The 57,473-nt window shown below is 70.7% G+C and carries 49 protein-coding genes, 1 tRNA gene and 1 pseudogene (1 of these 51 cut by a window edge); 29 read left to right on the forward strand and 22 right to left on the reverse strand.

Annotated elements, in window-relative coordinates; all coding sequences use genetic code 11:
• Nucleotides 1–65 carry the 5' end (the start) of a hypothetical protein gene (locus ACZ43N_RS08795; RefSeq protein WP_468096037.1) on the reverse strand. Its footprint begins 847 nt before the window's first position, so the window shows 65 of its 912 coding nt (coding positions 1–65); its start codon is at nt 63–65; the stop codon falls past the left edge of the window.
• 117 nt (nt 66–182) lie between these two features.
• Between ACZ43N_RS08795 and ACZ43N_RS08800 the strand changes: the two genes are divergently transcribed.
• From ACZ43N_RS08800 to ACZ43N_RS08820, 5 genes are all read left to right on the forward strand, one after another.
• Nucleotides 183–578, forward strand: a complete 396-nt coding sequence (locus ACZ43N_RS08800; RefSeq protein WP_468096038.1) for a chorismate mutase — start codon at nt 183–185, stop codon at nt 576–578.
• Between the two features lie 140 nt (nt 579–718).
• Entirely contained in the window at nt 719–1,258 is a 540-nt protein-coding gene (locus tag ACZ43N_RS08805) for a response regulator (protein WP_468096040.1), read from the forward strand.
• A 90-nt stretch (nt 1,259–1,348) separates the two neighbouring features.
• Entirely contained in the window at nt 1,349–3,853 is a 2,505-nt protein-coding gene (gene pepN / locus ACZ43N_RS08810) for an aminopeptidase N (RefSeq protein ID WP_468096041.1), read from the forward strand.
• Between the two features lie 187 nt (nt 3,854–4,040).
• Complete coding sequence (locus tag ACZ43N_RS08815; RefSeq protein ID WP_468096043.1) at nt 4,041–5,456, forward strand: pyridoxal phosphate-dependent decarboxylase family protein; 1,416 nt, start codon at nt 4,041–4,043, stop codon at nt 5,454–5,456.
• Nucleotides 5,453–6,907 carry a lysine N(6)-hydroxylase/L-ornithine N(5)-oxygenase family protein gene (locus tag ACZ43N_RS08820; protein ID WP_468096044.1) on the forward strand — a complete coding sequence of 485 codons (1,455 nt, stop codon included), beginning with the start codon at nt 5,453–5,455 and terminating at the stop codon, nt 6,905–6,907. Before ACZ43N_RS08815 ends, ACZ43N_RS08820 begins: the two co-directional genes overlap by 4 nt.
• A gap of 104 nt (nt 6,908–7,011) precedes the next feature.
• Here the strand turns inward: ACZ43N_RS08820 and ACZ43N_RS08825 are convergent, their stop codons facing one another.
• The gene (locus tag ACZ43N_RS08825) at nt 7,012–8,820 is read right to left on the reverse strand and encodes a bifunctional metallophosphatase/5'-nucleotidase (RefSeq protein WP_468096046.1); all 1,809 of its coding nucleotides are present in this window, start codon (nt 8,818–8,820) and stop codon (nt 7,012–7,014) included.
• 184 nt (nt 8,821–9,004) lie between these two features.
• Between ACZ43N_RS08825 and ACZ43N_RS08830 the strand changes: the two genes are divergently transcribed.
• Nucleotides 9,005–9,712 carry an SIMPL domain-containing protein gene (locus ACZ43N_RS08830; protein ID WP_468096047.1) on the forward strand — a complete coding sequence of 236 codons (708 nt, stop codon included), beginning with the start codon at nt 9,005–9,007 and terminating at the stop codon, nt 9,710–9,712.
• 133 nt (nt 9,713–9,845) lie between these two features.
• Nucleotides 9,846–11,285, forward strand: coding sequence for a pyruvate kinase (gene pyk, locus ACZ43N_RS08835; protein ID WP_468096048.1), 1,440 nt, complete (start codon nt 9,846–9,848; stop codon nt 11,283–11,285).
• Nucleotides 11,286–11,288: 3 nt separating this feature from the next.
• Here pyk and ACZ43N_RS08840 read toward each other — a convergent pair.
• A pseudogene (locus ACZ43N_RS08840) lies at nt 11,289–12,076 on the reverse strand (helix-turn-helix domain-containing protein).
• An 83-nt stretch (nt 12,077–12,159) separates the two neighbouring features.
• Nucleotides 12,160–12,242: transfer RNA gene (locus tag ACZ43N_RS08845), tRNA-Leu, on the reverse strand.
• Nucleotides 12,243–12,334: 92 nt separating this feature from the next.
• Here ACZ43N_RS08845 and ACZ43N_RS08850 point away from each other — a divergent pair.
• The gene (locus tag ACZ43N_RS08850; protein WP_468072663.1) at nt 12,335–12,991 is read left to right on the forward strand and encodes an ANTAR domain-containing response regulator; all 657 of its coding nucleotides are present in this window, start codon (nt 12,335–12,337) and stop codon (nt 12,989–12,991) included.
• 78 nt (nt 12,992–13,069) lie between these two features.
• On the opposite strand, the gene ACZ43N_RS08855 is transcribed toward ACZ43N_RS08850, so the two are convergent.
• The 5 genes from ACZ43N_RS08855 to ACZ43N_RS08875 form a co-directional block, all read right to left on the reverse strand.
• Nucleotides 13,070–13,786 (reverse strand): ABC transporter ATP-binding protein, encoded by a 717-nt coding sequence (locus ACZ43N_RS08855; protein WP_468096049.1) that lies wholly within the window; start codon nt 13,784–13,786, stop codon nt 13,070–13,072.
• On the reverse strand, nt 13,783–14,673 hold the full coding sequence (locus tag ACZ43N_RS08860) for an ABC transporter ATP-binding protein (RefSeq protein ID WP_468096051.1): 891 nt from the start codon (nt 14,671–14,673) through the stop codon (nt 13,783–13,785). Before ACZ43N_RS08860 ends, ACZ43N_RS08855 begins: the two co-directional genes overlap by 4 nt.
• Nucleotides 14,674–14,680: 7 nt before the next feature.
• The gene (locus tag ACZ43N_RS08865) at nt 14,681–16,504 is read right to left on the reverse strand and encodes a branched-chain amino acid ABC transporter permease (protein WP_468096052.1); all 1,824 of its coding nucleotides are present in this window, start codon (nt 16,502–16,504) and stop codon (nt 14,681–14,683) included.
• Between the two features lie 5 nt (nt 16,505–16,509).
• On the reverse strand, nt 16,510–17,442 hold the full coding sequence (locus ACZ43N_RS08870) for a branched-chain amino acid ABC transporter permease (RefSeq protein WP_468096054.1): 933 nt from the start codon (nt 17,440–17,442) through the stop codon (nt 16,510–16,512).
• Between the two features lie 115 nt (nt 17,443–17,557).
• Nucleotides 17,558–18,790: a branched-chain amino acid ABC transporter substrate-binding protein gene (locus tag ACZ43N_RS08875; protein WP_468096055.1), complete on the reverse strand. Its 1,233-nt coding sequence runs from the start codon at nt 18,788–18,790 to the stop codon at nt 17,558–17,560.
• A 462-nt stretch (nt 18,791–19,252) separates the two neighbouring features.
• Between ACZ43N_RS08875 and ACZ43N_RS08880 the strand changes: the two genes are divergently transcribed.
• Nucleotides 19,253–19,519, forward strand: a complete 267-nt coding sequence (locus tag ACZ43N_RS08880) for a hypothetical protein (protein WP_468096056.1) — start codon at nt 19,253–19,255, stop codon at nt 19,517–19,519.
• Between the two features lie 163 nt (nt 19,520–19,682).
• Here ACZ43N_RS08880 and ACZ43N_RS08885 read toward each other — a convergent pair whose 3' ends face one another.
• From ACZ43N_RS08885 to ACZ43N_RS08895, 3 genes are all read right to left on the reverse strand, one after another.
• Nucleotides 19,683–20,087, reverse strand: a complete 405-nt coding sequence (locus ACZ43N_RS08885; RefSeq protein WP_468096058.1) for a hypothetical protein — start codon at nt 20,085–20,087, stop codon at nt 19,683–19,685.
• A 56-nt stretch (nt 20,088–20,143) separates the two neighbouring features.
• Nucleotides 20,144–20,629, reverse strand: coding sequence for a hotdog fold thioesterase (locus ACZ43N_RS08890; RefSeq protein ID WP_468096060.1), 486 nt, complete (start codon nt 20,627–20,629; stop codon nt 20,144–20,146).
• A gap of 72 nt (nt 20,630–20,701) precedes the next feature.
• Nucleotides 20,702–22,981: an FdhF/YdeP family oxidoreductase gene (locus tag ACZ43N_RS08895; protein ID WP_468096061.1), complete on the reverse strand. Its 2,280-nt coding sequence runs from the start codon at nt 22,979–22,981 to the stop codon at nt 20,702–20,704.
• A gap of 197 nt (nt 22,982–23,178) precedes the next feature.
• Between ACZ43N_RS08895 and polA the strand changes: the two genes are divergently transcribed.
• Nucleotides 23,179–25,905, forward strand: a complete 2,727-nt coding sequence (gene polA / locus ACZ43N_RS08900) for a DNA polymerase I (RefSeq protein ID WP_468096063.1) — start codon at nt 23,179–23,181, stop codon at nt 25,903–25,905.
• Nucleotides 25,906–26,576: 671 nt separating this feature from the next.
• Here the strand turns inward: polA and ACZ43N_RS08905 are convergent.
• Nucleotides 26,577–27,425 carry a DUF4184 family protein gene (locus ACZ43N_RS08905; protein ID WP_468096064.1) on the reverse strand — a complete coding sequence of 283 codons (849 nt, stop codon included), beginning with the start codon at nt 27,423–27,425 and terminating at the stop codon, nt 26,577–26,579.
• A 411-nt stretch (nt 27,426–27,836) separates the two neighbouring features.
• Between ACZ43N_RS08905 and ACZ43N_RS08910 the strand changes: the two genes are divergently transcribed.
• From ACZ43N_RS08910 to pgfA, 3 genes are all read left to right on the forward strand, one after another.
• The gene (locus ACZ43N_RS08910; protein WP_468096065.1) at nt 27,837–29,570 is read left to right on the forward strand and encodes a lytic transglycosylase domain-containing protein; all 1,734 of its coding nucleotides are present in this window, start codon (nt 27,837–27,839) and stop codon (nt 29,568–29,570) included.
• Nucleotides 29,571–29,727: 157 nt separating this feature from the next.
• The gene (locus tag ACZ43N_RS08915; protein ID WP_468096067.1) at nt 29,728–29,862 is read left to right on the forward strand and encodes an SPW_0924 family protein; all 135 of its coding nucleotides are present in this window, start codon (nt 29,728–29,730) and stop codon (nt 29,860–29,862) included.
• A 54-nt stretch (nt 29,863–29,916) separates the two neighbouring features.
• Nucleotides 29,917–30,909: a cell envelope lipid trafficking protein PgfA gene (gene pgfA / locus ACZ43N_RS08920; RefSeq protein ID WP_468096068.1), complete on the forward strand. Its 993-nt coding sequence runs from the start codon at nt 29,917–29,919 to the stop codon at nt 30,907–30,909.
• Here pgfA and hrpB read toward each other — a convergent pair.
• Nucleotides 30,899–33,445: an ATP-dependent helicase HrpB gene (hrpB, locus tag ACZ43N_RS08925; protein WP_468096070.1), complete on the reverse strand. Its 2,547-nt coding sequence runs from the start codon at nt 33,443–33,445 to the stop codon at nt 30,899–30,901. The two genes, pgfA and hrpB, sit on opposite strands and share 11 nt — an antisense overlap.
• Nucleotides 33,446–33,509: 64 nt before the next feature.
• Entirely contained in the window at nt 33,510–34,358 is an 849-nt protein-coding gene (locus ACZ43N_RS08930; RefSeq protein ID WP_468096466.1) for a class I SAM-dependent methyltransferase, read from the reverse strand.
• A gap of 379 nt (nt 34,359–34,737) precedes the next feature.
• On the opposite strand from ACZ43N_RS08930, the gene rpsA reads away from it, so the two are divergent.
• From rpsA to ACZ43N_RS08950, 4 genes are all read left to right on the forward strand, one after another.
• Nucleotides 34,738–36,234: a 30S ribosomal protein S1 gene (gene rpsA, locus ACZ43N_RS08935; protein WP_031166273.1), complete on the forward strand. Its 1,497-nt coding sequence runs from the start codon at nt 34,738–34,740 to the stop codon at nt 36,232–36,234.
• A 161-nt stretch (nt 36,235–36,395) separates the two neighbouring features.
• Nucleotides 36,396–37,334 (forward strand): PAC2 family protein, encoded by a 939-nt coding sequence (locus ACZ43N_RS08940; protein WP_468096072.1) that lies wholly within the window; start codon nt 36,396–36,398, stop codon nt 37,332–37,334.
• A 118-nt stretch (nt 37,335–37,452) separates the two neighbouring features.
• Nucleotides 37,453–38,082: a dephospho-CoA kinase gene (gene coaE / locus ACZ43N_RS08945; protein WP_468096074.1), complete on the forward strand. Its 630-nt coding sequence runs from the start codon at nt 37,453–37,455 to the stop codon at nt 38,080–38,082.
• Nucleotides 38,083–38,131: 49 nt separating this feature from the next.
• Nucleotides 38,132–38,512: a tetratricopeptide repeat protein gene (locus ACZ43N_RS08950; protein WP_055539514.1), complete on the forward strand. Its 381-nt coding sequence runs from the start codon at nt 38,132–38,134 to the stop codon at nt 38,510–38,512.
• A gap of 40 nt (nt 38,513–38,552) precedes the next feature.
• Here ACZ43N_RS08950 and ACZ43N_RS08955 read toward each other — a convergent pair whose 3' ends face one another.
• Nucleotides 38,553–38,819: a DUF6343 family protein gene (locus ACZ43N_RS08955; protein WP_468096076.1), complete on the reverse strand. Its 267-nt coding sequence runs from the start codon at nt 38,817–38,819 to the stop codon at nt 38,553–38,555.
• 181 nt (nt 38,820–39,000) lie between these two features.
• Between ACZ43N_RS08955 and ACZ43N_RS08960 the strand changes: the two genes are divergently transcribed.
• From ACZ43N_RS08960 to ACZ43N_RS08970, 3 genes are all read left to right on the forward strand, one after another.
• Nucleotides 39,001–40,011, forward strand: a complete 1,011-nt coding sequence (locus tag ACZ43N_RS08960) for an acyltransferase domain-containing protein (RefSeq protein WP_468096077.1) — start codon at nt 39,001–39,003, stop codon at nt 40,009–40,011.
• Between the two features lie 37 nt (nt 40,012–40,048).
• Entirely contained in the window at nt 40,049–40,741 is a 693-nt protein-coding gene (locus ACZ43N_RS08965; protein WP_468096079.1) for a class I SAM-dependent methyltransferase, read from the forward strand.
• A gap of 185 nt (nt 40,742–40,926) precedes the next feature.
• Nucleotides 40,927–41,406 (forward strand): DoxX family protein, encoded by a 480-nt coding sequence (locus ACZ43N_RS08970; RefSeq protein ID WP_468096080.1) that lies wholly within the window; start codon nt 40,927–40,929, stop codon nt 41,404–41,406.
• 153 nt (nt 41,407–41,559) lie between these two features.
• Here ACZ43N_RS08970 and ACZ43N_RS08975 read toward each other — a convergent pair whose 3' ends face one another.
• Nucleotides 41,560–42,066: an RNA-binding S4 domain-containing protein gene (locus ACZ43N_RS08975; RefSeq protein ID WP_468096081.1), complete on the reverse strand. Its 507-nt coding sequence runs from the start codon at nt 42,064–42,066 to the stop codon at nt 41,560–41,562.
• Nucleotides 42,067–42,127: 61 nt separating this feature from the next.
• On the opposite strand from ACZ43N_RS08975, the gene ACZ43N_RS08980 reads away from it, so the two are divergent.
• Both ACZ43N_RS08980 and pip read left to right on the forward strand, forming a co-directional pair.
• On the forward strand, nt 42,128–42,877 hold the full coding sequence (locus tag ACZ43N_RS08980) for a uracil-DNA glycosylase (RefSeq protein WP_468096082.1): 750 nt from the start codon (nt 42,128–42,130) through the stop codon (nt 42,875–42,877).
• Nucleotides 42,878–42,953: 76 nt separating this feature from the next.
• Entirely contained in the window at nt 42,954–43,916 is a 963-nt protein-coding gene (gene pip, locus ACZ43N_RS08985; RefSeq protein WP_468096083.1) for a prolyl aminopeptidase, read from the forward strand.
• Between the two features lie 88 nt (nt 43,917–44,004).
• Here the strand turns inward: pip and ACZ43N_RS08990 are convergent, their stop codons facing one another.
• Complete coding sequence (locus ACZ43N_RS08990) at nt 44,005–44,694, reverse strand: GntR family transcriptional regulator (protein ID WP_468096085.1); 690 nt, start codon at nt 44,692–44,694, stop codon at nt 44,005–44,007.
• 170 nt (nt 44,695–44,864) lie between these two features.
• Between ACZ43N_RS08990 and ACZ43N_RS08995 the strand changes: the two genes are divergently transcribed.
• Nucleotides 44,865–46,349 carry an NCS1 family nucleobase:cation symporter-1 gene (locus ACZ43N_RS08995; RefSeq protein ID WP_468096087.1) on the forward strand — a complete coding sequence of 495 codons (1,485 nt, stop codon included), beginning with the start codon at nt 44,865–44,867 and terminating at the stop codon, nt 46,347–46,349.
• Nucleotides 46,350–46,354: 5 nt separating this feature from the next.
• Nucleotides 46,355–47,080 carry an aspartate/glutamate racemase family protein gene (locus ACZ43N_RS09000; RefSeq protein ID WP_468096088.1) on the forward strand — a complete coding sequence of 242 codons (726 nt, stop codon included), beginning with the start codon at nt 46,355–46,357 and terminating at the stop codon, nt 47,078–47,080.
• 39 nt (nt 47,081–47,119) lie between these two features.
• On the opposite strand, the gene ACZ43N_RS09005 is transcribed toward ACZ43N_RS09000, so the two are convergent.
• The gene (locus tag ACZ43N_RS09005) at nt 47,120–47,524 is read right to left on the reverse strand and encodes a RidA family protein (protein WP_468096090.1); all 405 of its coding nucleotides are present in this window, start codon (nt 47,522–47,524) and stop codon (nt 47,120–47,122) included.
• A 462-nt stretch (nt 47,525–47,986) separates the two neighbouring features.
• On the opposite strand from ACZ43N_RS09005, the gene ACZ43N_RS09010 reads away from it, so the two are divergent.
• From ACZ43N_RS09010 to ACZ43N_RS09030, 5 genes are all read left to right on the forward strand, one after another.
• A complete protein-coding gene (locus tag ACZ43N_RS09010) occupies nt 47,987–48,370 on the forward strand; it encodes a hypothetical protein (protein ID WP_468096092.1) in 384 nt (127 codons plus the stop codon).
• Nucleotides 48,371–48,481: 111 nt separating this feature from the next.
• Nucleotides 48,482–49,213 (forward strand): DUF7873 family protein, encoded by a 732-nt coding sequence (locus tag ACZ43N_RS09015; RefSeq protein WP_468096093.1) that lies wholly within the window; start codon nt 48,482–48,484, stop codon nt 49,211–49,213.
• 598 nt (nt 49,214–49,811) lie between these two features.
• The gene (locus tag ACZ43N_RS09020; protein WP_468096095.1) at nt 49,812–51,776 is read left to right on the forward strand and encodes an FUSC family protein; all 1,965 of its coding nucleotides are present in this window, start codon (nt 49,812–49,814) and stop codon (nt 51,774–51,776) included.
• 122 nt (nt 51,777–51,898) lie between these two features.
• Entirely contained in the window at nt 51,899–53,305 is a 1,407-nt protein-coding gene (locus ACZ43N_RS09025; RefSeq protein WP_468096097.1) for an amidohydrolase, read from the forward strand.
• A 318-nt stretch (nt 53,306–53,623) separates the two neighbouring features.
• Nucleotides 53,624–53,806 (forward strand): hypothetical protein, encoded by a 183-nt coding sequence (locus tag ACZ43N_RS09030; protein ID WP_468096099.1) that lies wholly within the window; start codon nt 53,624–53,626, stop codon nt 53,804–53,806.
• Nucleotide 53,807: 1 nt separating this feature from the next.
• Here the strand turns inward: ACZ43N_RS09030 and ACZ43N_RS09035 are convergent, their stop codons facing one another.
• The 3 genes from ACZ43N_RS09035 to ACZ43N_RS09045 form a co-directional block, all read right to left on the reverse strand.
• Nucleotides 53,808–55,766 (reverse strand): ABC transporter ATP-binding protein, encoded by a 1,959-nt coding sequence (locus ACZ43N_RS09035; protein WP_468096101.1) that lies wholly within the window; start codon nt 55,764–55,766, stop codon nt 53,808–53,810.
• A 366-nt stretch (nt 55,767–56,132) separates the two neighbouring features.
• On the reverse strand, nt 56,133–56,597 hold the full coding sequence (locus ACZ43N_RS09040) for a hypothetical protein (protein ID WP_468096102.1): 465 nt from the start codon (nt 56,595–56,597) through the stop codon (nt 56,133–56,135).
• Nucleotides 56,588–57,265 carry an ATP-binding protein gene (locus ACZ43N_RS09045; RefSeq protein WP_468096103.1) on the reverse strand — a complete coding sequence of 226 codons (678 nt, stop codon included), beginning with the start codon at nt 57,263–57,265 and terminating at the stop codon, nt 56,588–56,590. The genes ACZ43N_RS09040 and ACZ43N_RS09045 overlap by 10 nt, the downstream gene beginning before the upstream one ends.
• Nucleotides 57,266–57,473: the final 208 nt, after the last annotated feature.

Genomic DNA, 57,473 nt, shown 5'->3' on the forward strand with positions numbered 1-57,473 from the left:
GTGATCGACGCCCGCACGATCTCCAGATGCGGGTAGCCGTGCTCGACCGGTCCGCCGTTCGCCACGTCCGCACCCCCAAAGACGCCTCGACACGTTCCACTCTAAGACGACGCGCGCGGGTGCCCGCGGGGCCGCCGGGAGCGGCGTGAGACCGCCGGCCGGCCCGACGTAGGGTGACGACCATGACCACCAGCGACACCAACGAGGCGAACAGCGGAGCGCCGGCCGGAGAGGTCGACGCCGAGGTGCGGGCGGAACTCACCCGGCTGCGGGACAGCATCGACAACATCGACGCCGCCGTCGTCCACATGCTCGCCGAACGCTTCAAGTGCACCCAGCGGGTCGGCCACCTCAAGGCCGCGCACCAGCTGCCCGCAGCCGACCCGGCCCGCGAAGCCCAGCAGATCAACCGGCTGCGCGGCCTCGCCGAAAGCGCCAAACTCGACCCGGCGTTCGCCGAGAAGCTCCTGAACTTCATCATCGCCGAGGTCATCCGGCACCACGAACGCATCGCCGACGACGCCCTGAACGGCGCGACCGGCGCACCCGGCGCCGGCACCGGCGCGGGACAGCGGTGACCGCGGGGGAGTGACATCGCCGCCCCCAGCGGGCATCCTGCGTGAGCACTCTTCGTCAGACACTGGCGACACGCAGTGAGAAACTCGGATCAAGGCGCCGCCGACCGCGCGCCGCAGACCCGAGCGAGGGGACACGGGCCATGCCGTCGGAAGCCAAGATCCTCATCGTGGACGACCACGAGGACACGCTCTACGCCCTGGAGAGCGCCCTGGCCCCGCTGGGCTACCACCTGACCCGCGCCACCAGCGGCGACGCGGCGCTCAAGGAGGTCCTGCGCGGCCAGGTCGGCCTGCTCCTCCTCGACGTACGCATGCCCGGCGTCAGCGGCCTCGACGTCGTCCGCTACATGCGCGGAGTCGAACAGACCCAGCACATCCCCGTCATCCTCCTCACCGGCTTCGGCCCCGACGCCGAACTCACCACCGCCGCCTTCCGCCTCGGCGTCGCCGACCTCGTCATGAAGCCCATCGACCCCTGGGCCCTGCGCACCAAGGTCCGCTACCTGTTCGACGCCCACGAACGCTCCCACGCCCTGGCCCGCGAGGTCCGCGAACTGCGCGCCCGCCTGAAGGACCACCAGGACCACGAGGACCGCAAACACCACGACACCGGCCGTCTCCCCGCCCAACGGGAGCGCACGGACCACGACACGCGGAACAGCGCCGGCGACCGGGCATAGCCCGCACACGACCGGGCACGCGGCGCATACGACCGGACATAGGTGGCGTACCCGGCCCGCCCCTGTCCCGTGCCCGGGGCATCAGGCAGCATGTCCCTCATGTCCGTACTGACGCGCGACGAAGCGCAAGCCCGTGCCCGGCTCCTCGACGTCCACCGCTACGAGATCACCCTCGACCTCACGCGCGGCGACGAGACCTTCGACTCCCGTACCGTCATCCGCTTCACCGTACGGGGAAAGAAAAAGGCCGCGGACACCTTCGTCGAGCTCAAGCCCGCCGACCTGCGCTCCGTCACCCTCGACGGCGAACCCCTCGACCCCGGGACCCTCGACGGCAACCGCCTGCCGCTCACCGGCCTCACCCCGGGCGAACACGAACTGCGCGTCGACACCGCCATGCGCTACTCCCGCACCGGCGAGGGCATGCACCGCTTCACCGACCCCACCGACGGTGAGACCTACGTCTACACCCAACTCTTCATGGACGACGTCCAACGCGTCTTCGCCGCCTTCGACCAACCCGACCTCAAGGCCGTCTTCGACCTGACCGTCACCGCCCCCGAAGGCTGGACCGTCCTCGCCAACGGCATCACCGCACAGCACGACGACGGCACCTGGCGCGCCGCCACCACCCCCCTCATCTCCACCTACCTCGTCGCCGTCGCCGCCGGCCCCTGGCACTCCGTGCGCACCGAACACCGCGGCCTGCCCTTCGGCATCCACTGCCGCCGCTCCCTGGCCCCCTACCTCGACACCGACGCCGACGAAATCCTCGACGTCACCCGCGCCTGCTTCGACCGCTACCACGAGAAGTTCGAAGAGCCCTACCCCTTCGACTCCTACGACCAGGCCTTCGTCCCCGAGTTCAACGCGGGCGCCATGGAGAACCCCGGACTCGTCACCTTCCGCGACGAGTTCGTCTACCGCTCCGCCGTCACCGACACCGAACGCCAGACCCGCGCCATGGTCATCGCCCACGAGATGGCCCACATGTGGTTCGGCGACCTCGTCACCCTCAAGTGGTGGGACGACATCTGGCTCAACGAGTCCTTCGCCGAATACATGGGCTACCAGACCCTCACCGAAGCCACCCGCTTCACCGACACCTGGGTCGACTTCGGCGTCGCCCGCAAAGCCTGGGGCTACGACGCCGACCAGCGTCCCTCCACCCACCCTGTCGCCCCCGAGAACGTCGACGACACCGCCGCCGCCCTCCTCAACTTCGATGGGATCTCCTACGCCAAGGGCGCCTCCGCCCTGCGCCAACTCGTCGCCTGGCTCGGCGAGAAGGACTTCCTCGCCGGCATCAACGCCCACTTCACCCGCCACCGCTTCGGCAACGCCACCCTCGCCGACTTCATCGACAACCTCGCCGGCGCCACCGAACGCGACGTCCACGCCTGGGCCGACGCCTGGCTGCGCACCACCGGCGTCGACACCCTCACCCCCAAGGTCACCCGCGGCTCAGACAGCACCTACACCCTCACCGTCGACCACACCGGCAACCGCCCCCACCACATCACCGTCGGCATCTACGACCAGGACCACGGCGACGACCAGGGCCACCTCACCCTCCGCGAAAGCCTCGCACTCGACATCCCGCAGACGGGCGAACAGCCCATCGGCAAACGCCCCGCCCTGCTCCTCCTCAACGACGCCGACCTCACCTACGCCAAGGTCCGCTTCGACCCCGACTCCTTCACCACCGTCACCGGCCACCTCAGCGGACTCCCCGGCCCGCTCACCCGCGCCGTCGTCTGGAACGCCCTGCGCGACGCCGTACGCGACGCCGAACTCCCGCCCACCGCCTACCTCGACGCCGCCCGCACCAACCTGCCCCGCGAGACCGACCTCGCCATCGTCCAGGGCGTCCTCACCTTCGCCACCACCCAGGTCGCCGACCGCTTCCTCACCCCCGAGCAGCGCCCCGCCGGCCTGACCACCCTCTCCGCCCTGTGCCGCGACCTCATCCGCCGCACCGAGGACGGCGACAACCCCGGCCTGCGCCTGACCGCCGTACGCCACTTCATCGACGTCGCCGCCCACCCCGACACCATCGCCGCCTGGCTCGCCGACGGCACCGTCCCCGGAGGCCCCGAACTCGACCCCGAACTGCGCTGGCGTGTCCTCGGCCGGCTCGCCGTCCTCGGCGCCGTCGACGCCCACGCGATCGCCGAGGAACTGGAACGCGACCCCAGCGCCACCGGCCAGGAAGGCGCCGCCCGCTGCCGGGCCGCCCTCCCCGACCCGGACGCCAAGCACGCCGCCTGGGAGGCGATGTTCACCACCGACGACCTGTCCAACTACCTCTTCACCGCCACCGCCCAGGGCTTCTGGCAGCCGGAACAGGAAGAACTCCTCCAGCCGTACGTCGACCGCTACTGGGCCGACGCGGTGGCCGTGGCCGCCAGGCGCGGACCGGCCATCGCGGAGGCCGCCGGACGCTGGGCGTTCCCCGTCCACGCCGTGGACGCCCAGACACTCGGCCTCGGGGAGCGGTGCCTGGAGGACGACGAACCGATCCCGGCGCTCCGACGGAAACTGGTCGACCAACTCGACGACCTGAAGCGCGCGCTGAAGGTGAGGGGCGTGTAGCGCCGCCCCCGAGAGGTGCGGGGACGGCGCGACCCGCCGCACACGCCCGGCGGCCGGGGCGACCACTGTGCCGAACAGCGCTCCCCGCACCCCCACTTACCACTTTCGGGTTCGATGCGTCAGCTTTTCCGGACACGCACTCCATCCGCGTACAAGATGGAAATCTCACGCGTCCCGGAGGACCCCCATGCCCACCCCGCCCCTCGCCTCAGGCCCCCAAGGCCCCGACGCACTACGGCCGTTGGTCGACACCGTGCTCGGCGCCCTACGGGACGGCAGCGAAGCGAGGGGCGGCCCACTGCCCGCCGGCGGACCCGAAGCAGTCGCCGCAGCGGTACGGGACGCGCTCGGCGACCCGCTGCCCACCGCAGGGGACCCACAGGCCCTCCGGCGACTGGTCCACGCCCTCGCGGCCGGCACCGCCGACCCCGCCGACCCCCTGTGCGCGGCTCACCTGCACACCCCGCCCCTGGCCGTCGCCACCGCCGCCGACCTCGCCGCCTCCGTACTGAACCCGTCACTGGACTCCTGGGACCAGGCCCCGGCCGCCTCAGCCCTCGAAGCCCTCGTCACCCGCGCCCTCGCCGCCGAGACCGGCGCGGCCGACGCCCTCGTCACCACCGGCGGCACCGAGTCCAACCAACTCGCCGTCCTCCTCGCCCGTGAGGCCCACACCGGAGTACGGCTCATCTGCGGAGCCAACGCCCACCACTCCCTGCCCCGCGCCACCTGGCTCCTCGGCCTGCCCGAACCCGTCGTCGTCCCCACCCCGGCCGGCACCCTGGACCCCGCCGCCCTCGACCACGCGCTCACCCAGCTCCAAGGGCCCCTCCTCGTCGCCGCCACCGCCGGCACCACCGACGCCGGACTCATCGACCCACTGCCCGACATCGCCGACCTGTGCACCACCCACGGCGCCCGCCTCCACATCGACGCCGCCTACGGCGGAGGCCTCCTCTTCAGCGCCCGCCACCGCCCCCGGCTCACCGCCCTGGACCGCGCCCACACCATCACCCTCGACCTGCACAAACTCGGCTGGCAACCCGTCGCCGCCGGACTCCTCACCGTCCGCGACGCATCCGACCTCGCCGTACTCGGGCACCGCGCCGACTACCTCAACGCCGACGACGACACCGAAGCCGGCCTCCCCGACCTCCTCGGCCGCTCCCTGCGCACCACCCGCCGCCCCGACATCCTCAAGATCGCGGCCACCCTCAAAACCCTCGGCCGCGGCGGACTCGGCACCCTGGTCGACCAGGTCTGCGACCTCGCCCACGAGTTCGCCGCACTCATCGACGCCCACCCCGGCTTCGAACTGTACGACCGGCCCACCATCAGCACGGTCCTGTTCCGGCCCGCCCGCGCCGGCGACGACACCGTGGCCGCCGTCCGCCGAAAACTCCTGCACGACGGCCGGGCCGTCCTCGGCCGCGCCACCCTCGACGGCCGGCTCTGGCTCAAGACAACCCTGCTCAACCCCCACACCCGGCCCGGCGACCTCACCACCCTCCTCGACCTCGTGGAACGCACCCTCCTCGACCTCGTGGAACGCGCCGACCCCGCCGCAGCCGCGGACCTCCCCGAAGGACACACCCCGACATGAGCACGACCCCAACCTCCCCGAACCCAGCCCCCGGCACCCCGAGCCGCGAACCCGACGCCCCCCGCGACATCGTCGGAGTGGGCATCGGCCCCGCCAACCTCTCCCTCGCCGCCCTCGCCCACCCCCTCGCCGCACTCGACGCCGTGTTCTACGAACAACGCCCCGGCTTCGACTGGCACCCCGGCCTGCTCATCGAGGGCGCCACCCTCCAAGTCCCCTTCCTCGCCGACCTGGTGACCCTCGCCGACCCCGTCAGCCCCTGGTCGTTCCTCAACTACCTCAGAAGCCGCGACCGGCTCTTCCCCTTCTACTTCGCCGAGCGGTTCCACATCCAGCGCGCCGAATACGACGCCTACTGCCGCTGGGTCAGCGAAAGCCTCCCCGGCCTCCACTTCGGCCACCGCGTCGACTCCGTACGGTGGAACCCCGAACGAAACCTGTTCGAGATCGACGTCACCCGGCTCGACGCCCACGGCGACGCGGCACTCGACCGCACCTACACACGCAACGTCGTCCTCGGCGTCGGCACCGAACCCCACGTGCCCGAACCCCTCAAGCCTCTCGTCGAAGCCCCCGGCGTCCCCGTCATCCACGCCGCCGACTACCTGGACGCACGCGACCGCCTCCTCGCCGCCGAACACGTCACCGTCATCGGCGCCGGCCAGTCCGGAGCCGAGGTCTTCCTCGACCTCCTCCGCCACCGGCCCGCCGGCCGCGAAAGACTGCACTGGCTCGGCCGCACCGAGGCGTTCTCCCCCATGGAGTACTCCAAGCTGGGACTGGAGCACTTCACCCCCGACTACACCCACTACTTCCACGCCCTCGCCGAATCCACCCGCGACCGGCTCGTCACCACCCAATGGCGACTCCACAAGGGCATCGGCACCGACACCATCGCCGCCATCCACGACGAGCTCTACCGCCGCACCCTCGACGGAGGCTGGCCCGACACCGTCCTCACCCCCGGCGTCCACGTCCGCACCGCCGGCCGCCTCGCCACCACCAAAATCGAACTCCACCTCGAACACGCCGAGCAGGGCACCCGCACCCGCCTCACCACCGACGCCGTCGTCCTCGCCACCGGCTACCGCGAACGCCCCCTCGACCGCGTCCTCGCCGGCCTCGACCCCTACATCCGCCGGGACAGCCACCGGCGCCCCCGCGTCGACGAACACTTCCGGATGAAGCTCGACCCGTCCATCACGGCCTCCGGCTGCCACGTCTACATCCAGAACGCCGAACTCCACACCCACGGCGTCGGCGCCCCCGACCTGGGCCTCGCCGCCTGGCGCAGCGCCACCATCCTCAACACCCTCACCGGCAAGCAGACCTACCCCCTGCCGAACCGCACCGCCTTCACCACCTTCGGCCTCGAACCCCGACCCCACATCCCCCGAGCCAGGGACGAGAAAACCGCCGGCCCGCTGACCCCCCTGGCCGACGTGCGCTGACCACCACCGGAACGGCCACGGCACACACACCGAACGGCGCCGGCGCACCACCAGGCGCCGACGCCGTTCGACCTGTCACTCCCGCGAGGCGGAAAGCCGCCCTCCTAGAAGACCGGCGTACCGTTCCGCGTCAGCTTCCAGTCCACCGACGCGAACTGAGCCGGGTCGATCGACCCCTTCGCCTTCACCCACGCGATCATCGTGTTACGGATCTCGTCCGAGTTCGACCACAGCATCGGCGCCGCCGCCACATGCGGGAAGTTGCCGCCACCGTTGGCCCGGTAGTTGTTCACCGCGAACACGAACTTCTGGTCGTCCGCCAACGGCGCACCCTCGAACCGCACGTTCCTGATCCGCGAACCGGCCGGCTGCGCGATGTCGATCTCGTACGACAGACCACTCACCGCGTCATAGTTGTAGTCCGGCGTCCCGTTCGCGTTCGTCAGCTTCGCCGGATCCACCACCGCGTCCGGCGCCGTCTGCACGAAATAGTTCGCCGAGAACTCCAGATACGCCTTCATCTGCGCACCCGTCATCAAACGCGCCTCCAGCGTGTTCTCGAAGACATACAAACCGGCCACATCACGGATGGTGACGTTCCCCGCCGGAATCACCGCCGTGCGGGAGAACGCGGCGGCCTGCGACAGCACCGGCAGCGACCCGTACTGCGAGGAGGCCAGCGCCTGCTTCACCGTGTCCGCCTGGATGTGGTTGATCAGATCGATGATCGGGACGTCCTTGTACGACGCCTCCACCGACCTCATCTCGGCGGCATTCGTACCGATCACCTGGTTGACGTACGCCACGACCTTCTCGTGCTCGTCCGACAACAGCTTCACGATCTCCGGGTCCTCCTCCACCGTGTTGGAGTTCAGAACCTGCGCACCGACCTTCTCCACCTTCCAGCAGCCCCGGCTCCACACCAGCTCGAAGTCGAACAGCGTCAGCCGCTGCCCCCACTTGAGCGGCTCCGACAGCACGACCTGCTTCCCGGTCTCCTTGTTCGTGACGAAGTACTCCGGGATCTCCGTGTGCGCGTGCCCCACCAGGATCGCGTCGATCCCCGGCACGTGCTCCGCCACCAGACCCGCCGCGTTCTCGATGTACGGCAGCTGGTCACCGTACGACGACGTCCCCGACGAACCACTGTGCGCCGACACGATGACCACGTCCGCGCCCATCGACCGCAGCTTCGGCACCCACTTCGCCGCCTGCTCCTCCAGACCCGGGAACGTCATCTTCCCCTGCACGTTCGCCTTGTCCCAGATCGCGATCCCCGGGTTCGTCAGACCCAGCACCGCCACCTTCACCTCACGGCCGCACGGCGTCCGCAGCCGGTGCATGCTGAACGGCGGGAACGCCGGGCGCAGCGTCTTCGCGTCCAACGCGTTCGCCCCCAGCAGCGGGAAACGACACTGCTCCTGGAACTTCCGCAGCACCGGAATGCCGTAGTTGAACTCGTGGTTCCCGAGCGCCGCCGCGTCGTAGTCGATCGCGTTCATCGCCTGCGCCATCGGGTGGACCGGACCGCCCTTGGCCGTGATCGGGTCGACCTTCGCGTAGTAGTACGACAGCTGCGTGCCCTGAATGGTGTCACCGGCGTCGATGAGGAGCGTGTTGCCACGCCCCTTCTCCTTGCGCACCCGGTTCACCAGCGTCGAGATCTTCGCGAGACCGACGTCGTTGTGGGCCTTGTCGTCGAACTCCTTGTCCGTGAAGTAGTCCCAGTTGAAGACATTGCCGTGCAGGTCGGTCGTCCCCATCACGGTGAAGCGGTACCGCTTCGGGGCCTTCTCCTGGCCGCCGGTCACCTCGGCCGCCTGCGCGTTCGGCGCCATGGCCGAACCGGCGATGGCCACACCGGCACCGGTCACGGCTGACTTCTTCAGGAACTTCCGGCGGTCCAAGGCCATATCGGTACTCCTCGCGAGGAACGGGATCTCAACGCGCGTAGACAGAGGAACGAGAAAAAGGCGCCACACGCGATAACGCGCGTAGATTCTGACCCGTACATTCCACACAGCAACAGACCCCCCAGGTTGCGATCTGATGACCGACCCCCACCGCAACCGGACCCGCGGTGACAGAGTGGGACGTATGACCAACAGCCCAGCGCAACCCCACCCCACCCCCGTCCCCTACGGCACCCCCGAAGCCCCCCGCATCGCCGTCCGCGGAGAAGCCCACCTCGAAGTCGACCCCGAGATCGCCCGCATCGGCATCACCATCACCTCCCGAGGCAAGGACCGCCGCACCGCCCTCGACGACCTCACCCGCCGCAACAACACCGCCCTCCACCTCGTCAAAAGCTACGGCGACGCAGTCGAACACCTCGAAACCGGCGCCTTCTCCCTCACCCCCCACCTCAAGGAGAAAGGCCGCGGCGAACGCGTCCACGCCTACCACGGCCACGTCCACCTCACCGCCGCACTCACCGACTTCACCGCCCTCGGCGAACTCACCACCCGCCTCGCCGACCTCGACCTCACCCACGTCGACGGCCCCTGGTGGACCCTCCGCCCCGACTCACCCGCCCACCGCGAGGCCCGCCAGAAAGCCGTACAGGAAGCCGTCCAACGCGCCCGCGAATACGCCGAAGCACTCGGCACCACCCTCGCCGCCCTCATCGAACTCTCCGACCTCGGCGCCGAAACCCCCGAACCCCCACGCCCCGCCGCCTACGCCCGCACCATGGCCTACGCCACGGAAGACGCCGCACCGGCCCCCCTCGACCTCCAACCCGAACGCCAGCACATCCACGCCCAGGTCAACGCCCGCTTCACCATGCTGCCGCCCACACTCTGAACGACCACCCGCCACGCCCGGAGCAACGGCTTCAACCCTTGTTGACCACTTGTCAAATACCCTTCACCCCAAGGCCGTTGAGCAGCCACACGCCACCAGGTCGCTACCAGCGGGTAAGCCATAGGCTCGAACCATGCGCCGAGCAAAGATCGTCTGCACCCTCGGGCCCGCCACCGACTCATACGACCAGATCAAGGCACTGGTCGAAGCCGGAATGGACGTAGCCCGCCTCAACCTCAGCCACGGCGACCACGCCGAACACGAGGAGCGCTACCACCACGTCCGCAAGGCCGCCGACGAAACCGGCCGCAGCGTCGGCCTCCTCGCCGACCTTCAAGGCCCGAAGATCCGCCTCGGCCGCTTCGCCGAAGGCCCCGTACTCCTCGAACGCGGCGACACCTTCACCCTCACCGTCGAACACGGCATCGAAGGCAACCACGAGATCTGCGGCACGACCTACGACGGCCTCCCGGCCGACGTCACAGCCGGCGAGCGCATCCTCGTCGACGACGGCAAAGTAACCCTCGCCGTCACCGCCGTCGACGGCCCCCACGTCCACACCGAGGTCATCGAAGGCGGCATCGTCTCCGACCACAAGGGCCTCAACCTCCCCGGCGTCGCCGTCTCCGTCCCCGCCCTGTCGGACAAGGACGAGGACGACCTCCGCTGGGCCCTGCGCACCGGCTTCGACATCATCGCCCTGTCGTTCGTGAGGTCAGGGAAGGACATCGACGCCGTCCACCGCATCATGGACGAGGAGGGCCGCCGGCTCCCCGTCATCGCCAAGGTGGAGAAACCCCGGGCCGTCGACGCCATCGACGACATCGTCGCCGCCTTCGACGGCATCATGGTCGCCCGCGGCGACCTGGGCGTCGAAATGCCCCTGGAACAAGTCCCCCTGGTCCAGAAACGCGCCATCGCACTCGCCAGGCGCAACGCAAAACCGGTCATCGTCGCCACCCAGATGCTCGACTCGATGATCCACAACTCCCGCCCCACCCGCGCCGAGGCCAGCGACGTCGCCAACGCGGTCCTCGACGGCACCGACGCGGTGATGCTGTCCGGCGAGACCAGCGTCGGCAAGTACCCGGTCGAGACGGTCCGCACCATGAGCCGCATCGTGGCAGCGGCCGAACAGGACATGCTCGCGGACGGCCTCCCACCCCTCACCGAGCACAACAAACCCCGCACCCAGGGCGGCGCCGTGGCCCGCGCCGCCGCCGAGATCGGCGACTTCCTCGGCGCCAGGTTCCTCGTCGCCTTCAGCCAGTCCGGCGACACCGCCCGCCGCCTGTCCCGCTACCGCTCCCCGATCCCCCTCCTCGCCTTCACCCCCGACCCGGCCACCCGCTCCCAGCTCAGCCTCACCTGGGGTGTGGAGACGTTCCTCGGACCGCGCGTCGAATCCACGGACGCGATGATCGGCCAGGTCGACGAGCTGCTGCTCCGGTACGGCCGCTGCGAGAAGGGCGACACGGTCGTCATCACAGCCGGCTCCCCACCGGGCATCGCGGGCACCACGAACCTGGTCCACGTCCACCACATCGCCGAGGACGACGCACTGAAGGGGTAGGGGTCAGTGCTTGGGCCCGACCTGAGTGTCCATGAGGGCGACCGAGGCTTTGCGGGCGACGGAGATGTTGAACGGATTGCCGTTGCGTGTGCACTGTGTCCACTCGACACCGAGCTTGTCGAGGGTGTCGGTACAGAGCTGCCGGATGTCGTCCGACTTGTTGGTGAAGAAGTACCGGGGTACTCATAGCGCTTGCGCACACCGCCGACGAGGCGGGTGGTCCAGTTGGTGATGCGGCAGCCGTCGGAGTGGACGAGTCCGCGGACGAACTCCCAGGGGTGGGCGTCGACGATGGCCTGCTGCCAGGGTTCGAGGACGATGCGGCGCTCGTGCTTCTTGCCGGGGCCGTGCTGGGGGAACAGGCAGGACAGGTGCTTTGAGTAGACCTTGATGTTCTGGCATCCCGTGCGCTGGAGCCGGTGAACGCCGTTGTTCGGGAAGACGGCTCGCATGGCGGCTTGGGTCTCGTCGGCGATCCCCGGCCATGCGTCGGCACAGGCGATCACGAGGCTCGGTACTCGGTGTCCCGAGTAATGGCTGATATGGCCGTCCCCCAGGTACTGGCCGAGCAGATAGGAGTACGCGGCCGGGTCCAGGTGGCGCCCGTGGCAGCGGGGGCAGGCCGGATCATGGGAGCCGGGACACTCGCCGCGCTTGGCGCGGTCCACGTGCTTCCAGTAGCCGATCGTGCCCAGGGGGACATTGAGTGTTCGTGCCACATCTGCGTTTTTCGAGCCGCTCCTGAGGAGCGTGAGTGCCCGCTGTCGTACTTCTGTGCCGTGGAAGTCCATGCGGCTACTCTGCGTCACTGATCGCGAACGCGTGCAGCAAAAAGCGGATGTTCACGAGAACGTGGACATCCGCTTCGGTCGAGTACCGGGTGCGGGATTCGAACCCGCAAGCCCTCACGGGCAGAGGTGTTTGAGACCTCCGTGTATACCGTTCCACCAACCCGGCCGGTGCTCCGGAGAGTGTACCGGTTCTCCGAGCTGCGCCGCAGCTAGGTACCCTCTTGTCAGCAGTACCCCTGCCCTGAACAAGGAGCCCCCGTGACCGCCCCCGAGTCGCCCCAGCCCCTCGACGCGCCCGACGACGACAAGTCGCACGTGCCTCCGCTGACGACCCGTGTCGTCATCGCCGAGGACGAGGCGCTGATCCGCCTTGACCTCAAGGAGATGCTCGAAGAGGAGGGCTACTCCGTCGTGGGCGAGGCCGGTGACGGCGAGCAGGCCATCGAGCTGGCCCGCGAGCACCGGCCGGACCTGGTGATCCTGGACGTGAAGATGCCGAAGATGGACGGTATCTCCGCGGCCGAGAAGATCGCCGAGGAGCGTATCGCCCCGGTGCTGATGCTGACCGCGTTCTCGCAGCGCGACCTGGTCGAGCGGGCGCGGGACGCCGGTGCGATGGCGTACCTGGTGAAGCCGTTCAGCAAGAGCGATGTCGTGCCGGCGATCGAGATGGCGGTGTCGCGGTTCACGGAGCTGAAGGAGCTGGAGAAGGAGGTCGCCGACCTGACGCTCCGGCTGGAGACCCGGAAGCTGGTGGACCGGGCGAAGTCGATCCTTCAGACGGAGTACGGGTTGACGGAGCCGGCGGCGTTCCGGTGGATCCAGAAGACGTCGATGGATCGCAGGATGTCGATGCAGCAGGTCGCGGAGGCGGTCATTCAGGACGCCGAGGAGAAGAAGGCCGCGAAGGGCTGACGGCGGCCCCGTACGTACGAGGAGGCCCGCACCCCCTGTGACAGGGGGTGCGGGCCTCCTCGTGTGCGGGTTGGCGGGCTAGTCCTCGCCGAGGTACGCCTTGCGGACCGATTCGTCGTGCAGGAGGTCGGAGCCCGTGCCGGAGAGGACGATCTTGCCGATCTCCATGACGTGGCCCTGGTCGGCGAGGGAGAGCGCCGCCTGGGCGTTCTGTTCGACGAGCAGGATGGTGGTGCCCTGGGACTTCAGCTCGGCGATCGTCGACATGATCTTCTGCATCATGATCGGCGAGAGGCCCATGGAGGGCTCGTCGAGCATGAGCAGCTTCGGCTGGGACATGAGCGCGCGGCCCATGGCCAGCATCTGCTGCTCGCCGCCGGAGAGGGTGCCCGCGGCCTGCTTGCGACGTTCGCCCAGGATGGGGAAGAGGTCGTAGGCGCGCTGGATGTCCTTCTCGATGCCGGGCTTGTCGCTGCGCAGGAAGGCGCCGAGGCGGAGGTTGTCCTCGATGCTCATGCGCGGGAAGATGTGCCGCCCCTCGGGGGAGTGGGCGAGTCCCAGCGAGACGATGTCGTGTGCGGGGACCTTCTTCAGCGATTTGCCGTTGAACTTGATCTGGCCGCCGACGGGCTTGAGGAGCCCGGACAGGGTGCGGAGCGTCGTGGTCTTGCCGGCGCCGTTGGTGCCGACGAGGGTGACGACTTCGCCCGCGTTGACCTTGAAGGAGATGCCTTTGACGGCTTCGATCTTGCCGTAGGCGACCCGGAGGTCCTCGACTTCGAGCAGTGCGGTCATCGGTCGTTCTCCTTGCCGGGCGCGGCGTCGGTGGCCTCGGCGTGTGCTTCGGCGGCTTCGACTTCCGCGACCTCGTCCTTGCCGGGGGCGTCTTCGAAGGGTTCGCCGAGGTAGGCGGCGACGACGCGTTCGTCTCCCTGGACGGTGGCGCTGTCGCCCTCGACGAGCTTCTCGCCCTGGACGAGGACGGCGACGCGGTCGCAGAGGTTGAAGATGAACCGCATGTCGTGCTCGATGACGAGGACGGCGATGCCCTTGTCGCGGATGGCGAAGACGAGTTCCTCGGTGGCCCGGGTCTCCTGGGGGTTCATGCCGGCCGTGGGCTCGTCGAGGAGCAGCAGGCCGGGCTCGCTGGCGAGGGCGCGTGCGATTTCCAGCTTGCGCTGTTCGCCGTAGGGGAGGTTGCGGGCGAGGTGGTCGGCCTTGTTCTCCAGGCCTACGAACTCCAGGAGTTCCATGGCGCGTTCGCGGGACTTGGCCTCGGCCTTGTGGAAGCTGGGCAGTCGCAGTACGGCTGACCAGAAGCCTTCCTTGGTCCGGGTGTGGCGGCCGACGAGCACGTTTTCCAGGACCGTCATGTTCGCGAACAGGCGGATGTTCTGGAAGGTGCGTGCGATGCCGGCCGCGGTGACCTTGAAGGACTTGGGGGGCAGGATGTTGCCCTTGTAGCGGACTTCGCCTTCGGTGGGGATGTACAGGCCGGTGAGGCAGTTGAAGAAGGTGGTCTTGCCGGCGCCGTTGGGGCCGATGAGGCCGACGATTTCGCCGGCGTTCACGGTGAAGTCGACGTTGCGGACGGCGGTGAGGCCGCCGAAGCGCATGGTGACGCCGCGGGCGTCGAGGACCGTCTGGCCCGTGGTGCTCGGGGTGATGGTGTCAGTCGTCATGGTGGTGTCAGGCCCCCGTCTTGGTGAGCACTGTGGGCGGTTCCGCGTCTTCGTGGAACTCGAGCTGGCGGCGCCGGTTGGGGATCATTCCCTCCGGGCGGAAGCGCATCAGCAGGATGAGTGCGAGGCCGAAGGCGAGGAGCTGGTAGTCGCCGAGGAACTGGAGCTTGTTGGGGATCAGGAACAGCAGGGCTGCGCCGATGAGGGGTCCGCTGATGGTGCCCATGCCGCCGAGGACGACCGCGGCGAGCAGGAAGGCGGAGTTGGGCGGGATCACACCGGCGAAGAGGTACTGCTCGGGTGTCACGGTGTAGGTGACGTGGGCCTGGACGGTTCCGGCGAGGCCGGCCAGGGAGGCGCCGACGGCGAAGGCGATGAGCTTGACGCGGAAGCCGTTGATGCCCATGGCGAGCGCGGCGGTCTCGTCCTCGCGGATGGCGACCCAGGCGCGGCCGATGCGGGAGTCACCGCTGCGCCGGAAGACCAGCACGACGACGGCGGTGATGAGCAGCATCAGGAAGAAGTAGTTGGCGAAGCGGCCGATGGTGAAGCCGCCGATGTCGTGCTGGATACCGAAGTCGAACCCGAGGATGTTGAGGTTCGGGATCGAGGAGATGCCGTTGGAGCCGTTGGTGAGGTCCGGTCCGGAGGTGCCGTCGAGGTTGTTGGCGGTGATCCGGAAGATCTCGCCGAAGCCGAGGGTGACGATGGCCAGGTAGTCGCCGCGCAGTCGCAGGGTCGGGGCGCCGATGAGGACGCCGAAGACGAGCGAGGCGAGGGCGCCGACGAGGACGGCGGCCCAGAACGGGAAGTGCACGTCGAAGGGCGAGCTGGGGGAGCCGGAGACCAGGGCGGCGGCGTAGGCGCCGACGCCGAGGAAGGCGACGTATCCGAGGTCGAGGAGGCCGGCGAGGCCGACGACGATGTTCAGGCCGAGGGCGACGGTGGCGAAGATCAGGATGTAGACGCCGATGGTCGCGTACTGGTCGTCGGTCTGGGTGAAGGGGAACATCGCTGCTGCGACGAAGGCGCCGCAGATGGTGATGTTCTGGTGCCGGGCGGTGATCTGGGAGGCCTGGGCGATGAGGCCGGACTTGTTGAGTGCGGCGAAGCCGAAGCCGGCGGTGATCAGGAAGCCGATGAACAGTTCGTCGTACTCGGTGCCGATGCCGTAGGTGAAGACGGTGAGGCCGAGTGCGAGGACGGCGACGATGATCAGGATCTCGGCGTACGAGGGGAGCGCGCCGAGGCGGCGCGGGGTGCCGGTGGCGAAGGCCGCCTTGAACGTGGCCCACTTGGCGGCCGCGTTGTGCTTGAACAGTTCCCAGCCGGTGTCGTCGGGGTCGAACGGGTCGGGCGCGGGCCGCTCGAAGGGCAGTGCCAGGGCGCCGAGGAGGGCGGCCAGGCTGGCGACGGCGACGAGGTAGCCGCCGGGCTCGAGGTTGACGAGGCCGCCGAGGTCGACGCTGATGGCGAGGACCGTGTACCAGCTGGTGGCGAAGGTGGCGAGGGTGGCGAACTTGATCGCGGCGTCGGCGCCGGCGGGGACCAGCCAGCCGAGGCCCTTCACGCCGTAGCGGGCCAGGCAGAAGAGGGTGGCCAGGGCGCCGCCGATGAGGGCGAGGACCTGCAGGCCGCCCGGGTAGCCGTAGACGGTGAGGTTGCCGGGGAAGGCGGCGGTCCAGGTCCAGGCGAGGAACGTGGAGATGATGGTGAGGACGCTGCCGCCGAGGGCGAGCGCGAGGCCGGTCTTCTCGGGGAGGCCGATCAGGCCGGTGGGCTTGCCGGAGGCAGGGGTGGGGGTTTCGGGTGCGGTGGTCTGTGTGGTCATCGGTGTCACGCCCTGTCCGCGACGCGCTCGCCGAGCAGACCTTGTGGCCTGAACAGCAGTACGAGGATGAGGAGTACGAAGGCCCAGACGTCGGCCCAGGACTGGCTGCCGAACTTGTCCATGCCGGGGATGTCGGCGATGTAGGCGGTGGCCAGGGTTTCGGCGATGCCGAGGACGACGCCGCCGATCATGGCTCCGTAGATGTTGCCGATGCCGCCGAGGACGGCTGCGGTGAAGGCCTTCAGGCCGAGGATGAAGCCCATGCGGAAGTCGATCTGGCCGTACTTCAGGCCGTAGGCGACACCGCCGACCGCGGCGAAGATCGCGCCGAGGGCGAAGGCGACCACGATGATGCGGTCGGTGTTGATGCCCATGAGCTTGGCGGTGTCCGGGTCCTGCGCGGTGGCCTGCATGCCGCGGCCGGTGCGGGTCTTCATGACGAAGTAGGCGAGGACGGCCATGCTGATGGGGGCCGCGATCAGGAGGAAGACGTCACCGGTCTGGATGGTGACGCCGCCGATCTCGAAGGGGCCGCCGGGGATCTCGGGGAAGGTCCGGGCGGACTTGGCCTCGGGGTACCAGGCCCACACCGCCTGCTGCAGCGCGAGGGAGAGGCCGATGGCGGTGATGAGGGGGGCGAGGCGTGGGGCGCTGCGAAGGGGGCGGTAGGCGAATCGTTCCGCTCCCACGGCGATGGTGGTCGACACCAGGGCGGCGCCGATGAGCATCAGCGGCAGGGCGATCCACATGGACGTGCCGTCGGGCAGGACGTACACGTAAATCGTCAGAGCGCCGAACGCTCCGGTCATGAAGATCTCGCCGTGGGCGAAGTTGATGAGCTGGACGATGCCATAGACCATTGTGTAGCCGATGGCGACCAGCCCGTACATGGATCCCAGTAGCAGGCCGTTGACCAGCTGCTGCGGCAGTTCGTTCACCGCATGTCCTCCGAGAGGGTTTCGGATGTTTCGACGGGGGGCCGGATGCGAGTCCGCGCGGGGCGCCAGTGGAACAGCGCCCCGCGCGGCTCAGGAGTGGTGCGGTTGTTGCGGGTCAGCCGGTGTAGGTACCGGACTTGACCGCCTTCCAGGCACCGTTCTCGACGGCGTAGACGGTGAGCTGCTTGTTGGTGGCGTCACCGTACTCGTCGAAGGAGACCTTGCCGGTCACGCCGTCGAACGAGACGTTCTGCATCGCGGCCGTGACCTGGGCGCGAGCGTCGTCCGGGAGCTTGCCGTCGTTGTCCTCGACGACCTTCTTCACGGCCTCGATGATCGCCCAGGCCGAGTCGTAGGAGTAGCCGCCGTAGGCCTCGAAGGCCTCCTTGTAGCCCGCGGCCTTGTAGTTCGCCACGAACTCCTTGGCGGAGGGGAGCTCCTCGACCGGGGCGCCGACCGAGGTGGCCAGGTCGCCGGTGCCGCTGGCGCCGGCCAGCTTGATGAAGTCGGCGCTGTAGATGCCGTCACCGCCGACCACGGGGATCTTGGCGCCGGCGGCCTTGATCTGCTTGCTGAGCGGGCCGGCCTGCGGGTACTCGCCGCCGTAGTAGACGACGTCCGCGCCGGAGTTCTTCACCTTGGTGGCGACCGCGGAGAAGTCCTTGGTGTCGGGGTTGATGTGCTCGGTGCCGGCGACCTTGCCGCCGAGCTTCTTGAACTCCTCGGTGAAGGTGGCGGCCAGACCGGCGCCGTAGGTCTTCTTGTCGTCGATGACGAAGACCTTCTTCTTCTTGGCGTCGTTGTAGACGTACTGCGCGGCGAACGGGCCCTGGATGGCGTCCGTGGTCGCGGTGCGGAAGTACGACTTGTACGGGCGGGTCTTGGTCTTCTGCCAGTCCGTGCCCTGGGTCAGGGCCGGGTTGGTGTTGGCCGGGGAGACCTCGACGAGCTTGGCGTCGTCGAAGACCTTCTGCATGGACTCGGCGACCGAGGAGTTCAGCGGGCCGACGACGCCGAGGACGTCCTTGTTGGCGACGAGCTTGGTGGCGTTCTGCTGGCCCGAGGAGGGCTGCGCCTGGTCGTCGAGGGCCTCGACCTTGAAGGTCACGCCGTCGACGGTCTTCTCCTTGTTGGCCGTCTTGGCGGCCAGGTCTACGGAGTTCTTGATACCGAGACCCAGCGCGGACAGGTCGCCGGTCAGCGGTGCGTCGACACCGATGACGACAGTGGTGCCGCCGCTTCCTTCGGAGTCCGAGCCGGCGCTGTCGTCGCGCGAGCCGCAGGCGGTGAGGGTGAGAGCTCCCGCCGCCAGCGCGGCGGTGATGGCGATGAGCGAGCGTTGACGCACGATCAGTCCTTTCCGTGGCACGGCCCCTCCTGGTTGAGCGGGCCGAGTCGAGCGCTGGGACGAAAATGACTTCGAATCCGATGGCGCGGTGACTGGGCGTGACTCTAAGCGTGTGATGGGAACGTGGAGGAGAGTCTGACCCAGGCTGTGACGCTCTTGTTATGACACGACGTAATGCAGAGCGGTACTCCGTGGGTGGATGCGAGGAATTAAGGCCGATTCGCCCTGTCCACATTGTGAGAAGCCGCAGGAAGTGCGTCGGCGTTTTCAGGAGTGTTCTTGGCTTTTGGTAGTGACGTCAAGTCGTTGCTGCAGGCGACCTGAATCGCTTCGGAGAGGTCGTCGGCATAGCGACGGCCCAGGATGAAACTGTGGTCTTCTATTGCACGCCTATTACGCAGAGTTACGTCCAGGAAAGGCAGTCCGGCGTTCCTCGGCACTTTTCCGCAATCCGTCACCCGCATGGTGATCACGACACCGCGGGCGTCCCCGGCCGGGATCCGGAAGGGCGGACGCGGCGCGGCCGAGACGCTGAGCCCGGCGGAGGACTGGGAGATCCGAGTCACCGTGATCGCGGGTCCCTCGCGCGTGGTGACCTCGATGCCGAAGCCGAAGCTCCTCGCCGGGGCGTCCGCGGGCGGGGTCTCCCTCCCCAGGTACGTGAGGCCCACCGCCTGCGACGGGTACGGGGGAGGGGCCGGAGGCGGGGCCTGGTGGCGGGTCGCGTAGAGGAGGGCGCCCGCGAGGACGACGGCGGCCGAGCCGGTGATCAGGGCGGCGCGGCGGTGCCGGGCGTACAGCAGGGCGAGGCGCCCGCGCGGTGCCGCGGCCTCCACCTCGGGGACTTCCCGGGCGCATGTTCCCTCGCCCGGTTCGACGGGCCCGACGCCACTCAACTCCAGGGGCCCTTGCTCGGGTTGCCGTCCCGGTACAGCTTCTCGCAGCGGGTGCGCGCCTCGTCGTCGACGAGCCGCTCGGCCGCCTTACGGCCGGCGCGCCTCTCCTCGGCCCGGGCGGCGTCGACGACCGCACGCAGGATGTCGTACTGGCCGTTCGACAACCCCATGGACTGGTAGTCGCCATAGCCGTCGTCGTCCAGTGCCTTCCGCGACCAGTAGGCGACGATCCGGGTGCACAGGTCCTCGGGCGGCGCGGCCGACGGCGATGCCGGGCCCTTGGCCGGCGGCCCGGCCGATGCGCCGTCCGTTCCCGACGCCCCGCACCCGGTGACCAGGGCGCCGATCAGCAGCGCCGGTCCCAGGGCGGCCCCCCACCCGAAGGCTCCTCCCGTTCCCATGCCCCGAAGCTAGAGCCTTCCCGCCGGGCCCGCCAGGGCTCGGGCCCCCGGAGGCGTCAGATCCCCGTCGCCCGCTCGGCGCCGGCCGGCGTGACATCGCGCAGCAGACAGGTCAGCCGGGCCGTGCACACCCGCTTGCCCGCCTCGTCGCTGATGACGATCTCGTACGTGGCCGTGGTGCGCCCCCGGTGCAGGGGCGTGGCCACGCCGGTGACCAGCCCGGACCGTACGCCGCGGTGGTGGGTGCAGTTCAGGTCCACACCCACGGCGATCTTGGAGCTGCCCGCGTGCAGCATGGAACCGACCGAGCCGAGGGTCTCGGCGAGGACGGCGGACGCGCCTCCGTGCAGCAGACCGTACGGCTGGGTGTTGCCCTCGACGGGCATGGTGCCGACGACGCGGTCCGCGGACGCCTCCACGATCTGCACGCCCATGCGGGTGCCCAGGTGCCCCGCGGAGAACATCGCGACCAGGTCGACGCCGAGTGCCGCGTACTCGTCGATGACCTCTTGCGGGAACGTGACGTGGTGCTGCTCGCCCATGGGGCTCCGTTCGTCGTCGACCGCCGTGCGCCGTCGGCGGTCGTATACCGGCCTGACTCGCTGAGCAAACGCTCAGTCGGTGGCCGATTGTTCCAGACGGACCACGACGGACTTGCTGGCCGGGGTGTTGCTGGTGTCCGCGGTGGCGTCCAGCGGCACCAGGACGTTGGTCTCGGGGTAGTAGGCGGCGGCGCAGCCGCGGGCCGTCGGATAGTGCACGACCCGGAATCCGGGCGCCCGGCGCTCGACGCCGTCCTTCCACTCGCTCACCAGGTCCACGTAGGCGCCGTCGGCGACCTTCAGCCCGGCGGCGTCCTCGGGGTTGACGAGGACGACCCGGCGGCCGTTCGTGATGCCCCGGTAGCGGTCGTCCAGGCCGTAGATGGTGGTGTTGTACTGGTCGTGCGAGCGCAGGGTCTGCAGCAGCAGGCGGCCCTCCGGCAGCTCCGGGAACTCGACCGGCGCGGCGGTGAAGTTGGCCTTGCCGGTGGCCGTGGGGAAGCGGCGCTCGTCGCGCGGGGCGTGCGGCAGCGCGAAGCCGTTCGGGTCGGCCACGCGCGCGTTGAAGTCCTCGAAACCGGGCACCACGCGCGCGATGCGGTCGCGGATCGTCGCGTAGTCCTTCTCGAACTCCTCCCACGGTGTGCGGCTGTCCTCGCCGAGGACACGGCGGGCGAGGCGGCACACGATGGCCGGCTCGGACAGCAGATGCCTGCTCGCGGGTTCCAGACGGCCGCGTGAGGCATGCACCATGCCCATGGAGTCCTCGACGGTCACGAACTGCTCGCCGCTGCCCTGCAGATCACGCTCGGTGCGGCCGAGGGTGGGCAGGATCAGCGCCCGCGCGCCCGTGACCGCGTGCGAGCGGTTCAGCTTCGTCGACACGTGCACCGTCAGCCGGGCCCGGCGCATCGCCGCTTCCGTGACCTCCGTGTCGGGGGACGCCGACACGAAGTTGCCGCCCATCGCGAAGAACACCTTCGCCTTGTCGTCGCGCATGGCCCTGATGGCCCGTACGACGTCGTACCCGTGCTCCCTGGGCGGCGCGAACCCGAACTCCTTCTCCAGGGCGTCCAGGAACGCCGGGGCGGGCCGCTCGAAGATCCCCATCGTGCGGTCGCCCTGCACGTTGGAGTGGCCGCGCACCGGGCACACGCCCGCGCCGGGGCGGCCGATGTTGCCGCGCAGCAGCAGGAAGTTGACCACCTCGCGGATGGTGGGCACCGCGTGCTTGTGCTGCGTCAGGCCCATGGCCCAGCAGACGATCGTGCGCTTCGAGGCGAGGACCATGCGCAGCGCCTCGTCGATCTGCTCCCGCGCCAGGCCGGTCGCGGTGAGCGTCTCCTCCCAGTCGGCGGCGCGGGCCGCCTCGGCGAACTCCTCGAAGCCGTGCGTGTGCTCGCGCACGAACTCCTCGTCGACCGCGCCCTCCGTCTGAAGGATCAGCTTGTTGAGGAGGCGGAACAGGGCCTGGTCGCCGCCGATGCGGATCTGCAGGAACAGGTCGGTGAGCGCGGCGCCCTTGAGCATGCCCTGCGGGGTCTGCGGGTTCTTGAACCGCTCCAGGCCCGCCTCGGGCAGCGGATTGACCGTGATGATCCGCGCGCCGCCCGCCTTCGCCTTCTCCAGCGCGGACAGCATGCGCGGGTGGTTCGTGCCCGGGTTCTGCCCGGCGACGACGATCAGGTCGGCCTTGTACAGGTCCTCCAGCAGGACGCTGCCCTTGCCGATGCCGATCGTCTCGGTCAGCGCGGAGCCCGACGACTCGTGGCACATGTTGGAACAGTCCGGCAGGTTGTTCGTGCCGAACTCGCGGGCGAACAGCTGGTACAGGAACGCGGCCTCGTTGCTGGTGCGCCCGGAGGTGTAGAAGAGTGCCTCGTCGGGGGAGTCGAGGGCGTTCAGCTCCTCGGCGATGATGTCGAAGGCCCGCTCCCAGGACACCGGCTCGTACCGGTCACCCCCTTCGGGGAGGTACACGGGGTGGGTGAGCCGGCCCTGCTGGCCCAGCCAGTAGCCGCTGCGGGTGGCCAGGTCGGCCACGGTGTGCGCGGCGAAGAACTCCGGGGTGACCCGGCGCAGGGTGGCCTCCTCCGCGACCGCCTTCGCGCCGTTCTCACAGAACTCCGCCGTGTGCCGGTGCTCCGGCTCCGGCCAGGCGCAGCCGGGGCAGTCGAAGCCGTCCTTCTGATTGACCCGCAGCAGCGTCAGCGCCGTCCGCTTCACCCCCATCTGCTGCTGCGCGATCCGCAGGGTGTGCCCGATGGCGGGAAGTCCCGCCGCCGCATGCTTCGGCTGCGCGACCTGCGGCGCGTCCTGAACCGGATCACTCTTGGGCGCCTTGCCGGCCATCGCTGCTCCCCATTCGCGTACGTGTGCTGTCGGGCGTGGAGGTACGTCTTTGATCCTCGCACGTGTCATCTGCCGCGATCGAGCGTCGGTGCGCGACGACGATCCGCCGCGACCGGAGTCCGGGACGGGGCCCGGGCCTGTGGGGGCGGGCAGCGGGCGTGGTCCGAGTGTCAGTGGCACGTGGCAGGATCGGGTGCGTGGCAGAGACAGCATCGAAGAAGACCGACACGACCTCCGGCGGCAGCCGTCCACGGCTCATGCTCATGGACGGGCATTCGCTGGCCTACCGCGCGTTCTTCGCGCTCCCCGCGGAGAACTTCACGACCGCGACGGGCCAGCCGACGAACGCGATCTACGGCTTCGCGTCGATGCTGGCGAACACGCTGCGCGACGAGGCGCCCACGCACTTCGCCGTGGCGTTCGACGTCTCCCGCAAGACCTGGCGCTCCGAGGAGTTCACGGAGTACAAGGCGAACCGCTCGAAGACCCCCGACGAGTTCAAGGGCCAGGTCGAGCTGATCGGCGAGCTGCTCGACGCCATGCACGCCGCGCGCTTCGCCGTCGACGGCTACGAGGCCGACGACATCATCGCCACCCTCGCCACCCAGGCCGAGGCGGAGGGCTTCGAGGTCCTCGTCGTCACCGGTGACCGTGACTCCTTCCAGCTGGTCTCCGAGCACACCACCGTGCTCTACCCGACCAAGGGCGTCTCGGAGCTGACCCGGTTCACCCCGGACAAGGTGTTCGAGAAGTACGGCCTGACCCCCGCCCAGTACCCGGACTTCGCGGCCCTGCGCGGCGACCCGTCGGACAACCTTCCCGGCATCCCCGGCGTCGGTGAGAAGACCGCCGCGAAGTGGATCAACCAGTTCGGTTCGTTCGCGGAGCTGGTCGAGCGCGTCGAGGAGGTCAAGGGCAAGGCCGGCCAGAACCTCCGCGACCATCTGGAGGCCGTCAAGCTCAACCGCCGCCTCACCGAGATGGTGCGCACGGTCGACCTGCCGAGGACGGTCGCCGACCTGGAGCGGGCCCCGTACGACCGCAAGGCCGTCGCGATGGTCCTGGACACCCTGGAGATCCGCAACCCGTCGCTGCGCGAGCGGCTGCTGGCCGTCGACCCGGGGGCGGAGGAGGCCGACGCCGGGCAGCCGCCCGCCCAGGGCGTCGCGGTGGACGGCACGGTCCTCGGCTCCGGCGAGCTGACCGGCTGGCTCGCCGAGCACGGCACGGAGATCCTCGGCGTCGCCACCGTCGACGCCTGGGCGCTCGGTACCGGCTCGGTCACCGAGATCGCGCTCGCCGCCGCAGGGGGAGCGGCCGCCTGGTTCGACCCGACCCAGCTCGACGAGTCGGACGAGACCGCGTGGGCGGCCTGGCTCGCCGACCCCGAGACGCCCAAGGTGTTCCACAACGCCAAGGGTGCGATGCGGGTCTTCGCGGAGCACGGCTGGACCATCGAGGGCGTCACCATGGACACCGCCCTCGCCGCGTACCTGGTCAAGCCGGGCCGCCGCTCCTTCGACCTGGACGCGCTGTCCCTGGAGTACCTCGGCCGGGAGCTGGCCCCCGCCGCCACCGCCGACGGCCAGCTGGCGTTCGGCGCGGACGACGGCGCCGAGGCCGAGGCCCTCATGGTGCAGGCCCGCGCCATCCTCGACCTGGGCGAGGCCTTCGGCCGGCGCCTGGAGGAGGTCGGCGCCGCCGAGCTGCTGCGGGACGTGGAGCTGCCGACGTCGGCGCTGCTGGCCCGCATGGAGCGCCACGGCATCGCCGCGGACCGCGCCCACCTCGAAGCCATGGAGCAGATGTTCGCGGGCGCCGTGCAGCAGGCGGTGAAGGAGGCGCACGCGGCGGCCGGGCACGAGTTCAACCTGGGCTCGCCCAAGCAGCTCCAGGAGGTCCTCTTCGGTGAGCTGGCCCTGCCCAGGACCAAGCGCACCAAGACGGGGTACACCACCGACGCCGACGCCCTGGCCTGGCTCGCCACCCAGACCGACAACGAACTGCCGGTCATCATGCTCCGCCACCGCGAGCAGGCGAAGCTCCGCGTCACCGTCGAGGGCCTGATCAAGACCATCGCGACGGACGGCCGTATCCACACCACCTTCAACCAGACGGTCGCCGCCACGGGCCGCCTGTCCTCGGTCGACCCGAACCTGCAGAACATCCCGGTCCGCACCGACGAGGGCCGGGCGATCCGCCGCGGCTTCGTCGTCGGCGAGGGCTTCGAGTCGCTGATGACGGCCGACTACAGCCAGATCGAGCTGCGCGTGATGGCCCACCTCTCCGAGGACGAGGGCCTCATCGAGGCATTCACCTCCGGCGAGGACCTGCACACCACGGCCGCGGCCCAGGTGTTCGGGGTCGAGCCCGGCGCCGTCGACGCCGAGATGCGCCGCAAGATCAAGGCGATGTCGTACGGCCTGGCGTACGGTCTGTCGGCGTTCGGTCTCTCCCAGCAGCTGAACATCGAGGCGGGCGAGGCCCGCGCCCTGATGGACGCCTACTTCGAGCGCTTCGGGGGTGTCCGGGACTATCTGCGCCGGGCGGTCGACGAGGCGCGTGCGACGGGCTACACGGCGACGCTCTTCGGCCGCCGCCGCTATCTGCCCGACCTGAACAGCGACAACCGTCAGCGCCGTGAGGCGGCGGAGCGGATGGCGCTGAACGCGCCGATCCAGGGCACCGCCGCGGACATCGTCAAGATCGCCATGCTGAATGTGGGCCGCGCCCTGGAGGACGCCGGCCTCGCCTCCCGCATGCTCCTCCAGGTCCACGACGAAATCGTCCTGGAGATCGCCCCCGGCGAGCGCGCCCGCGCGGAGGAACTGGTCCGCCACGAGATGTCCAACGCGGTCCACCTCCGCGCCCCCTTGGACGTCTCGGTGGGCCACGGCCCGGACTGGGAGTCGGCGGCCCACTGACCACCACGAGAGGGGCCCGACTCCCACACCGGGCCCCTCCACGACGGCCGACGAGCCGGACGGCCCTCCTCAGGAGAACCGCCGCGACAACGCTCCTGCGTGAGGGGGGCCGCCCGGCCGCGTGGGGGCGAGCCGGGCGGCCGCCGGGCCAGTGCCCGCCTCGAGGGGGACAGGTCCTCTTCACCGCCTGCGCACCCCACCGCGACGGGCGCTGCTTCCGGAGCCCACGCCCCGAGCGGGCCGGCATCCCCCTCGGAGCTCGCCTCCTCGCCCAGGGGCCTCTTGCCCGCCGCAGCCCCATGGCCCGCCGCGACGGCGCTTCTCCAGGGCGATGGCCCTTGCCCTACCCCCGCCCACGGCCCTGCCCGGTATCACCCGCCTGGCCCCCGCCAAGGCGCCCGGCGTCGAACCGTGACGTGAGGATGCCCGCATGGGCATACGCACGCTCCGCCGCCGTACCGCGACAGCTGCCGGCCGCCTGCCACAGGCGCTCACCCGCCTTTCCAGGGCGCAGCCCCACTTCCCGTGGGCGCCCCGCAGCTCGGCACAGACGCTGCTCCCCTGGCGGCTCACCCATCCCCTGCCGGCGCTGCTCGGCCACGTCCCGCCGTACGCCCCCGGCGCGGTCAGACCCCGCATCCCGCGCGGCGCCCCCGCGCGCCGGCCGGTGCTCAGCGGCGGACCGAGCTGTCCGCCCCCGCGTCGGCTGCGATCACCGCGGCGGGAGCCGGGCGCCGGATCCTGACACCCACGCCGTACAGCACCACGCCCAGCACCAGCCCGGCCCCGGCCCCGAAACACACCGTCGGGATCACCTCGTACGGCTTGGCGACAGAACCCCAGTACGCCCACCAACGGGCCACCCGCTGCGCCGTCGCGATCAGCGCGCACCCCCCGATCACGGCGCCCGCCACCCACCGGTCGGCCGATGAGAGCACCGGCACGCCGACGGGCTCGACCGCCGGCTGCCGGCGCAGCGCCAGCGTGAGGAACACGGCGATCACGACCGCCGCGACCGCCGAACCGCCGTACTGGAGGTACCAGTACAGCGGCGAACCGGCGATCTCCTCGCCCAGTACCGGGAACAGCCGCATCCCCCACCGGTCCAGATGCGTGAACGCGTCCCAGACGACATGGGTGAGCGCACCGAGCACCGCCGAGACGTACCACCACAGCACCAGCGACGGCCTCACCCGCCGTACCCCCGCACCGCACCGCACCAGCGAGGCCACCCGCGCCCGCCGACGGCTCGGCAGCAGCGCGACGAGCGGCTCACGGAGCACCAGCCACAGTCCCACCAGCGCCCAGGTGAACAGCACGTCGACGGTGAAGACACCGCCGAAGGAGTGGGTGACGTCGCCGAATTCCATTGCCTCGGGCAGCACACTCGCCGCGTAATAGGTCAGATCGGGTGCGAACGAACCGGCGACGAGCACCGAGGGTACGAGTCGTCCGCGCGCGCTCCCGTCCCGGTGCAAGGCGGGCAGCACGGCTGCCGCATGACTCAGCGTGAAAGGCAATTCGTCCCCCTGGTGCGGATTCTGTGGCGTTGTTCGTGCGGCGTTCGCGCGGCGGACCCCCGCAGTGGCCGGTCCCGCGATCACCGGCCGTCAGTATGCGCGAGGTGGCCGACCCCGGCGTGCGCCCCGCGTGACAGCGAACCGATAAGGGCATCCGGTGGAAACCGGGCACGAACGGGTGTCCGGGCGACGGAAGTTGTCGTAGGGTCGCCTGGGCCGACGCGCCGGTGCGCGTGGAGGCTGCGGAGGAACCGGACAAGGAAATGGCGGAACAGGGCAACCAAATCCGGAAGTCCGGAGTCGGTGTAGCAGAGCGGGAAACTGATCCGGGGAAAATCCGGAGAAGGTGCCCGAGACAGTGTCAAAAGGGAAGAACGCCAAGGCGATCGACCACCGGGGAGGGTTCACTCAATGGCGGCGCAGTTCGGAATGAGGCTCCGCAAGGGGGCGGCTACCACCGCCCTGGCCGCGGCCACGGTAGCGGCACTGGCCGCCTCGCAGGCCCCGGGAGTGACCACCGACAGCGCCGGCAGACAGACCACCGGGTCACCCTCGCCCGAAGCGACCACCTACTCCGAGGACACCGCGTCGGGCGACGGGCGCTACTACACGGACCTCCCGCCCCTCGACAGCCCCAACCCGTCACCCGGCACGGGCGGCGACGGTGCGGGTGCGGTCGGCGCCGGCGAGCGGGGCATCCCCGCGACCGTCCTCGACGCCTACAAGAAGGCCGAGGCGTCCCTGCGCGACTCCAAGCCGGGCTGCAACCTGCCCTGGCAACTGCTCGCCGCCATCGGCAAGGTCGAGTCGGGCCAGGCCCGCGGCGGCCGCGTCGACGCGAACGGCACGACGATCGGGAAGATCCTCGGCCCTCAGCTCAACGGCAACGGCTTCGCGAACATCAGCGACACCGACAACGGCGCGTACGACGGCGACGCCACGCACGACCGCGCGGTCGGCCCCATGCAGTTCATCCCCTCCACCTGGGAGTGGGCGGGCCGCGACGGCAACAGCGACGGCGCCGAGGACCCGAACAACATCTACGACGCCGCCCTCGCCGCCGGCCACTACCTGTGCCGGTTCAACTGGGACCTGTCCAACGACGCGAACCTGCGCAGCGCGATCCTCAGCTACAACAACTCGACGGCCTACTACAACACCGTCATGTCGTGGCTGGAGTACTACCGCAAGGGCACCCACGAGATCCCCGACGGCACCGGCTCGCTGCCCCGCACGCCGAGCGACGGCAACGGGAACAGCGGGAACAAGGGCGGCTCGGGCAACTCGAAGCCCAGCCCCCGCCCGACCCCGCCGAACAAGGACAAGCCCGGCAAGGACAAGCCCGGCGGCGGCTCCACGCCGACCACCCCACCGCACACGACCCCGCCCGCCCCGCCGACCAAGCCGCCCACCAACACCGACACGGTGCACCACCTGGAGGCGGCGGGCCCGGCGAAGCTCACCGCGACGGCCGGCGACACCTTCACCGACCGGATCGCCGCCCGCACCGAGACCAAGGCGGGCAAGGCCGTGGCGAAGGTACGGGTCCGCTTCACCGTCGTCGGCGACACCGACACCACCTTCACCGGCGGCGAGAAGATCGCCACCATCGTCACCGACAGCACCGGCAAGGCCACCGCCCCCGCGCTCGTGGCCGGCGAGAAGACCGGCGCCGTCACGGTCCGCGCCACCGTCGTGGGCCGCACCGTGGCCGCCCTCGACTACACGGCGACGGTCACCGCGCGCCAGGCCGACGCCCTCGCCCGCACCACGACCACCGCGCTGACCTGCGTACCGAACGGCGAGTTCGCCGAACGGGTCGCGGTGAAGGCCACCTACAAGGGAGCCGTCGCCGACAAGGTCGCGGTCAGGGCGACCCTCGTCAAGTCGCTCACCGACCTCTCCGAGAACGACAAGGGCCCCTACTTCAAGAACCCCGCCGACGGCAAGCCGCTCCGCACCCTGACGGCCCTGCAGACCGACGAGAACGGCCTGCTCACGCTGCCGGAGCTGTACGCGGACGACGCCACGGGCACCTTCCTGCTCCGTATCGAGACCGAGGGCGGCGCGACCCTGACGGTCGAACTGAAGGTGGAGGCGGCCCCCACGGAGTCCGCCTCGGCGGACCCCGGCGCCCAGCAGTAGCCACCGCGCGTACGGCCACGACGGCGCCCTTCCCTCGGGAGGGGCGCCGTCGTTGTGTGCGCGACCTGTTCTCATCTCGCCCGGCCGTTGCTACCGTGCCGAACCTGACGATGTATCAGATCCCGCTGAGAGCGGGCCCGCCCGTCGGGAGGTCCGGATGCGCGCCCTGATCGCCGCCGCGAGCGGTCTCGCCCTGGCGTTCGCGCTGGTCCTCGTGTTGACGGCGCTCGGCACCCCCACGGGGGAGACGTCCCCGAAACCCCTGCTGACGACGGTGCCCCCGCACCCCTGAGCCGAACGGCCGACGGAGGCCGCACATCCACAACCGCCCGGGAGGGAGGCCGAGATGCACCGCAGGGCCGCTCTGATCCTGCTCGCGCTCGCCGTGTTCTTCGCCGCGCTGTCCCCGCTGACCCGCTGGTACGCCTTCCCGCGCCTGGCCAAGATCCCCGCCGACCATTACCAGGACATGGTCCTCGTCGCGAAGGACGCCACCCTCCTCGACTACGGCACGATGACCGAGCGCAAGGTACCGCGCGTCACCATCGTGCAGACCCTCAAGGGCAACGTGGAGGCCTCCGCGAGGATAGAGAAGACAGCGGGCCGCGACGTGGTCGTCTGGGACGGCCTGTCCTACGTCCAGGGCCCCGACGGCGAGATGGTCTCCAGGATCCCCGAGCGCTACATCTTCGACGCCCACACCCAGGAACCCGTCCACGCCAGGGGCGAGATGGTCGACGGCGACCCCGTCCGCCGCGAGGGCCTGGAATTCAAATGGCCGTTCCTCACCGAACGCCGGGACTACGAGTACTTCGACGCCCAGGCACGCACCACCGCCCCCATCCACTACAAGGGCACCCAGGACTTCCGCGGCGTGGAGGTCTACTACTTCGAGCAGACCATCCCCTGGACCAAGGTCCCCTTCCCCCGGACCATGCCCGTCGAGGGCATCACCCGGGAGACGGTCGCGAAGACCGGCACGACCCGCTGGTACACCACGGTCCGCAGGTTCTGGGTGGAGCCGGTCACCGGGGCCCCCGTGTACGGCGAGGAGATCCACAAGGAGGAACTCCGCGGCGGCACCCTCCTCGGCGACCGGGAGAAGGTGACCGCGTTCGCCGGCCACGTGAAGATGCGCGAGGACTACATCCGACACACCGTCGACCTGGTCAGATCCCAGCGCGTCGTCGTCCTCCTCATGACCTCCTACCTGCCCTGGGGCTTCCTGGGCCTGGGCGTCCTGCTCCTCGCCCTCGCCCTCCACGTCGAGGCCCGCGGCCGCAGGCCGGGCGGAACCGAGGCCGAGGAACCCCTCAGCTCCGAGCCGGTCACCGCCTGAGCCGCGCGTTCGTGAACCGGGTCGGCTCGGCCGTCGCCGGGTCCTCCGGCCACGGATGCCTGGGATACCGGCCGCGCAGCTCCGCCCGGACGGCCCGGTACCCGTCCTTCCAGAACGAGGCGAGATCGGCGGTGACGGCGGCGGGCCGCCCGGCGGGGGACAGCAGATGAACGAGCACCGGCACCCCGGCGAGCACGGGCGACTCCCGGAGCCCGAACATCTCCTGCAGCTTCACCGCCAGCACCGGCTGCTCGGGCCGCGTGTAGTCGACGCGTATCCGCGACCCGCTCGGCACCTCGATCCGCTCGGGCGCGAGCTCGTCCAGCCGCACGGCGTCCCCCGTGGCCCACGGCAGCAGCCGGCCCAGCGCCTCCCCGGCGTCGATCCGCCCGAGATCCGCCCTCCGCAGGGCGCGGCTCACCTCGGGCTCCAGCCATTCGTCCGCCCGCGCGAGGAGGGCGCTGTCGGCGACATCGGGCCAGGGCGCGCCGAGACGCGCGTGCACAAAGGCGAGCCGCTGCCGCAGCGACTCGGCGCCCGGCGACCACCGCAGCAGTCCCAGCCCCTCACTGCGCAGCCCCTCCAGCAACGCCGCCCTCACGAGACGGGGCTCGACGTCCCGGAGCGGCCGCACCGCCAACTCCACGGCCCCCAGCCGCTCCACCCGCCGCGCCACGACATCGCCGTCGCTCCAGCGCACCTCCTCGTCCTCGCTGTGCAGGGCGGCGGCCGCCGAGCGCGCCACCTCCTCGTCGACGACGGCCCCGAGCCGCACGCGCGCGTGCCCGGCACCCACCGGCCGGTCCGCCACGGCCACGGCCAGCCACCGGGCGTTCCGCAAACCGGACCCCTCTCCGAGCTGCGCCCGAGTCCCGTTGACCATGAGATGGGCTCCCTGGACCGCCTTCGCGACCCGCTCGGGAAAGGCCAGCGCCACCACGGTCCCCACGAGCCGCTCGTCCGAGTCGGCGGTCGGCGCGTGACGGTCGCCGGCCGACTGCGGGCGGGACGCATGGGACGCGTCCGGCGGCGGAGGGGGTGCCGCCGCCCGCAGACGTCGTACCTCCGCACGCCAGCGGCCGGCGTAGGCGTCACCCCCGCGCCGGGCCGCCCGCAGGGCCGCCAGAAGATCATCGCCGTACTCCCGTGGCGGCTCCTCGCTCAGCAGCGCCACGACCTCCGCGGCCCGGTCAGCCCCCACCAGGGGCGCCGCGTCCAGGAGCGCCCGCCCCAGCCGGGGATGCAGGCCCAGCCGCGCCATGCGCGCACCGCGCGACGTGGCCCGCCCGGCGGCGTCCACCGCGCCGATCGCCGACAGCACACCGCGCGCCGCCGCCATCGCCCCGCTGGGCGGCGGGTCCAGCAGCGCGAGACCGGATGCCGCCGGATCGCCCCAGCAGGCCGCCTGAAGGGCGAACGCGGTGAGGTCGGCCACCTTGATCTCCGGCGCCGGGAACCGGGGAAGTCGGCCGTCCTCGGCCTCCGCCCAGCACCGGTACACCGCCCCCGGCGCCTCCCGCCCGGCCCGCCCCGCCCGCTGCCGCCCGGCCGCCTGCGACGCCCGTACGGTCGTCAGGGCGCTGAGCCCGCGCGCGTGGTCGACCCGCGGCTCCCGGGCCAGCCCGCAGTCCACGACCACCCGGACCCCGGGAACCGTCAGCGACGACTCCGCCACCGCCGTCGCCAGCACCACCCGCCGCCGCCGGCCACCGGCCAGCACCGCGTCCTGGACGGCCGTCGGCGCCCGCCCGTGCACCTGGAGGACGTCGACGCCGTCGAGACCGCCCAGTTGCCCGGCCACGCGCGCGATCTCGCCCACGCCCGGCAGAAAACACAGCACATCCCCCGGCCGTTCGGCGAGCGCCCGCCGTACCACCGAGGCCACATGCGTCAGCAGCGCCGGATCGACCCGCGTCCCGTGCGGCGGCCGCACCGGACGCGGCGGCGGCGCCCACACCACCTCGACGGGGTACGACACCCCCTCCGCCACCACCACCGGCGCGCCGCCCAGCAGCCGCGCCCAGCCCTCCGCGTCCGTCGTCGCCGACGCCGCCACCAGCCGCAGCCCGGGCCGCAGGGCCTCCCGCACGTCCAGCAGGAACGCCGCCACCGTGTCCGCGTCCAGATGCCGCTCGTGGCACTCGTCGAGCACCACCACGTCGACCCCGGCGAGTTCCTGGTCCCGCTGCAACCGCTGCACCAGCACACCGGTCGTGACGACCTCCACGCGCGTGCGCCGTCCCACCACCCGCTCGCCGCGCACCGTGTAGCCGACGCTCTCGCCGACCTCCTCGCCCAGCAGCCACGCCATCCGCCGCGCCGCCGCCCGCGCGGCGATCCGCCGCGGCTCGGCGACGACCACCCGCCGAGCCGGCCCGCCGTCCAGCAGCCCGGCCAGCGCCGGCGGCACCAGCGTCGTCTTGCCCGTGCCGGGCGGCGCGACGAGAACGGCGGCGCCGTGCCCGTCGAGGGCGTCGTTCAGACCGGGCAGGGCACCGCGCACGGGCAGCGCGTCCAGAGCGTCGTAACGGATCACGCCTCTCAGTGTCGTACGTCCGCCGCAACGCCCCACGGGCGAGCCGGACCGGCGGCTGTGTGCCTCAGTCCCGTGCGCACACGAAGATCGCGGTGCCCGGGATCAGGTTCCCGCGCAGCGGCGACCAGCCGCCCCACTCCGAGGTGTTCCAGGCGGGCCACTCCGGCTCGACCAGGTCCACCAGGCGGAGGTCCGCCGCGACGATGTCCCGGACGCGGTCGCCGAGCGTCCTGTGGTGCTCCACGTACACGGCCCGGCCCTCCTCGTCCTGCTCGACGTACGGCGTGCGGTCGAAGTAGGACGCGGACACGGACAGACCCTCGGGGCCGGGCTCGTCCGGGAACGCCCAGCGGATCGGGTGAGTCACCGAGAAGACGAAACGGCCCCCGGGCCGCAGGACGCGGCGGACCTCCCGCAGCACCCGCACGGGGTCCGCGACGAAGGGCAGCGCCCCGTACGCCGAGCACGCCAGGTCGAAGGAGGCGTCGGCGAAGGGCAGGTCGCCCGCGTCGGCGCACACCAGAGGGAACGATCCGCCGATCCGCAGGGCGTGCTGGAGCTGACGGTGCGAGAGGTCCAGGGCCACCGGCCGGGCCCCCTGCGCGGCGAGCCAGCGGGAGCACTGCGCGGCCCCGGCGCCGATCTCCAGGACGTCCTTGCCCTTCAGCTCCTCCGGCGGCCCGAGCAACTCCGCCTCGATCTCGTCGAGCCCCTCCGGGCCCCAGACGAAACGGTCGTCGCCGAGAAACGTGCCGTGCTCGGTCTGGTAGTCGTCCGCGTTCCGGTCCCACCAGCCCCGGTTGGCCCGGGAGCTCTCCGCGACCCCGGCCTCGCGCCGGGTGGCCTCGGGCTCGTCGGCATCGGCGGCCGCGGGGGCGGTGGAGGTTTCGTGGACATCGCGCTCTTGGATGATCGGCTCCCTCGTCGTACTCTTCCGTAACCCGAGTGGCGCGAGGGCCTCAGAATCGAGTCACGGAAGGTGTGTCTCAGGCCTGCGTGGCCTCAGGGGACAGGATTTGTGCCGGGTATGCGGCGTTCCGCCCCGGGTGGTGCGCCTTCGCGCATTGACCCTGCCTGGCTGCCCCCGTATGCTACAAGTTGCGCTGCGGGCCTGCGCACCTCAGACGTAGCAGGCTGCGCTCGCATCTGTTGTATGTCCCCTCGGTTGTCGAGGCGCCACCAGTGGTATTCGTGTGGCGCTTCCTTGGCTGTCCGGCTTCTGCAGAGCGAAACGGGCTCCCGGCGTAAGCAGTGCCTACGACTTCAATGTCCGTACCGGAGCCCTTTCCCACATGACGAGCAGCACCGAGACCACCGCCACCACCCCGCAGGTAGCGGTCAACGACATCGGTAACGAGGAAGCCTTCCTCGCCGCGATCGACGAGACGATCAAGTACTTCAACGACGGCGACATCGTCGACGGCGTCATCGTGAAGGTCGACCGGGACGAGGTCCTGCTCGACATCGGTTACAAGACCGAAGGCGTTATCCCGAGCCGCGAGCTCTCGATCAAGCACGATGTCGACCCGAACGAGGTCGTCGCCGTCGGTGACGAGATCGAGGCCCTGGTCCTCCAGAAGGAGGACAAGGAAGGCCGCCTGATCCTCTCGAAGAAGCGCGCCCAGTACGAGCGTGCCTGGGGCACCATCGAGAAGATCAAGGAAGAGGACGGGATCGTCACCGGTACCGTCATCGAGGTCGTCAAGGGTGGTCTCATCCTCGACATCGGCCTCCGCGGCTTCCTCCCGGCCTCTCTCGTCGAGATGCGCCGCGTCCGCGACCTCCAGCCCTACGTGGGCAAGGAGCTCGAGGCGAAGATCATCGAGCTGGACAAGAACCGCAACAACGTGGTCCTGTCCCGCCGCGCCTGGCTGGAGCAGACCCAGTCCGAGGTCCGCCAGACGTTCCTCACGACCCTCCAGAAGGGTCAGGTCCGCTCCGGTGTGGTCTCCTCGATCGTCAACTTCGGTGCCTTCGTGGACCTGGGTGGCGTCGACGGTCTGGTCCACGTCTCCGAGCTGTCCTGGAAGCACATCGACCACCCCTCCGAGGTCGTCGAGGTCGGCCAGGAGGTCACGGTCGAGGTCCTCGACGTCGACATGGACCGCGAGCGCGTCTCCCTGTCGCTGAAGGCGACCCAGGAAGACCCGTGGCAGCAGTTCGCCCGCACCCACCAGATCGGCCAGGTCGTGCCCGGCAAGGTCACGAAGCTGGTTCCGTTCGGTGCGTTCGTCCGCGTGGACGAGGGCATCGAGGGTCTGGTGCACATCTCCGAGCTGGCCGAGCGCCACGTGGAGATCCCGGAGCAGGTCGTCCAGGTCAACGACGAGATCTTCGTCAAGGTCATCGACATCGACCTCGAGCGTCGTCGCATCAGCCTCTCGCTGAAGCAGGCCAACGAGTCCTTCGGTGCCGACCCGGCCTCGGTCGAGTTCGACCCGACCCTGTACGGCATGGCCGCGTCCTACGACGACCAGGGCAACTACATCTACCCCGAGGGCTTCGACCCCGAGACCAACGACTGGCTCGAGGGCTACGAGAAGCAGCGCGAGGAGTGGGAGCGCCAGTACGCCGAGGCGCAGACCCGCTTCGAGCAGCACCAGCAGCAGGTCATCAAGAGCCGCGAGGCCGACGCCGCCGCTGCCGCCGAGGGCGGCGACGCCGCCGGTGCGGCTCCGGCCGCGGGTGGCGGTTCGTACTCCTCCGAGGGTGCGGACACCTCCGGTGCGCTGGCCTCGGACGAGGCGCTCGCCGCCCTGCGCGAGAAGCTGGCCGGCGGCCAGAGCTGACCGCTCACCGCTGAGGCATAGCCGATAACACGTCGGGCCCGTACCCCCTCGGGGGTGCGGGCCCGACGTGTGTGTACCGACCGCGCTCGTCGAACGTGCTTCGGGAATGCCAGGCCCGCGTGAGGCGTTGGGACGTACGAACACGAGGAGGAGCGGTCACAGTGCTTGATCCGCAGGGTTTGTACGCATGGGAGCCGAAGGGCCTGGCAGTCGTCGACATGGCGCTGGCCCAGGAGTCGGCGGGACTTGTCATGCTCTACCACTTCGACGGATACATCGACGCGGGCGAGACCGGCGACCAGATCGTCGACCGGCTCCTCGGCTCGCTGCCCCACCAGGTCGTCGCCCGCTTCGACCACGACCGGCTCGTGGACTACCGGGCGCGGCGCCCGTTGCTGACGTTCAAGCGCGACCGCTGGACCGACTACGAGGAGCCGAGCCTGGAGGTGCGGCTCGTCCAGGACGCCACCGGGGCGCCCTTCCTGCTGCTGTCGGGCCCCGAGCCGGACGTGGAGTGGGAGCGCTTCGCGGCGGCCGTCCAGCAGATCGTGGAGCGCCTCGGCGTCCGCCTCTCGGTGAACTTCCACGGCATCCCGATGGGCGTGCCCCACACCCGGCCCGTCGGCCTCACCCCGCACGGCAACCGGGCCGAGCTGGTCCCCGGACACCGCAGCCCCTTCGAGGAGGCCCAGGTGCCCGGCAGCGCCGAGTCCCTCCTGGAGTACCGCCTCATGGAGGCCGGCCATGACGTGCTGGGCGTCGCCGCGCACGTCCCGCACTACATCGCCCGCTCGCCCTACCCGGACGCCGCCCTGACCGTCCTGGAGGCCGTCACCGCGGCCACCGGCCTGGTCCTGCCGAGCGTGGCGCACGCCCTGCGCACGGAGGCCCACCGCACGCAGACGGAGATCGACCGGCAGATCCGTGAGGGCGACGAGGAGCTGGTCGCCCTCGTGCAGGGCCTTGAGCACCAGTACGACGCCGCCGCGGGTGCCGAGACCCGGGGCAACATGCTCGCCGAACCCGTCGAGATCCCCTCCGCCGACGAGATCGGCCTTGAGTTCGAGAAGTTCCTGGCGGAGCGGGAGGGCGAGGGCTGACGCCCGCCTGTGGGGGCGCCCCCCTCTCGCTCTCCCTCCTCCAGGGTTGTGGGAGGCCCCGGTCCGACCGGGCCTCCCACAACCCTGTGCGCGGCTTCCGAGCACTAAGCTGCCGGGCATGCTGAAAGTGGGTCTCACCGGCGGTATCGGCGCCGGCAAGAGCGAGGTGTCCCGGCTGCTCGTGGAGCGCGGTGCCGTACTGATCGACGCGGACCGGATCGCGCGCGAGGTCGTCGCCCCCGGCACACCGGGGCTCGCGGCGGTCGTGGAGGCCTTCGGCGAGGAGGTGCTCGCGCCGGACGGCAGCCTGGACCGCCCGAAGCTGGGCTCCCTGGTGTTCACCGACCCGGAGAAGCTCGCCACGCTGAACGCGATCGTGCACCCCCTGGTCGGCGCCCGCTCCCGCCAGCTGGAGCAGGCCGCCGCGCCGGACGCGGTCGTCGTCCACGACGTCCCGCTCCTCACCGAGAACGGCCTCGCCCCGCTGTACGACCTGGTGATCGTCGTGGACGCGCCCCCCGAGACGCAGCTCGACCGCCTCGTCCGCCTGCGGGGCATGACGGAGGAGGACGCCCGCGCGCGGATGGCCGCCCAGGCCACGCGCGAGAAGCGCCTGGAGATCGCCGACATCGTCATCGGCAACGACGTACCCCTGGAAGACCTGCGGCGCCGTGTCCGGGACGTCTGGGCCGACCTGGAGCACCGGGCGCACCAATCCCGGGAGCGGTCCGAAGAAGCACAGGAATAGCGGACCCCCAGGGGGCGTTGAACCGTCGCAGCAAGGGAAGGACTCAGCCGTGCCCGAGACCAGCGGTTCCACCGGACGTACCCCGGAGACGCACGTCATCGACTTTCGCGCGGCCGAGCGGCTCCTCACCGCGAACGACCCGCAGGGCGCGGTCAAGCTGCTCGACCGAGTCATCGCCGAACACCCCGAGAACACGGCGGCCCGTCTGTTGCGCGCCCGCGCCTTCTTCGCCGCCGCGCAACTGCGGCCGGCCGAACTGGAGTTCACGATCGTCCTGGAGCGCGAGCCGGACAACGCCTACGCGCACTACGCGCTCGCCCGCACCTACCAGCGGCAGGCCCGCCCCGATCAGGCCAAACGCCACTTCCGGCTGGCCGCGGCGCTCGACCCGAACCCGCAGTACCTGGAAGCGGCACGGTTCGATTCCTGAGAGCCTTCGACCAACCGCAACCGCAGGATCCGCCCGCCCGCTACGGGTGGCGCGGGTCCGGCGGCTGGTACGGCGGGACGTCACGGCCCGGCTGGTAGTGCGCCCCCTGGTGCATATGGTGCACGATCACCACGATGTCGACGGCCGCGATCAGAAGCACCGCCCCACAGGCGGCCGCCCAGCCGGGGCGGCCGACGAGCGCGAAGGCCACGGTCCCCGTGATCGCCCAGATCACACCCCACACGCTCAGCCAGAGCCGCATCCGCAGCGGGCTGCGCGCCGTTCTCGGTTCACTGCCCGTACGCATCAGAACCACCGCTCCTCACCGGGCAGGACCACCGCTCCCGCTCGCTCCCGTCCGCCCCTTTCGCCCTTCTCGTCCTCCTGACGCCCCTCGTCCGGTTCGTTTTCGTCGTCCTACTCGGAAACGTACTCTTCGGCCCGTGCGTTCTCCAGAAGACGGTGTGGAGTGACGGGGGAGGCCGAAGGTGCTGTGGGATGCGTCGCAGGCGGACGAGAGGCTCGCCGAATGGCTCAAGGGGCTGGAGGACGAAGGGCAGACGCCGGGCGCGCCCGAGGTGTGGCTGCCGGACGCCGATGAGCTCCCCGACGTCCTGCTGGACCTGGCCGTGCCGTACGAGGACGTCAACGACCTGGTCGCGGTGCGCCGGACGCTGGCCGAGGACGAGGAGGCGACCGGGCTCCTCCAGCGGTGCGTACGGGGTCTCGTACGGGACATGGGGAAGATCGGCAAAGGGCTGAGACTACGGCCGTTCCCGCTGGAGTCCGGTCCGCTGGGCCGCTACTTCCACGTCTACGTCCTTGTCGCCGCCCTGCCGTACGTACGCGCGTACCACCGAGAGCGCGGCATCCCCGAGGACATCTCCCGGCGCACCCTCGCGGACCTGGGCCGGGGTCTCGTGCTGCACCGCCGGAGGTACGGGGTGGGCGGGCTGGTGGCGCCGAGCTGGTTCTCGCTGCACTTCCACGGGGAGCTGTTCCAGCTGGGACGGCTGCAGTTCCAGCGGGCACGGCTGGGCGGCCGGGAGGGCGTGGCGCTCGCGGCGGCGGGCCTGGCGCTGGAGCCCGGGGAACACTGCCTCGACCTGCACATACCCGACTACGCGGGCCCCTTGACGCCGGAGGCATGCGACCGGTCGCTCGCGCTCGCCGAAGAGTTTTTCCCGAGGCACTTCCCGACGGAGCGCTACACGGCCGGCTGCTGCCACTCGTGGCTGCTCGATCCGCAGCTGAAGCGGTATCTGCCGGCGGACTCCAACATCGTGCGGTTCCAGGAGCGGTTCCGGGTCACCTGCGGGACCAGTGAACCGGAGGACGATGTGCCGGTCCGCTTCGTGTTCGGTGACCCGGACCTGCCGGTGGAGACACTGCCGCGCCGGACGCGTCTCGAACGGGCGGTCGGTGACCATCTGCGGGCGGGGGGTCACTGGTACAGCGGACACGGCTGGTTCAGGTTCACCCCATCGAGTGACGGGTGAGCGGAACGGCTCGGCTCCGCCCGGCCGTTGGACGGATATGGGCATGCAGACGCGTGAGGGATATCAGGGGACCGGACCGGGTGCGATCACCCCGGACGGCTGCGCGGTCGAGGTGTACACACGACTTCCGGTGGGGAACGAGCCGGAGGTGATCGCCGCCGCCGCGCCCGCGGGCGCCGGCATTCTCGAACTGGGCAGCGGCGTGGGGCGCATGACCCACCCGCTGCTCGAACGGGGCTTCACCGTCACGGCCGTGGACGAGTCGGCGGAGATGCTGGAGCGGGTGCGCGGGGCGCGGACGATATGCAGCCCCATCGAGGAGCTGGACCTGGGCGAGAAGTTCGATGTGGTGCTGCTCGCGTCGTTCCTCGTCCACACCGGGGACCCCGAGGTGCGGCGCGGGATGCTCGCGACCTGTCTGCGGCACGTCGCGGACGACGGCATCGTGCTGATCCAACGCGAGGGGGAGAACTACCACACGGACGTGCCCCGGGAGCGGATCGACCCCCGTGGCTTCACGGTCCGCATCGTGTCGAGCGAGCCGGTCGGGGACGGAGTCCACTCCGTGCACGCGGAGTACCACTTCCCGGACGGCGAGTGGACCCAGACGTTCCGAGTGCGGCCGATGACGAAGGAGCAGTTCGAGGAGGTACTGGCAGAGGCGGGGTTGAAGGTGGACCGGTATCTCACCGAGGACCGCACATGGGTGCGGGCGGTACCGGTGGGATGAGAGCGGGCGACGGAGGGACGGCGTGAGGGAGGGCTCCTGCGGGTGGCCGCCGGCGGGACGACGCCTGCCGGAGGGTGGGATCGGCACGTCGGCGTGAAAGTCCGGCGGAAAGCGATGAGTTCCGGGGCGTGCTCCGGTCCAACTCCGTGACAAGCACGACGGCACCGCTTCCCACAGGAGACCTCATGTCCGAGACCACCGCTCCCACTCCTGCTCCCCGAGCCGCCACAGCCACGGTCACGGCGTCCGCTTCCGGGTCCGGCACGAAGGGCGGCCCGCGCAGCCGGCGGGCCCGTATCTCGCTGGGCGTGCTGCAGATCGTGCTCGCGCTCTTCTTCGCGGTCGCGAGCGCGCTGCCCAAGCTGATCGCGCACCCCTCGGCCGCCGAGTCCTTCGAGACGCTCGGCTGGGGCACCGCGGGGATGTACATCATCGGCGTGCTCGAACTGGCCGGTGCGGCAGGGCTGGTGATCCCCGCGCTGGCCTCGGTCGCCGGGGTGTCGCTGAGCGCGCTGATGGTCGGGGCGTTCATCACCCAGCTCGCCGTCTTCGACGGGGAGTACGCGGCGACCCCGCTGATCCTGATGGTTCCGCTGCTCGTCATCGCCTGGGGGCGACGGGAGGACGTGGCCGGACTGACGCGGCTGCTGCGACGGGCGGCGTGACCGCGCCGAGACGCGGGCGCGCCGCGCGGGGCAGGGCCGAGACGCGGGCGCGCCGCGCGGGGCAGGGCCGAGGGGCTCCCGGTGGTGACTCGGGAGCCCCTCGGCGCTGCCTGGAGCGGGCTCGGTGTGCGGGAGTGGCGAGGTGGCCCGCCGTCACTCCTCGCGACGGCCGCGGGCGGCGTTCGCGGAGTCGGTGAGGCCGCGGAGGCGTTCGAGATCCCGGCGATCACGCTTGGTGGGGCGACCGGCTCCCCGGTCGCGGATACCGGCGGGAGCGATCGCCTCGCGGGGCGGGGGCGGGGGTGAGTTGTCGACGTAGCACTCGGCGGCGACGGGCGCGCCGACCCGCTTACGGATCAGACGCTTGACGACGACGATCCGTTCATGCCCTCCGGCCTGGCGGAGCCGTACCTCGTCGCCCACGCGCACCGCGTACGCGGGCTTGACGCGTTCGCCGTTGACGCGGACGTGTCCGCCCCGGCAGGCCGTCGCGCCCATGGAACGGGTCTTGACCAAGCGGACGGACCAGATCCAGCTGTCGATGCGCACGGTCTCGCCGTGCGTGGGCCGCGCGGCCTCGGCAGCGGCCGCCGCGGCGCCGGGATCCCGGCGCGCGGTGCCCGGGCCGCCAGGCTGCTCGCCCGTACCTTCAGAAGCCATGCCTCGACCTTAGCTCCCCGGTGCCGGCCGGGGAGGAGATCAGCGGCCGTACCGTGGAGACATGCGCAGCGGTGACGGCGGGGACGCGGACGGCAGGGGCACGGGGTCCGGTGGGGGGAGCGGTCTTGACACGCTCGACGCCCGGATCACCGGGTGCCGTGCCTGCCCCCGGCTGGTCGCCTGGCGGGAGGAGGTGGCGCGGACCAAACGGGCCGCGTTCGCCGATCAGGAGTACTGGGGCCGGCCGGTGCCCGGTTTCGGGCCGCCCGACGCGGCGCTGCTGATCGTCGGGCTCGCCCCCGCCGCGCACGGGGCGAACCGCACCGGCCGGATGTTCACCGGTGACCGCTCGGGCGATGTGCTGTACGCGGCACTGCACGATGTCGGCCTCGCCTCGCGCGGCACCGCGGTCGGCCTCGACGACGGCCTGGAACTCCACGGTGTACGGATCACCTCACCCGTGCACTGCGCACCGCCCGCCAACAAGCCGACGCCCGAGGAACGCGATACGTGCCGGCCGTGGCTGGTCGGTGAGCTGGAGCTGCTGCGCCCGTCGCTGCGGGCCGTGCTCGTCCTCGGCGCCTTCGGCTGGCAGGCCGCGCTGCCCGCGCTCGCCGAGGCCGGCTGGCGGGTGCCCCGGCCCCGACCGGCCTTCGGCCACGGCACCCGCGTACCGCTCGACGGGCTCGATCTCTTCGGCTGCTTCCACGTCAGCCAGCGCAACACGTTCACCGGCCGGCTGACGCCCGCCATGCTCCGGGACGTCCTGCGCACGGCGGCCGGATCGGCGGGGCTGAGCGTGACCGCTTGAGGCGCCCGGAGGGACATGGGCGCGCGACGGAAAAACGGGCTGCCGACGCGGTGGTACACCCTCTAGGGTCTCGCAAATGCCTCTCCATCCCGAGATCGAACCGTACGGCCACGGCATGCTCGACGTCGGTGACGGCAACCACGTGTACTGGGAAGTCTGCGGAAACCCACGGGGCAAACCCGCCCTGGTGCTGCACGGCGGGCCCGGATCCCATGCCGGCCCGTGGTTCCGGCGGCTCTTCGACCCCGACGCGTACCGGATCGTGCTGCTCGACCAGCGGGGCTGCGGGCGTTCGACGCCACCGGCGAGCGCGTACGAGACGGACATGAGCGTCAACACGACGCCTCATCTCCTCGCCGACCTGGAGCTGTTGCGACAGCACCTAGGGATCGAACGCTGGCTGGTCTGGGGCGTGTCGTGGGGGTCGGTGCTCGGTCTGCGGTACGCGCAGACGCATCCGAGTGCCGTGTCGGAGCTGGTGCTGACGGGGGTCGCCTCGGGTTCCGACGCGGAGGTGGCCCTGCTGACCCGGGGACTCGGACAGTTCTTCCCGGAGGCGTTCGAGCGGTTCCTGGCGGAACTGCCCGAGGGCGAGCGGGAGGGCAACCTCGCCGCCGCGTACAACCGGCTGATCGAGTCGCCCGACGCTGAGGTCCGGGCGCGGGCGGCGCGGGCCTGGACCGACTGGGAGACGGCCATCGCGGCGGAGCCGCCCCGTTCCGTGCCGCGCTACGAGGACCCCGTGTTCCGCTACGGGTTCGCCCGAACCGTCACCCACTACTGGAGCAACGGCCACTTCCTCGGTGAGGGTGGTGAGAGCGGTGTCGTTCTGCGTGACGCGCCCCTGCTCAAGGGTGTCCCCGGCACCCTCGTCCAGGGCAGCCTCGACCCCGGCAACCTCCTCGGCATCGTCTGGCGCCTCCACCATGCCTGGCCCGGCAGCGAGTTGGTCCTCGTCGACGACGTGGGCCACAACGCGGGCGCGCCGGACATGACCCAGGCGCTGGTGGAGGCGACGGACAAGTACGCCAGGGGGTGAGACGGCGGACGGCGGGAGAGGGCGTCTCCGTCCGCCGTTCCTTTCGCCGGCGTTGCGGGTGTCGCGGGCAGGAGGTGGCCGCCAGACCCTAGTTTTCGCCCTCGCCCTCGCCGAAGAGATGCCGCACGGTGGAGCGGTAGTTGGTCTGCACATGGGTCAGGGCGTGAGTTCGGGCGCGGTCCGGGTCGCCGGAGGCGATCGCCTCGTACAACTCGCGGTGTTCGGTGAGGAGTTGCGGCCACTCCGTGTTCTGGCGGGTGAGCCAGCGCAGGCGGCCGTCGACCGGCTCCATGACGGAGATGAGCAGGCTGTTGCCGGCCATGGCGAGGACACGGTCGTGGAAGCGGGTGTTGATGTCGGTGATCGCCTCGGCGTCACCGGCGTGGGTGGCGGCCGCCGCCCGGTCGAGCAGGGCCGACAGCTCCGCCAGGCTCTGTGGCGTGGCGCGGGTGGCGGCGAGTCCGGCGGCGTACACCTCCAGCGCCTCGCGCAGTTCGAAGAGCTCCGCGACATCCGCTCTGGTGAGACGGCGGACCACCGTGCGGCGCGGGGTCTCGAAGAGGACGAAGCCCTCGGCGACCAGCGCGCGGATCGCCTCGCGGACCGGGACCCGTGAGACCCCGAAACGCTCGGCCAGCTCGCGCTCGACGAGCCGGTCACCCGGACGCAGCCGGCCCGCGATGATGTCCTGGCGCAAGGTCCCCAGGACGCGCTCACGGATTGCGCCGAGTGGGCCGAGGGGTTCGATCTTCGCTCCTTCAGGAGCCAGGGAGCTCATGAAGCCATCCTCGCCGACGCCGGAGGTGTTTTACGTGTCGTTAACAACAGTGACATCGGTCCGAACGGTTGACGGGGGGAGTATGGCGGGAGTTTGGTATACCAAACCCCTCGCAGGATGGCCCGTTCTCTCCTCCCTCCCCGCATCCTCCTCTCGCTCCTGGAGGTCCCGTGTCCCTCGCCGATCCCGCCGAAGCCACCGGCACCACCGCGTTCGTCCCCGATCCCCGTCTCACCAACGAAGACCTCGCGCCCACGGACAAGCGCACCTGGAAGGTCTTCGACCTCTTCGCCCTGTGGATGTCGGACGTCCACAACCTCGGCAACTACACCTTCGCCGCCGGACTGCTCGTCCTCGGCATGAACGTCTGGCAGGTCTTCACGGCGCTGCTCGTCGGCTTCGTGATCATCTACATCGGGATGAACCGGATGGGGAGGATCGGGCAGCGCCACGGTGTGCCGTTCCCCGTCGTCAGCCGCATCAGCTTCGGTGTCTGGGGTGCCAACATCCCGGCCGTCATCCGGGCCGTGATCGCCATCATGTGGTACGGCATCCAGACCTATCTCGCGTCCGTCGCCGTCAACATCATGCTGCTGGCCGCCTGGCCGGGCCTGGAGTCCTGGACCCATGGCTCCTTCCTCGGTCTGCACCAGCTCGGCTGGATCACCTTCGTCGCCCTCTGGCTCGTCCAGGCGTTGATCATCAGCCAGGGCATGGAGTCGGTGCGGAAGTTCCAGGACTTCTGCGGCCCTGCGATCTGGCTGGTCATGATCGCGCTCGCGGTGTGGATCCTCGCCAAGGCCGGCTGGACCATCTCCCTCACCTCGACCCCGCACCCCGTCTCCGTAGGCGAGCAGTGGCGGCAGTGGTTCGGCGCGATCGGACTGGTACTCGCCACCTACGGCACCCTGATGCTCAACTTCTGCGACTTCTCACGCTTCGCACCCGACTACCGGACCGTCAAGCGGGGCAACTTCTGGGGACTGCCGATCAACTCCACCGCCTTCGTGGTGGTGTCGGTCATCGTCACCGCCGGCTCCATCGAGGTGTTCGGCAAGGCGATCACCGACCCCGCGTACCTCGTCGCCGAGATCGGCAACACCTGGATCCTGGTGCTGGGCGCCCTGACCTTCGCCATCGCCACCATGGGCGTCAACATCGTCGCGAACTTCGTCTCCCCGGCGTACGACCTCGCCAACGTCTGGCCGCAGAAGATCAGCTTCAAGGTCGGCGGCATGATCAGCACGGTCGCCGCGCTGGTCGTGACCCCGTGGAACCTCTTCTCCAACCCGACCGTCGTCAACTACTTCCTCGGCGGCCTCGGCGCGTTCCTCGGCCCGCTGTTCGGTGTGATCATGCTCGACTACTTCTGGGTCAAGCGGGGCCGCATCGACGTCGACGAGCTGTTCAACGCGGAGCCCGGGTCGCGGTACTACTACCGCAAGGGCGTCAATCCCAAGGCGCTCTGGGCGTTTCTTCCCGCAGCCGCCGTCTCCGCCGTCCTCGCGCTGGTGAAGGACTTCGGCGCGGTCGCACCGTACTCGTGGTTCATCGGAACGGCGCTGGCCGCCGGGCTGTACGCGCTGCTGTGCCGTGACGAGCGCGCCGCGCAGGAGACCGCCGAGACCGGGACGACCGTCACCGTGGAGGTCTGAGAAACGTGCGGATCGTCGTCACCAACTGCAACACCACGCAGGAGATGACCGAGGAGATCGTGCGAGGTGCCCGGGCCGCGGCAGGCCCGGGCACCACCGTGACCGGGCTGACCCCGGTGTGGGGGCCCGAGTCCGCGGAGGGCTGGCTCGACAGCTACCTGTCGGCCGCGGCCGTGCTCGACACCCTGCGGACGTACGACGAGCCCTACGACGCCGTGGTCATGGCCGGGTTCGGTGAACACGGGCGTGAAGGGGCGCGGGAACTGCTGGACGTGCCCGTCGTCGACATCACCGAGGCCGCCGCGCACCTCGCGTGTCTGCTCGGGCGGCGGTACGGGGTGGTCACCACGCTCGAACGGTCGTGCGGGCAGATCGAGGACAGCCTGGAGACGGCCGGGGTGGGGCGGAACTGCGCGGGGGTGGTGGGCACCGGGCTGGGCGTCCTCGACCTGGACGACTCCGACCGCACGGTGCGGGCCTTCGTCGGCGCGGCGCAGCGGGTTCGGGACGCAGGCGCGGAAGTGCTCGTGCTGGGGTGCGCCGGGATGACCGGGTTGCAGCGGGTGGTGGGGGAGAAGGTGGGTGTTCCCGTCGTGGACGGTGTGGGGGCGGCCGTGAAGCTGGTGGAGGCCCTGGTCGGGTTGGGGCTGGAGACCAGCCGGGCGGGGGGATACGCGAAGCCCCGGGGGAAGCGGCGGGTCTGGGGGAGGCACGGCGGCGGGACGAGGTGAGACCGGCGAAGAGGGCCGTCTGTTTACGGCTCCGTCTGTTTACCGCTCCGGTACCACCGCGGTCGCCGTGATCTCCACCAGCTGACCGGTGTAGCCGAGGCAGGCCACGCCGAGGAGGGTCGAGGAGTGGGGGCCGGTGCTGAGGCCGGAGGCCTCGACGACGTCCCAGACCGAGGAGAGGACCTGGGGTTCGGCGCTCACCACATAGACATCGGTCGCTATGACGTGGGCGAAGTCGCTGCCTACTGAACGCAGTTGCTCCCCCAGATTCGCCAGCACCTGCCGTGCCTGCCGCACCGGATCCCCCGCGCCCACCAGCTTCCCGTCGGCGTCCAGCGGAACGGAGCCGGCGAGGAACGCGACCTTCGTCCCGGCTTCGACGACCGAGGCATGCGAGTAGACAGGCGGCGGGAAGAGACCGGGGACGGTGACGCGTTCGATCATGAAAGGCTCCGGTGTGCGAGAGGAGGAGAGACCTGGGGGCAACCTGTCGATGATGCGCGGTGCGGGTCGCGACCGCATCCGAAATTCCTCCCGGTCGCCACGCCGTTCCGGGCCGTGTGCGCCTCCTCGCCGTACGGACTGACGACATCCCCGTACGGACTGACGACATGCCGTACGGGCTGACGACATCGCCGTACGGGCCGTCGACGGCCGCGGGCGTCTGCGGCTGCGGGAGCCCCTCTGGCGCGACCGCGCCACCTCGGCCGTAGCTCCGGGCACGCGTCAGCGCACGTCAGCGCCGCTCGACGTACGTCGAGTGGATAATCGCTCGACATGGCGCCGCCCGGGCCCCATGCTCCGTCCATCCTCGGGCGCCCGCGCGCGAAGACCCTTGGGCGCTTCTCGGCGGCTGACCTCCAGCGGGCCGGGCCGGAGATTCCGGTGAGCCCCTGGAGGTCAGTCATGTCACGCACCGTGCACCATGTCCCCAGCCGGCACCGGAAGATCCCGGCGTACTGGGGGGCGGGGCTGCCGGCTCCCTGGACCGCGCACGCCCTCACCGTGCTTCGCTACAGCCGGGCCGAGTCGGACCGTGCGTGCCGGGAGGGCCGTCGTCCCCGACCCACCCGGGTCGTCCGTACCTTCACCGCCCATCGCCACGCCCGTGCCATGAACGAATGCTTCTGGAACCCTTACGAGTCCGCGGCCCGGGCTGCCCTGCGCACCTTCCGTACCACGGCCCGCAAGCACCTTCGCGCCGTCCCTCCCGGCGGGCTCGTCGCCGCGGCCGAGCACCTCGACCATCCCCCGACCCGCCACCGGCACCGCAACCTCTGGGAGGCATGACTGTGCGAGCGGCCTCGCGTTCCGGGACGGGTTCCGGTCATGGGCGGGCGACCTCCGTCGCCGTGGAATAACCCGTCGAAGAGGCTCGCACCGGGCTGCTACCTTCCAGGCGTGGCGAAACTCAACCAGATCATCGCAGTCGAGAAGGGCGTCAAGGCCAAGTCGCAGCAGGACCTGACGGCGGCTCATCACGGGCTGCAGAAACCTGCCCTGCTGGCCGGAATCGCGCGTACGTATCAGCCGAAGGACGAGGAGGGCGAGCAGTTGCCGCCCGAGTCGACCCGGGTGCAGGTGCGCGCGGAGGACGTGTTGCGGGAGACCGCGGCGGTTCTCACGCGGCTGTTCGATGTGACCGCCACGAAGGACTGGGCCAACTGCACGGCGCGGGCGGATGTGACGGTCGACGGTCGGGTGCTCGTCGCCGAGGTGCCGGTGGCCTATCTGCTCTTCCTGGAGAAGCAGCTCGGCGAGATCAACGCGCTCGTGCGGAGGCTGCCCGTGCTCGACGCCTCCGAGGCGTGGGTGCAGGACCCGTCCACCGACGCGTGGAAGACCGAGCCCGTGCGGACGGTACGGACGAAGAAGGTGCCCCGCAACCATGTGAAGGCCGAGGCGACCGACAAGCACCCCGCGCAGGTCGAGGTCTACTACGAGGACATACCCGTCGGGTACTGGACCACCGTGAAGTTCTCCGGTGCTCTGCCCGCCCGCCGGGTGAGGGAGATCCTCGACCGTGTCGAGAAGTTGCAGCAGGCCGTGAAGTTCGCCCGGGAAGAAGCGAACGGCGTGGACGTCGTCGACCAGCGGGTCGGTGACGCGGTGTTCGGCTACCTGTTCGGGTAGCCTCACAGACTCCCCGTCCGATGTCTCGGGCGGGGTGCGCGAGGAGCGCAAGCTGAAGCTGAGGCTTGTCGTGACGGAGCGGTCCGTACCCGCCGAGAATTTCAGGGGCGGACCGTGATCAATCTCAGACTATTGCTCCAGACTCAGTATGCGCCGCCGATCGTCGCAACGACCGGACCCAGGCCCCGGGACGTCGAAATGCCGGTTCAAGTCCGGCCCGCACAGCTCGATGTGCGGTGGTCCAAAGGCAGGACGCGACGACATGACGACTGACCTGGGTTCTCAACCGTCGCGGCGTGCCGAACGGGCGGCATCTCAGGGCCCGGGGGCCGGCTACGCCCCCGGGCCCGCTTCCTTTCCGTCACGCGCCACATGAATGCGCACGCCCATTGCGTTCATAAAGAACATGGCCTTTCCAAGTATCGTCACATCGCGGTAATACGAGCGTTCCACAACCTCCGGATCCGGGATCTACCGTGGATGCCACGGCCGATCGGCACCACCCCGCAGATCGCCTCCACCGGCACCACGCCCCACCCGCGCCCCGGCCACCGTCGCCCGAAGGCACACCTCCGCCTCCCCCGACGACAGGAGCCCCGTGTCCCGCCCCGTATCCCGCACCGCTCTGCCGCCATGGCTCGCTCATGCTCTGCGTGCGCAAAGGGGGCCGGTGCCCTGGAACGCGGTGGTGCGCGGTGCGCTGGCCGGAGGACCGCTGCTCACCGTCGCCCTGATCGCCGGGCGACCCTCCGTCGGGGTCGTCGCCGCGCTCGGCGCGATGCTCGCCGGAATCAACGACCGGCCGGGCAGCCGCCGGGTCTCGGTGCAGCGGCTCGGCGTGCCCGCGCTCGCCGGTGCCGTGGGGCTGCTCGTCGGCACGTACGCCGGGCAGTACGCGTCGGCGTACGCGGGGCAGTACGCACCGGGCGACGCCGGACGGTACGCCGGTGCCGTGGCCCTCACCCTGCTGCTCACCTCGCTCGGGCTGCTCGCCGGCGGCATGAGCGCCGTCGGCCCCGTCGCCTCAGGGGCCGGTACGCAACTGCTCGTCGCCGCCGCCATCGGCGCCGGGATGCCCTTGCCGGAGACGGGGTGGGAGCGGGCGCTCGCCTATGTCGCCGGGGCCGGATGGCTGCTCGCCCTGCGCCTCGTCCTGCCCACTCCCAGCGCGCTGACCGGTGGTGACTACCGGTTCGACGGGGAGCGGGACGCCGTCGCCGCCGTGTACGACGCGATCGCCGCGCTCCTCGACGCCGTCGGTACACCGGACGCGACCGCCCGCCGGGCCGCGCTCACCGCCGCTCTCGACCACGCCCAGGACGCGCTCGCCGGGCCCCGGTTGCGGCGGTACACCGGCTCGTCGACCGAGCGCCGGCTGCACGCCCAGTACGCGGCCGCCCTGCCACTCGCCGAGGCCGCCACGGCGCTCGCCTGGACCGGGGACGATGTGGTGGGCCGAGCCTCGGTGGGGCCCCGGCGGCTCGCCGAGGCCGTACGCGGCAACACCGCCACCGGGCCACTGCCCGCGCCCTCCCGCTCCGCGCCCGCGCTGCGTGCCCTCGACGACGCGCTCCTGCACGCCGCCGAGGCCTTCGACCGGGGCGACGCGCGGACCCTCCACGCCCGGCCGCGTACCGTCGGATCGCTCCTGCGGCTCGCACTCGGGGCCGGCGGCCGCGAGTACGGTCTCCGCGTCGCCCTGTCCTTCGGGGCGAGCGCTGCCGTGGCGCAGGCGCTGCACCACGAGCACTGGTACTGGCTGCCCGCGACCGCCGTCTTCCTGGTCAAGCCCGACCTCGGGCCGCTGGTCTCCCGTGTGCTGTGCCGGGCCGCGGGGACCGTGCTGGGCGCCGTGCTCTTCGCCGGGTTCGCCGCCGTGCTGCCCCGGCCCGAGGGCCTCGTCGCGCTGGTCGCGGTCAGCGGCGCGCTGATCCCCGTCGCCACCCGGCACTTCGCCGCCCAGACCGCCGTCGTCACCGTGCTCGTCCTCGCCCTCGTCATGGTCGGCGGTGAGCCGCAGGCCTCCTGGAGCCGGATCGGCGAGACCCTGCTGGCCTGCGCCATCGTCCTGATCGTCGGTCATCTGCCGATGCCGAAGGGACAACGCGGCGGAGGCGTACGCGCCCGTCTCGACGAAGCAGCGGCGGCCGCCCACACCTACCTCGCCCATGTGCTGGAGTCCGACGACCGCGCCGCCCGCTGGACCCTGCGCCGCGAGGCCTACCGCACCCTCGCCGGGGCGCGCACCGCGATCGCCGTCGCCGGGGCCGAACACCCCGCCCTCGCCCGGCACAGCGAGGGCGCCGACGAGATCGCCGCCGTCCTCGAACAACTCGTCGACACCACTACCGCCTGCGCCGTCCACCTCGACGACACGGGACGGCTCGGCCGCCACCACAGCGAGCAGCTCACCGCCCTCCTCGACGAACTCGCCCGCCGTCAGCGGCACACCGGTATCAGCCTCTCGGATGCACCTGATGCACCTGATGCACCTAATACGCCTGACGCACGGGAAGCGCCGGGTGCGTCGTCGGGAACGCCGCGGCCGGGGCTCACGGTCTGAGCCCGGGCTCATCGTTCGAAACGCCGCGTCGGCGGCGTCAACGCGTGCCCGCGGCGTCCAACGCGTGCCGCCCGCTGCCCGGTCCCCGCCCCTTCCGGGCGCCCCCGTCGTACGGTGACCGCATGACGCCGCCTCCGCCCCCGTCACCCTCTCCTTCTCCGTCACCGTCCCCGGCGCCCGCCGATCTCGTCATCACCGGCTGCACCGCCCTCGTCCACGACGAGCACGAGGGCATCGCCTTCGTCGAGGACGCCGCGATCGTCGTACGCGACGGGGCGATCGAGAGCATCGGGCCGCAGTCGGAGACGGCCGTCGTCGCCACGGTCGAACGCATCGACGCCCGGGGCCAGGTCGCCATGCCGGGGCTGATCAACTGCCATACGCACTCGCCGATGGTCGCGCTGCGCGGTATCGCCGAGGACATGCCGGCCGAGGAGTGGTTCAACGACGTCATCTGGCCCGTCGAGTCCAATCTGACGGCGAAACACGTGGAGTTGGGGGCGCGGCTGGCCTGCGCGGAGATGATCCGGGGCGGCGTGACCTGCTTCGCCGACCACTACTTCTCGATGGACACGGTCGCCGGCGTCGTCGCCGAGACCGGCCTGCGGGCCCATCTGGGGGAAGCCTTCTTCTCCTCGCTCGGAGCCGAAGGGCGGGAACGCTCACTGGAGTTCGCGCTACGCCACCGGGGCGCGGCCGGTGGTCGTATCACCACCGCGCTCGCCCCGCACGCCCCCTACACCGTCGACGACGCCGACCTCGCCGCCACCGCCGAACTGGCCCGCACACACCACCTCCCGGTACATCTGCACGCCTCGGAGAGCCGCGACCAGACCGACAACAGCCTTGCCCGGCATGGCGTCACCCCCATCGAGGTCCTGGAACGGACCGGGCTCCTCGGCGTCGACGCCGGCGTGCTGATCGCCCACGGCACCGGCATCGTCGCGCGCGACCTGCCGGTGCTGGAGCGCGCGACCGGACCGGTGGCCGTCGCGACCGCGCCCCGCGGCTATCTCAGGTTCGCCTGGCCCACCACCCCGGTGCGGGAGCTGCGGCGCATCGGCATCCCTGTCGGACTCGCCACGGACGGGGCCGCCTCCAACAACTCCCTCGACGTGTGGGAGTCCATGGCACTCACCGCACTCGTACAGAAGTCGACCGAGGGCGATCCTCGCTGGCTGACCGCCCGACAGGCGCTGCACCACGCCACTCTGCAGAGCGCGCGGGCCGTCGGGTCGGGGGAGCGGACCGGCAGTCTGGCGCCCGGCCGACGCGCCGACATCGTCCTCGTCGACCTCACCGGCCCTCACACCCAGCCCGTGCACGACCTCGCCGCCACCCTGGTGCACAGCGCCCGCTCCGCCGACGTCCGCACCACGATCGTCGACGGCCGGGTCCTGATGCGTGACCGCGAGCTGCTCACCGTGGACGTGGCGGCGACCGTGCGCGAGCTGGAGGACCGGCTGGCCGCCCTCACCGACCGCGGCCACGGCAGGCGCATCCAGGACTATGACCAACCGCCCGCGTGAGAACCGTGCCGAGCCGCCCGCCTCGGCGTCCGCACGAATCCTCCCCGCCAAGGCCGCATGAGGTGGGCCCTCTCCGGTACCCGACGTACGGCGTTGACCATGAGTGAACCACCGTCCACGCACGGCGAGAGGGGCCGCTGTCACGACCTGTGCAAGAGGGCGATACGGAAAGTCACCGGAACGTGTGGTTTTTGCGAGGTATCTCTCGCTCCGGCATTGACTCCGTGTCAACTACGTCTCAGTAGCGTCACTGGAAGAGTCGTTCAGGCCATGGTTGGCGTTTAACTCTATGAGGACAGCGCTACACGGAGGTGCAAGGTGAACGGGCGAACGGTGCTGGGGCGCTTTCCCGCCGGCGGGCCGCGCGGCTCGTGGCCGGCGGAGGAGTTGGCGCATGCCGCCCGCCAGGAGGGGCAGCAGGCGGAAGTCGTGATGGACATAGCCACGGACATGTTCCTGGTCATCGTGCGCGCCGACACCGCCGCGGCCGCTCCCGCCTGATCTACCCCGCCTTCGGAGTGGGCACCTGCGCCGCCGGGACCTCGACCGCGAACTGCTCCGCCTGGAGCGAGTACAGCTCCGCGTACACCCCACCCCTGGCCAGCAGCTCCTGCGGGGTGCCGGACTCCACGAGACGGCCCTGGTCGAGGACGTGCACCAGGTCGGCGTGGCGGACCGACGCCAGCCGGTGCGTGATGAGCACGACGGTCTGCCCGGTTCCGGCCAGGGCGCGGATCTTCTCGAAGACCTCCAGCTCGGCCCGCGCGTCCAGGGCGGCGGTCGGCTCGTCCACGATCAGGATGCGCCCGCGCCGGTACGCGGCCCGCGCGATCCCGAGGCGCTGCCACTGGCCTCCGGACAGCTCGTGGCCGCCGCTGAATCCTCGCGCCAGCAGCGTGTCCAGGCCGCGCGGCAGGTCGTCCACCACGTCCTGCGCCCCGGCTTCGGCGACCGACGAGGCGATCCGCTCCTCTGCGAGCGGCGCGGAGGGGCGGCCGATCGCCATGTTGACGCGGGCGGTGAACGGCCACCGCTTGAAGTCCTGCGCGACCATCGCGATGCGCTCGGCGAGCTGGTGCCGGTCGGCCGCCGCCGCATCCACACCGTCCCACATGATCTTGCCCCGGTCGGGGGTGTACAGCCCGGCCAGTAGCTTGACCAGCGTCGTCTTGCCCGAGCCGTTCTCGCCGACGAGCGCCACGATCTTGCCCAGCGGCACGGTCAGTGTCACATCGTCCAGGGCGGGCCGGGTGCCTTTCCCCGGGTAGGTGAAGGTCACGTTCTCCACGCGGATCTCGTGCGGGTCCTCGGGCAGCGGGTCGCCCCCCACCGGGATGGCGCGCTTGGCGGCCTCGACGTACAGGCGTTCCATGTCGCCGACGAAGAGGGCCTCCTCGTGCAGGGAGTTCACCTCCAGGACAAGCGTGTCGAGGCTGGCGGAGCCCGTGCGGATCGCGATGACCGCCGTACCGGCCACGGACAGCGCCATGGCCCCGCCCAGCAGCAGACCGCCAAGCGTCGCGTACGTGGCCACGGTGGCGAGCCCGGTCCAGACGGCCGCGTAGAGCCCCGTACGGGCCGCCAGCCGGGCCAGACGGGCCTGCTCGGCCTCCGCCGTCTCCGACATGGAGCGGAAGTGGCGCAACAGGAACGGGCCCACTCCGTGCACCCTGATCTCGGGCGCGGCCTCCGGCTCGATCAGCAGCGAGCCGATCAGGTAGCCGGCGCGCGCGTGCTGCACCCAGGCGTGGAACGACTCGTAGCGGCGGCGGGCGATCGTCAGGGCACTCCACGCGCTCGGCAGCGTCATCGTGACGAGCAGCGGCAGCAGGGCCGGATGCAGCACCGTCAGCACACCCGCCGCGGCGATCAGCGAGATCAGCGCGTTCACCACGCGCGCGGAGTAACTGATCATGCGGCGGGCCGACTGGGCGCCGTACTTGGCGGTGTCGAGCAGCTTGTGGAAGCCGTCGTCCTCGATCGCGGACAGCTCCACGGCCGCCGCCCGCTCCAGGTACAGCTCGGTCGCGACCCGCTCCACCTTGGGCTCCAGGCGGCCCGTGGCGTAGGTCGAGGCGGCTCGCAGCAGGGTGGCCACCAGGGTCACGGCGGCGATGGTGATCAGGGCGGGAGCGGCTCCCCGTAACCGCTCCTCGACCGTGCCGTCCGTCATCAGCCGGGCCAGGACGGTGTTCACCGCGAGCAGGCTCACCGCCTGGGCGAGGCCGCGGCCCGTCTCGGCGGCCAGCACGGTACGCGCCGCCCGCCGGTCGGCCCGCCAGGCCAGCCGGAAGCTGGATGCCAGCAGCGACGGCAGCCGGCGCACCATCCCACGGAAGTTCAGCTCCAGGAACGCGTCCGCGTGCTGCGACCAGCCCATGTCGTACCGCAGCGGCCCGCCGAACAGCAGCTGCTCCGACTCCGACGTCTCCGGCTTCGCCCTGTCCCGCGCCTTCCGCACCCGCGCCCTCCCCCGAGTCGTCGCCGACGGCCACTATGGCCCCCCACTCCGCCCGCGACCAGGGCGCAACGGGCGCGACCCCTCGCCCACCTGGAGCACACAGGGCGCTCGGGGGCGGAAAGGAGTGCGCTGCAAGACATCCAGGAGCCGCGGCCCTCGAGGAGACGCCTCCGGCCCCCGAGGAGGACCGAAGCCCTTCAAGGGGCGCGGGGAACCACGCGATCAGCCGCATGGCAGCGCGCACCGGCCGACGAGACCGCACCAGCCCGCCCGGAAGGCGCGTCCAGCACCAGCCCGCCCGGAAGGCGCGTCCAGCGCACACAGCCCACCGGAGAAGCGACGAACCGCGGCGAACCGCGGCGAACCCTACGCCGTCATGATCCGGGACCAGGCCGGCGTGGTCCCCGTCACCCGGCACACCGCCAGGTACAGAGGTATCGGCGGGGTGTAGGCGATCGTCCCCTCCGGCCGGTGGATGAGCGCGGCCGAACCTCCGCAGACCAACGCCCCGGTGGTGTAGCGAGCCGGCTCCGGCCACTCCAGCGCGTAGTCGGAGTCGGCCGGCACGAGCCACCACCAGTGGTCCCGGTCGGCGTAGACACAGCCCACACGGGGCAGCCGGGGCAGGACCAGCGGGCCGATGCCCGCCGGGACCGCGACGGCGTCGCAACCCATGGGCGTGGTCATGCCCTCGGGCAGCGGGATGGGACGAGGCGTCGCGGCGGGCCGCTGGGCGCGGCGCAGGCGGGTCAGGGTGTCGAGGCTCACCACGCGGGCCACTCTGCCCCCACCGAAGGAACCAGTGGGGCCGATCGACGCGCTCACACCCATTCGGCCCCCGTCCTGCCCCGTTCGGGCATCGAACGGTCCTCGACCAGCTCCCCACCTCGGTGGAAGGCGTCCGTCTCGCCGCCGCGGTCGTCGTTCGGCGGCTTCTTCGCGCCCCAGCCCAGGTCGGACCGTGCCGCGGAGTCCCCGTCCGGGACGGAGCCACGGGGCACGTCGGCCCAGACCAGGAGCCCCAGGCCGACGGGCTGGGCGCCCCAGGAGCGGCAGAGGGACTCTATGAGCAGCAGCCCCCGGCCGTGTTCCTCCTCGGGCCGCTGCGGTGAGGGGTGCGGCTCGCCCGGAGCGCAGCCCTCGTCGCGTACCGCTATCCGCACCAGGTCGTCGCCGTCCTGCAGCTCGCAGACGATCTGGGCGCTCGCGGTGTGCACGATCGCGTTGGTCACCAGCTCGGACACGACCAGGGCAGCCGTGTCGCAGGTGTCCTCGCACAGGGCCCAGCCGGTGAGCTGGGTACGCGTCACGCGCCGGGCCTGTGCCACGGCACCCGGGTGCGCGGCCAGCTCGAATCGAAACCGGCGGTCGGCGGTGGTCTCGGGGCGCGCCCCGGCGGCCGGACCGGGACCGAAGTGGTCACCGGCGGCGTCTGTTCCTAACGGCGCAGGGGGCGGAATCACGCTTGCCACTATCGCCGCGCCATGAACACTTGGCAAGTGTCACTCTGAAAATTGCAGAGTGCTTATGACTCTCTGAACGGCCATGGCACACTGCACGCAACAGCACGTGTAGCGGCGCCAGTTGGGAATCCCTCGCACAACGTTCACATGTACGCACAGTGTCCGTATGTATGCGGAAACGCATGTGAGCAGCGGACTTCCGTATGGCGCCGCCGGGCTGTGGGGACCAGGTGTACGGGGTTCG

It is taken from the genome of Streptomyces sp. NPDC030814 (assembly GCF_055572155.1).

Excerpts from the sequence above, each read along its gene's own strand:
- pip (WP_468096083.1), top strand. The coding sequence starts at position 42,954 with ATGCCTCTCCATCCCGAGATCGAACCGTACGGCCACGGCATGCTCGAC.
- ACZ43N_RS08855 (WP_468096049.1), bottom strand. The coding sequence starts at position 13,786 with ATGACCGCACTGCTCGAAGTCGAGGACCTCCGGGTCGCCTACGGCAAG.
- ACZ43N_RS08895 (WP_468096061.1), bottom strand. The coding sequence starts at position 22,981 with ATGGCCGGCAAGGCGCCCAAGAGTGATCCGGTTCAGGACGCGCCGCAG.
- ACZ43N_RS08910 (WP_468096065.1), top strand. The coding sequence starts at position 27,837 with ATGGCGGCGCAGTTCGGAATGAGGCTCCGCAAGGGGGCGGCTACCACC.
- ACZ43N_RS08880 (WP_468096056.1), top strand. The coding sequence starts at position 19,253 with ATGGTGATCACGACACCGCGGGCGTCCCCGGCCGGGATCCGGAAGGGC.
- ACZ43N_RS09005 (WP_468096090.1), bottom strand. The coding sequence starts at position 47,524 with ATGATCGAACGCGTCACCGTCCCCGGTCTCTTCCCGCCGCCTGTCTAC.
- ACZ43N_RS08865 (WP_468096052.1), bottom strand. The coding sequence starts at position 16,504 with ATGACCACACAGACCACCGCACCCGAAACCCCCACCCCTGCCTCCGGC.
- ACZ43N_RS08975 (WP_468096081.1), bottom strand. The coding sequence starts at position 42,066 with ATGGCTTCTGAAGGTACGGGCGAGCAGCCTGGCGGCCCGGGCACCGCG.
- ACZ43N_RS09040 (WP_468096102.1), bottom strand. The coding sequence starts at position 56,597 with ATGGGTGTGAGCGCGTCGATCGGCCCCACTGGTTCCTTCGGTGGGGGC.
- ACZ43N_RS08915 (WP_468096067.1), top strand. The coding sequence starts at position 29,728 with ATGCGCGCCCTGATCGCCGCCGCGAGCGGTCTCGCCCTGGCGTTCGCG.
- pepN (WP_468096041.1), top strand. The coding sequence starts at position 1,349 with ATGTCCCTCATGTCCGTACTGACGCGCGACGAAGCGCAAGCCCGTGCC.
- ACZ43N_RS08980 (WP_468096082.1), top strand. The coding sequence starts at position 42,128 with ATGCGCAGCGGTGACGGCGGGGACGCGGACGGCAGGGGCACGGGGTCC.
- ACZ43N_RS08885 (WP_468096058.1), bottom strand. The coding sequence starts at position 20,087 with ATGGGAACGGGAGGAGCCTTCGGGTGGGGGGCCGCCCTGGGACCGGCG.
- ACZ43N_RS08990 (WP_468096085.1), bottom strand. The coding sequence starts at position 44,694 with ATGAGCTCCCTGGCTCCTGAAGGAGCGAAGATCGAACCCCTCGGCCCA.
- pyk (WP_468096048.1), top strand. The coding sequence starts at position 9,846 with ATGCGCCGAGCAAAGATCGTCTGCACCCTCGGGCCCGCCACCGACTCA.
- ACZ43N_RS08965 (WP_468096079.1), top strand. The coding sequence starts at position 40,049 with ATGGGCATGCAGACGCGTGAGGGATATCAGGGGACCGGACCGGGTGCG.
- ACZ43N_RS08825 (WP_468096046.1), bottom strand. The coding sequence starts at position 8,820 with ATGGCCTTGGACCGCCGGAAGTTCCTGAAGAAGTCAGCCGTGACCGGT.
- ACZ43N_RS08800 (WP_468096038.1), top strand. The coding sequence starts at position 183 with ATGACCACCAGCGACACCAACGAGGCGAACAGCGGAGCGCCGGCCGGA.
- coaE (WP_468096074.1), top strand. The coding sequence starts at position 37,453 with ATGCTGAAAGTGGGTCTCACCGGCGGTATCGGCGCCGGCAAGAGCGAG.
- ACZ43N_RS08815 (WP_468096043.1), top strand. The coding sequence starts at position 4,041 with ATGCCCACCCCGCCCCTCGCCTCAGGCCCCCAAGGCCCCGACGCACTA.
- ACZ43N_RS09025 (WP_468096097.1), top strand. The coding sequence starts at position 51,899 with ATGACGCCGCCTCCGCCCCCGTCACCCTCTCCTTCTCCGTCACCGTCC.
- ACZ43N_RS08820 (WP_468096044.1), top strand. The coding sequence starts at position 5,453 with ATGAGCACGACCCCAACCTCCCCGAACCCAGCCCCCGGCACCCCGAGC.
- ACZ43N_RS08860 (WP_468096051.1), bottom strand. The coding sequence starts at position 14,673 with ATGACGACTGACACCATCACCCCGAGCACCACGGGCCAGACGGTCCTC.
- pgfA (WP_468096068.1), top strand. The coding sequence starts at position 29,917 with ATGCACCGCAGGGCCGCTCTGATCCTGCTCGCGCTCGCCGTGTTCTTC.
- ACZ43N_RS08970 (WP_468096080.1), top strand. The coding sequence starts at position 40,927 with ATGTCCGAGACCACCGCTCCCACTCCTGCTCCCCGAGCCGCCACAGCC.
- ACZ43N_RS08890 (WP_468096060.1), bottom strand. The coding sequence starts at position 20,629 with ATGGGCGAGCAGCACCACGTCACGTTCCCGCAAGAGGTCATCGACGAG.
- rpsA (WP_031166273.1), top strand. The coding sequence starts at position 34,738 with ATGACGAGCAGCACCGAGACCACCGCCACCACCCCGCAGGTAGCGGTC.
- ACZ43N_RS08830 (WP_468096047.1), top strand. The coding sequence starts at position 9,005 with ATGACCAACAGCCCAGCGCAACCCCACCCCACCCCCGTCCCCTACGGC.
- ACZ43N_RS08805 (WP_468096040.1), top strand. The coding sequence starts at position 719 with ATGCCGTCGGAAGCCAAGATCCTCATCGTGGACGACCACGAGGACACG.
- ACZ43N_RS08955 (WP_468096076.1), bottom strand. The coding sequence starts at position 38,819 with ATGCGTACGGGCAGTGAACCGAGAACGGCGCGCAGCCCGCTGCGGATG.
- ACZ43N_RS09010 (WP_468096092.1), top strand. The coding sequence starts at position 47,987 with ATGTCACGCACCGTGCACCATGTCCCCAGCCGGCACCGGAAGATCCCG.